Raw genomic sequence first — 51,540 nt, 5'->3', positions numbered from 1 at the left:
GTGACCCACCTCGTGTGGGGCTAAAAAATCTGGGCGCAAATACGCCAAGTCGTATTTGATATTAATTTTTTGTAAGCAAGACAATTGACAATAGGTCGGACTCTAACTAAAATTAAAGTATACTATAGTTTGGAGGATAAAAAATGATTCTAGTTTATTTTGCTTTGATCATTATCATTCCGATATATGCACAAATCAAAGTAAAGAGTGCATATAAGAAGTATTCGCAAATTTCATCTTCGTCAGGAATGACAGGTGCGGAAGTAGCAAGAAGAATACTTGATCAAAATGGTTTATATGATGTAAGAATCGAAGAAACACCTGGTGTACTTTCAGATCATTATGACCCAAGATCAAAAGTTGTTCGATTATCAACAAACAACTACTACGGTAACTCAATTGCAGGTGCGGCAGTAGCTGCCCATGAAGTCGGACACGCGATTCAAGACCAACAAAATTATGCATTCCTTCGTGTCCGTCATGCACTTGTACCGGTAGCGAACATTGGTTCAAACTTTTCATGGATTTTAATCATTGCAGGTATGATTTTCACAATTCCAAGCTTAATGCTATATGGAATTATTTTTATGGCAGCGGCAGTGTTATTCCAGTTAGTTACACTACCAGTTGAATTCAATGCCTCATCAAGAGCGATGAGCGAAATCGTCTCAGCAGGCATCATAAGAAACGATGAAGAGCGCGAAACAAAGAAAGTTCTAAACGCAGCAGCACTAACCTACGTTGCAGCAGCTGCAGTAGCGGTACTAGAACTATTGAGATTGATCTTAATGTACACAGGAATGGCTCGTTCAGAAGAATAAACATGGAAGCCGGTTACCTAAAGGATAACCGGCTTTTTATCTGTGTTTTTTTCGCATTTTGGCTAGCCTTTCAGCTTGCTGAAAGGCGTGTGAAGCTTGTGGATTCAGACGAATGAGCTAAAATTCCTTTTTCTTCCCGATAATCACCGTTCAATCGGCTTTTTATTCTCATCCAACGTAAACCCTTCCCCAAGCACATCGTGGACATCACTAACTGAAACAAAAGCATGTGGGTCTACAGAGATTATCACCTGCTTTAAACGTCCAACTTCACTTCTTCCGACAACACAATATAAAATATTCTTCTCCTGCTTCGTATACGAACCCATTCCCTTTAAGATCGTTACTCCTCGTTCCATCTCATGTAAAATCTTTTCAGCAATCTCACTATTCTTTTCTGAAATAATCATAGCGCCTCTTGCAGCATAGGCTCCCTCCTGCATAAAATCAATTACCTTTGCCCCAATGAATACAGCAAGTAACGTGTACATTGCCTCACGATAAGATAGATAGAAAATTAGAGAAACCGTAATAACAACCGCATCAAATAAAAACATTGTCCGCCCCATTGGCCAGCCAACATATTTTCGAACAAGCCTAGCAATAATATCAACCCCACCAGTTGTACCGCCATATCGAAAAGTAATTCCAAGACCAACACCAATAAATACTCCCGCAAATAATGCTGCCAGCATTAAGTCTCCATCAAGTGGAATATCAAATTGATAACGTTGAAAGAACCATAAAAAAATTGAAACACTTATAGTACCGATAAGTGTATAATAAAATGCAACACGACCGAGTAGCTTCCATCCTAGAAAAAACAGTGGTACATTTAAAATCAAATTCGTATAGGACGGATCAATATTAAATAAAAAATAAAGCAAAAGTGTAATTCCCGTAAATCCGCCTTCTGCTAGATTATTTTGCATATTAAAATGCACAATTCCAAATGAAAAGATGGCGGATCCCAACAAAATGAAAATAACATTTTTTATGGAGAACTTCAAAGTAATATACCCCCGAAATAGTAATAATTGCCACTTCATTATAAAGTATGGTTGAAAAACAAACAAATCATGTCGTATAAAAGAATTATTTGTCAAAACTCTATAATTTAAGCTAACATAGGAATAGAAACGATAGAGGTGATAACTATGGCGGATAAAACGATGAAACAGCTGCAACAGGAAGTAGATGAGTACATAGGCCAGTTTAAAGAAGGCTATTTTAGCCCGCTTGCATTACTTGCAAGGTTAACAGAGGAATTAGGAGAACTTGCGAGAGAAGTCAATCACTACTACGGTGAAAAGCCTAAAAAAGATACCGAAACGCAAAAAAACATGGCTGAGGAATCTGGTGACCTATTATTTGTTCTGATTTGTCTTGCAAATTCCTTGAACATTGACCTAGAAGACGCACATAATACAGTTATGAACAAATTTAATACAAGAGATAAAGATAGATGGACACGTATTGACTCTAACAAATAAAGGGGAAGACAACATGGATACAATTAAAATCGTAATTGCTGGTCCAAGGGGTAGAATGGGAAAAGAAGCAGTTGCCCTTGTTCAAGCAACAGAGCATTTTACGCTTGTTGGTGTGATCGATCATAAAAATAATGGTCAGTCATTAAGTGATGTAGAAGGTTTCTCAAATGTAGATGTTCCTATTTTTACGGATATTTTAGAATGCTTCTCTAAAGCAAAACCAGATGTGTTGATTGATTTAACTACACCTGAAACGGGTAAATACCACACTGAAGTAGCCATTGAACATGGGGTTCGTCCTGTAGTTGGCACGACAGGCTTCACTAAAGAAGAATTAGATAGACTGTCAATTATGGCGGAGGAACGTAAAGTAGGTGCAATTATCGCTCCTAATTTTGCAGTTGGTGCCGTGCTAATGATGAAATTTTCACAAATGGCTGCTAAGTACTTTCAAGACGTGGAAATTATTGAGCTTCACCATGACCAAAAACTTGATGCGCCATCAGGAACAGCTGTGAAGACAGCAGAACTGTTAACAACAGTTAGGGAATCAAAGCAGCAAGGGCATCCTAATGAAAAAGAAACCATCCAGGGAGCTCGCGGTGCTGAGTACGATGGAATTCGCATACATAGTGTACGCTTACCGGGACTTGTCGCACATCAAGAAGTGATGTTTGGTGGTAATGGACAAATGCTCTCCATTCGTCATGATTCCTTCAACCGTGCTTCTTTCATGTCAGGAATTAAATTATCTGTTGACACCGTAATGAATCTTGATGTTTTAGTGTACGGGTTAGAAAATATCATCGAATAAGGGGATGCAAAACAATGAAAATCGCTTTAATTGCACACGATAAAAAGAAAACAGACCTTGTACAATTCTCAACAGCTTATATATCAATTCTAGAACAGCATGAATTGTTCGCGACTGGAACAACAGGCTTGCGCATTTCTGAAGCAACGGGATTAAAAATCCACCGTTTTCAATCTGGCCCACTAGGCGGTGACCAAGAAATAGGTGCGATGATTGCACAAAATCAAATGGATATGGTGATCTTTTTTAGAGACCCATTAACTGCTCAGCCACATGAACCAGATGTTACCGCATTGATTAGACTATGTGATGTGTATTCAGTTCCATTAGCAACTAATATGGGAACGGCAGAGGTACTAATTCACGGACTTGAAAAAGGATTTTTTTCATGGCGTGAAATCATCCGTGACAGACAAGAAGGCGCTAATCTATAAGCCTTCAAAACCATAAAAGATGTACATATTTGGATTTAACTAAAAGTGGGAGATTGTAATGAAACTTAAAATCGGGATAACCTGTTACCCATCAGTTGGGGGTTCGGGTATCGTAGCGACAGAGCTAGGGAAGCTACTTGCAGAAAAAGGACATGAAATTCATTTTATTACTTCAAGTCTTCCGTTTCGTCTAAACAAAATCTATACAAATATTTATTTTCATGAGGTGGAAGTGAATCAATATTCAGTTTTTAAATACCCACCTTATGACCTTGCATTAGCAAGTAAAATGGCAGAGGTTACAAAAAGGGAGAAGCTTGATCTTTTACATGTACATTACGCAGTTCCACATGCAGCATGTGCCTATTTAGCGAAGCAAATGGTTGGAGGGGATGTAAAGATTGTAACCACCCTTCATGGCACAGATATTACAGTTCTCGGTTATGACCCATCTCTAACTGAATTGATTCGGTTCGGAATTGAACAATCAGATGCAGTGACGGCTGTCTCAAAATCACTAGTTGAGCAAACCTATGAATTAATTGAGCCGAAAAAAGAGATTAAAACGATTTATAATTTTGTGGACGAGAAAATTTACTACAAACGGAATGTAACTAATTTACGAAAACAGTATGGGATCGAGGAAGATGAAAAAATCATCATCCATGTTTCCAATTTTCGAAAGGTAAAGCGAGTTCCAGATGTTGTTCATGCATTTAACCTGATTCAAAAAGAAGTAAAATCTAAGCTATTATTAGTTGGTGATGGACCGGAATTAACCACTGCCTGCAAATTAATTAACAAATTCGGACTGGGTGATAAAGTTCTCCTTTTAGGAAAACAAGAAAATCTCCCAGAACTTTATTCAATTAGTGACTTAAAGCTATTATTGTCTGAAAAAGAAAGCTTCGGACTAGTTTTAATTGAAGCAATGGCTTGTGGGGTTCCAACAATCGGGACAAATGTGGGCGGCATTCCAGAGGTTATTGATGAAGGTGTAGATGGCTATATTTGTGAGCCTGGCGATATTGAAGACATCGCAAACAAATCCATCGCATTATTAAAGAATTCTAACTTACATAAAAAAATGTCTAAACAGGCAATCAGATCTGTTCAACAAAAGTTTAATTATGAGCGAATTGTAAATGATTATGAGGATTTATATTATTCTATCCTTGCGAATAAACGTTGATAGGGGCTTTCGATTATGGATGGACCTTTTGTAAAAGCAAAAGCAATTCTTAAAACTTTACATAAAAACGGCTATCAGGCTTATTTTGTCGGTGGTTCAGTCCGTGATTATCTTTTACAAAGACCAATTGGTGATATCGATATCGCAACTTCTGCACGACCAGAACAAATAATGACTATATTTCCAAAAACCATTGATGTTGGTGCGGTTCATGGTACGGTGATTGTTTTACATAAGGATGAACAATATGAGGTAACCACATTCCGAACCGAGGAGGGGTACGATGATTTCCGGAGACCTTCTCATGTAGAATTTGTCACCTCCCTTCACGAAGATCTAAAAAGAAGAGACTTTACAATGAACGCGATTGCCATGACGATTGATGGAGACATCATCGATCCTTTCGGTGGAAAGAAAGCGATTGAAGAGAAACGAATTCAAACAGTAGGTAACCCTAACGAACGTTTTTTTGAAGATGCATTAAGGATGATGAGGGCTGTTCGATTTTTAAGCCAATTGTCCTTTTTGTTATGTAAGGAAACGGAGTTAGCCATCAAGGAAAATGCGTCATTACTAAAAAAGATTTCAGTTGAGCGGATTACAATAGAATATGAAAAATTACTTAGTGGTCCAAGCTGCCAAGCTGCAATTCCAATCTTAATAAACACCAAGTTATATCAATATATACCTGGTTTAGCTGAGGAAACTCACCATTTAGAACGCTTCTCCTTATATAAATGGAATCAACTTCAAGAAAGAGCTGAGTATTGGACACTTGTTTGTTATTTATTGAACAAAGAAGATATAAAGGCTTTTTTACGACTTTGGAAGCTACCGAATAAAATAATTGAGCAAGCTGTTAAAAACATAGCTTGTCTTGAAAAAGTCTTGCAAAAGGGCTGGAACAAACGTCTTTTGTACGAATGTGGAGCAGATTGTATCCAACAGATTGAAAGAATTCTAGGAGTATTAGGTGTACATCAAGAAGTGTCCCCCTTTCAGGAATTTTGTAAATTACCCATTAAACAACGCTCTGATATACTGATTACAGGTGAAGATCTTTTACTCTGGTACAATCAAAAACCAGGGAAATGGGTAGCGGATCTTTATGAGAAAGTTGAAAATGGAATTCTGGAAAACAAAGTGGAAAATAACAAGGGAAAAATAAAGGAGTGGCTTCTATCATGCAATCAGAAATAAGAAAAAAATTGTTAGAAGTCTTCTCAAGTGCTAACGGAGAATTTATTTCTGGTCAAAAATTAAGTGAGCAACTTGGATGCTCGCGTACTGCCGTATGGAAGCATATTGAAGATTTAAGAAATGAAGGTTATGAACTAGAGGCCGTTCGAAAACTTGGATATCGAATCATTTCGAAGCCAGATAAAATTAGTGGCAATGAAATCCAGCTAGGTCTTGAAACTAAAAGTTTTGGGCGAAATATTCATTTTGAGGAATCCGTAACATCTACCCAAAAAATTGCACACAAATTAGCGTATGAAGGTGCTATCGAAGGTACTCTTGTTGTGGCAGAAGAACAGACTACAGGTCGTGGTAGATTAGATCGTGCCTGGTACTCCCCAAAACATACTGGAGTCTGGATGAGTATGATTTTAAGACCACAGATTCCACCATCACAAGCACCACAATTAACATTGTTAGCTGCAGTAGGTGTCGTCCAGGCGATTCAAGAGGTAACTGGGTTAGAGCCAGATATTAAATGGCCAAATGATATATTAATTCATCAAAAAAAAATTGTTGGCATCTTAACGGAGCTTCAAGCTGAAACAGATCGAATTAATTCAGTTATTATTGGAATTGGTATCAATGTGAATCAGGAATTGAGCCAATTTCCTGAGAGTCTACATTCCATAGCGAGTTCACTAGCAATTGAAAAGGGCGGAAAAATTGACCGAGCTAAATTAATTCAGGTGATATTATTAAAAATCGAAAAGCTGTATAAGGAATATTTACAGCACGGCTTTAAGGTTGTGAAGCTATTATGGGAAAGCTATGCGACAAGCATTGGGAAACAAATAATTGCTAGAACTCTTTCTGGTTCGATAGAAGGAAAAGCAATAGGCATCAATGAGGAAGGTGTATTGCTTCTTGAGGATGCTGCAGGGGATGTGCATCATATCTATTCAGCAGATATTGAACTTCCTAAAAAATAAAGTATAGAAAAAAATGTGAATTTTTTATATAATTCATAGTAATGGGTGGTATCCTTTATGGAACTGCACCAAAGCTTTATTTTTTACCAAAGTAATTGACAATTGTATTCTGCCTTGATCCATTGGACTGGGACAGAGGGATGAAATTTACCGAACTTATTCATGTTTAATCCTTCTTTCTCTTTTTGAAAGAAGGATTTTTTACTTCATAAAAACCATCAAGAATCGGTCTTTTCATCTCCTCTTTTAGGAAACTCAAGGAGAGTCTTGAGCAAGGCGACTTAAAGAAGGGTTGTTCACTTTCTAAAGCCAAAAGGAGGAAAAATGATGAAACAAACAACAGAATTTTTGAAAATGAAACAAACGAAAGAGCCAATCGTCATGCTGACAGCCTATGATTATCCATCTGCTAAGCTTGCGGAAGAAGCCGAAGTTGATATGATCCTTGTAGGTGATTCATTAGGGATGGTTGTATTAGGCTATGATTCTACAATACCAGTAACGGTAGATGATATGATTCATCATACGAAGGCCGTAAAACGTGGTGCTAAGGATACATTTATTGTAACAGATATGCCTTTTATGTCTTATCATGTTTCACGTTCTGAAACCTTGAAAAATGCGGCGCGGATTATTCAAGAGTCTGGTGCGCATGCTGTTAAGGTTGAAGGAGCAAAGGACGTCATCTATACGATCTCATCTTTAACAGATGCAGGAATTCCTGTTGTTGCTCATTTAGGGCTTACACCACAGGCAGTCGGTGTTTTAGGTGGATATAAGGTACAAGGAAAAGATGCAGAAAGTGCAAGGCAGCTAATCGAGGATGCGAAAAAAGTCGAAGAAGCGGGTGCAATAGCTTTAGTATTGGAATGTGTACCGAAACAATTAGGTGAAAAAGTGACAAACAGCATTTCGATTCCTACCATTGGAATTGGTGCTGGTAATCGGACAGATGGCCAGGTTCTCGTTTTCCATGATGTGATTTCATATGGGGTTGATCGTGTTCCAAAGTTTGTAAAACAATATGCTTCAGTGAATGAACCAATATTACAAGGAATTTCAAATTATGTAGCAGAGGTAAAAGCACATTCATTCCCAGAAGAAAAACATACGTACACAATGAAGGAAGAAGAGCTTGCTAGCCTTTATGGGGGAAAATAAACATGAAAGTTATCACATCAATCAAGGAAATGCAGCAATATATGAAATCTTTGAAGCAAAAGGGAAAAACAGTCGGATTCGTACCAACAATGGGGTATCTTCATGAAGGGCATTTAACCTTGATGAATAAGGCGAGAAGCGAAAATGATGTGTTAGCTGTGAGTATTTTTGTGAATCCACTACAATTTGGTCCAAATGAGGATTTTGATTCCTATCCACGTGATTTTGAAAGAGATCGAAAACTTGCAGAAAACAACGGTGTAGATGTACTGTTTCACCCAAGTACAGAAGAAATGTATCCAACAAAAATGTCTTTAACAGCACTCGTCCATTCAAGAATCAATGTATTATGTGGTAGACAGCGTAATGGTCATTTTGACGGAGTTGCCACTGTACTTGTCAAATTATTTAATATTGTACAGCCAGACCGAGCTTACTTTGGGTTAAAAGACGCACAACAGGTAGCAGTAGTCGATGGTTTAATCACAGATTTTAATTTCCCAATAATACTTGTACCGGTGGAGATTGTTCGGGAAGAGGATGGACTTGCGAAAAGCTCTCGTAATGTGAATCTAACTTCACAAGAGCGAGTAGAAGCACCAAGGCTATATGAAAGTCTCCAAATTGCAAAACGAGAAATAGACAAGGGACAACGAAATCCAAAAGTGATTAAAGAATTAATAAATAAACATATCACAGCACATACATCAGGAGTTATCGATTATGTCGAAATGTATAGTTATCCTGAGCTTGATGACCTTTCTGAGCTAACTGGAAAAATCATCATTGCTATAGCTGTCAAGTTTACAAATGCTAGACTTATTGATAATATTACTTTTGATGTAAAAGATATTTATTAACTTTTATTCTGCAGAATAAAGTTAATGCCTCCGGCGGATGCCACGATTTTTCAGAGGGGATTTTCGAGCTTGCTCTAAAAAAATCGGGCGCAAATACGCCGAGTCGCATTTGATATTCAAGGGGGAGCATCATGTTTCGTACAATGATGAACGCAAAAATTCACAGAGCACATGTTACAGAAGCAAACTTAAACTATGTAGGTAGTATTACGATTGATGAAGATATATTAGATGCAGTCGGAATGATCGCTAATGAAAAAGTTCAAATTGTAAATAATAATAATGGGGCTCGACTTGAAACATATATTATCCCTGGTGAAAAAGGAAGCGGTGTTTTTTGTTTAAATGGTGCTGCCGCTCGTCTTGTACAAGAGGGGGATGTCATAATTGTCATCTCGTATGCGATTGTACCTGAGGAAAAATTGGCAGATCACAAGCCAAGAGTAGCGATTATGAACGAAAAAAATCAAATTAAAGAATTAATCTTTGAAGAACCAGCTGCAACTGTTCTATAACTTTATTCAGTAAATCCCCCAACGTTACTAAGTGGGGATAGATGTTAATAGTTTCCAATTTATTTGTCGAATCAAACTTTGTCTGAATAAAGTTAAAGCCTCCGGCGGATGCCACAGATTTTCAATGGAAATTTTTCGAGAAAGCTCGAAAAAATCTGGGCGAAAATACGCCAAGGCGTATTTGATATAGAAACAACGCCCCCATTATGGGGGCGTTTGTGTTAGGAGGTGGCACCAATGAATAAACGCTTTGTCATAGTAGATCTAGAAACAACCGGGAACTCTCCAAAAAAGGGCGATAAGATCATACAGTTTGCAGCAGTCGTGATTGAAGATGGAGAAATCATTGAAAGATTTGCGACCTTCGTCAATCCGAAACAAGACATACCTGTTTTTATCGAGCAATTTACTGGAATTTCTAATGAAGTTGTTGCGAATGCTCCTGATTTTTCAATAGTTGCACCTGAAATTATTTCAATGTTTCAGGATTCCTATTTTGTTGCTCATAATGTCCCCTTCGATTACTCGTTTTTACAGGAAGAATTAGCACAATGTGGCTTTGAAAATTTTAATTGTCTTACCATAGATACGGTTGAACTATCTAGAATAATGCTTCCTTTAGCAGATAGCTATAAACTAGGACAGCTTGCGGAATCCCTTTCATTAACCCATGAAAATCCTCATCAAGCCGATAGTGATGCTGAAGTAACAGCTGAAATTCTCTTGAAAATTCTTCATAAAATAGAGGGACTACCACTTGTTACGGTTCAAAAGCTATACTCCCTATCGACTTATCTCAAAAGTGATATTCGTGAAATTTTAAGTGAGATTTTAGACGAAAAATTAAATCATGTGGAAAAGGATAAAAAATTTGAGATATACCGTGGTCTTGCACTTCATAAGAGAACCAAACAAAACGATAAACCAAAACAAAAAAGCAATATATATACAGAGATTTTTCACTCAGTAATACACGATTTTCCGTTTCGTCAAGGACAGCTAGAAATGGTGCAGACTATACAGCATGCATTGGAAACAAATCAGCATGCAATGATTGAAGCTGGGACTGGGATAGGAAAATCAATCGCATATTTGCTGCCAGCGATTTATATTTCCAAAGTGAAAGGTCGCTGCATGATTAGTACGAATACTCTTCAACTTCAACATCAGCTATTAGAAAAAGATATGGCAAAAATGAGAGAAATCCTTTCGTTTGATTTTAAAGTTGCGCTTTTAAAAGGAAGCGGGAATTACCTTTCTTTAAGAAAGTTTGAACAAATTCTTTACGAGAATACGGATAATTATGATGAAGTGTTAACAAAGGCACAAATATTAGTCTGGTTAACTGAAACAGAAACAGGGGATATTGACGAAATTAATTTACCATCAGGTGGTAAGCTTTTATGGGAACGAGTGAAATGTACTGTTGAAACTCCTGGATTTGAAGACTCAATTTGGGAAACAAAATGTTTTTATCAAAATGCAAAGAAAACGGCTGAAAAAGCTGATATCGTGATTACAAATCATGCTTTACTATTACATGATTTAGACAATCACTTTGAAATTCTCCCATCGTATAATTATTTAATCCTGGATGAAGCACATCACTTCGAAGCTCTAGCTAAACGACAGGTGGGCTTTCATATACATTATTTATCAATTCATTCAGTACTCATGAGAATTGGACTGCTTGAGACAAATGACTTGTTGGCAAAATCATCGAAACTTATGAAAAAAAATGGTTTCGATACTGATTCTTTTTTGAATGTAAATCAACTCATCAAGGATATAAGAGCATCAGTTAATGATTTTTTTCGAATGATACGCAGTCATGTCTTAATGCAGCAATCAGAAGAAAATGAAAAGAATCGAATACAATATATCCTTAATTCCGGGCATGAATCTGGTGAACACTGGCAGGAAGGGAATGAGCAACTCACAAAGCTTAGCATTTTAATAAAAGAACTTGTAAATAAAGTTCAATATCAAAAGGAACTCATGATCCAAAATAAGTCCTTGTTAACTCCATTACAAATTGGTTTATTCAATGATTATATATTGAGCGTCGATTTATTAGTGGAAAAGTGTACCATTATTGAAAGGATAATAGGGGACAAAAAGAATCAAATGACTTGGATTGAAATTGATCCAAAAGGACCTGTCAATTCAGCAACCCTCTATGCAGAGCCGACAGAAATCTCAGATTTATTAGCCGACAAATTTTTTGCTCATAAAAAAAGCGTAATTATGACTTCTGCAACGTTAACGGTTGATGATTCATTTACCTATATGGTTGAAAAGCTTGGCTTAAATGATTTTCACCCTATTACATTATCGATTCCGTCACCATTTGATTTTGAGCGTCAAGCAGCATTGATGGTGCCAACAGATGTACCACTAATCAATTCAGTTTCCCAGGATAAATTTGTTGATTCCATTTCAGCTCATATTACTCAAATTGCGAATAAAACGAATGGACGAATGCTTGTACTATTTACCTCTTATGAAATGCTGCAAAAAACATATATGAATTTAAAAAATACGGTTCAACTCGAACAATTTGTATTAATTGCGCAGAGTATAAGTGGTGGCAGTCGGGCAAAATTAACGAAGAATTTTCAAGCGTTTGATAAGTCGATTCTTCTTGGAACGAGCAGTTTTTGGGAGGGTGTTGATATTCCAGGTGAGGATTTAACCGCACTTGTTATTGTCAGACTACCTTTTACTCCACCAAATGATCCTATTTTCGCTGTCCGAGCTAAGGAGATTGAAGAAAAAGGAGGAAACGCCTTTAGTGATCTTTCGTTACCGGAAGCAATTATTCGTTTTAAACAAGGCGTTGGTAGGCTAATTCGATCTGAAAAGGATAAAGGAGTTATTTTTATTTTGGATCGTCGAATCGTAACAACAGGGTATGGAAAAAAGTTTCTAACATCAGTTCCAAAAATGAAATTTTTCCACAAACCACTTAGCGAACTTTTAGAGCATGTAGAGGAAAGGCTGTAGAGCGATTTTTTATTAAAAAAAGGACCTGTCAAATGACAGGTTAAGGCATGGGATTAGGAGTTTAATTTTTCATCAAAAGTCTATTGTGAATGGTAATACACCTGTTATAATGATGTAAGGCAACATAATGTAAGACAACTTCAACTGTAATGTTGTAGTACTACTATTGTTGCCGTATGCGAGAAATCGTATAAGTAGTAAAATTTGTGATGAATGAAGGGAGAGCTCTTTCTTGGAAAGTAAGATAGAAGTTCTATCGACTGTTAAAATTCAAAATACTCCAGATTTATATAAAATTGTTGATTTATTAAATCGTACATTAAAGCATGAAGATCTCATGTTTGGTCTTGCACTTGATCGAGACGATCAAAAAAAGTGCGTTTTTACAATTTATCGTACGTAAAGTAGTGGATAATATATGAAAAAATGGATAATTGGGATACTCGTCGTCCTCCTTGTTTTTATTATTTGGAGGGGAGTTAATATTTATCAATCGGCTCTTGAGCCTCTGGACAATGCTGAAGCAATAGGAAACGAAATAGCGCTTGAGAAGACTCCGATTGAAACAATTGAAGATAGTTATACATATTTTGGAACAAAAGCATATCAAGTTGTCATCGGAAAAAACGATGAAGGTGATAAAATGATTGCTTGGGTCCCGCAGAAAAAAGGGGAAATAGTAACACGCTTTGAACGTGATGGTATTACAGAAAAAGATGCTCTTGCTATTATCAAAAGTGAGCGTGACCCGCAAGAAATTCGTTCCGTTAAACTTGGACTTGAAGATAATATCCCGATATGGGAGATTATTTATATTGGTAGAGACAATCGTTTAACCTACCATAAATTGTATTTTGAAAATGGTAAATATCGAGATTCAATCAAACCATAATACGTGGAGGGAATACCATGAAGTTAGCAAACAGAGTAGCAGACTTAACACCTTCTTCAACACTAGCTATAACAGCAAAAGCAAAAGAATTGAAAGCAGCGGGTCATGATGTAATTGGACTTGGAGCAGGTGAACCAGATTTTAACACACCTGATTATATAATTGAAGCAGCCATAAAAGCAATGAAAGAAGGACATACGAAATACACTCCTTCAGCTGGATTACCTGCTTTAAAACAAGCAATTTGTAAAAAGCTTTTAAATGATCAGCAAGTAGAATATAAGCCTAATGAAGTGATTGTTGGTTCTGGTGCAAAGTTTGTGTTATATGCATTGTTTCAGGTGCTCCTGAATAAAGACGATGAAGTTGTTATTCCAACTCCTTACTGGGTAAGCTATCCTGAGCAAGTTAAGCTTGCAGAAGGTGTACCAGTATATGTAGAGGGTAAAGAAGAAAATAATTTCAAAGTGACTGTCGACCAGCTTGAAGCCGCGATTACAAATAAAACAGTTGCCTTAATATTAAATTCACCAAGTAACCCAACTGGTATGCTTTATTCGAAAGAAGAACTACAGGCTATTGGTGAATTATGTGTGAAGCATAATATTTGGATCGTTTCAGATGAAATTTATGAAAAGCTCGTGTATTTTGGAACTACACATACATCAATTGCACAGGTTAGTGAAGAAGTAAAGGCGAAAACGATCATCATCAATGGACTTTCTAAATCACATTCAATGACAGGTTGGAGAATCGGTTATGCAGCAGGACCACAGGAAATTATCAAAAGTATGACTGACCTTTCTAGTCATAGTATTTCAAATCCAACTTCAATTGCACAATATGCAGCCCTAGCTGCTTATGAAGGTAATCAAGAGCCGGTTGAAACAATGAGACAGGCATTTGAAGAGCGTTTAGATGTGATTTATGATAAATTAGTTAGCATACCTGGAATTTCATGTATTAAGCCACAAGGGGCATTCTATCTATTTCCGAATGCTAAAAAATGTGCTGAATTGACTGGATATGAGAACGTCGATGAGTTTGCCAAAGCATTATTAGAGGAAGCACTCGTTGCCGTAGTTCCTGGGTCAGGCTTTGGTGCACCAGAAAATATGCGTTTATCTTATGCAACATCATTAGACCTATTAGAAGAAGCGATCAAACGTATTCATAAATTTGTAGAAGAAAAAATGTAGCATTAGGAAAAAAGGGGACGATTCGATTTGGAACTTTAAAAAACCAAACGGGCCGTCCCTATGGTATTTCTTGCTTCGTTATGATAAGAAATGTATAATAAAAATGGTATTTTATTTATACATAAGGTTTTACGGTTTTGGAGGGACAATTGTGAAAACAACTATTTCAGAGGTTAATAAATATGTCGGTGAAGAGGTTACAATCGGTGCTTGGTTAGCGAATAAACGCTCAAGCGGAAAGATTGCCTTTTTACAGCTTCGTGATGGGACAGGCTTTATCCAAGGTGTCGTTGTAAAAGCAGAAGTGGATGAAGATGTTTTCCTGAAAGCAAAGTCAATTACACAAGAAACTTCTCTTTACGTAACGGGTGTTGTTAGAGAAGATGAAAGATCACCGTTTGGCTATGAGCTTACGGTCACTAATATTGAAGTTATTCATGAGGCTGTGGATTATCCAATAACACCAAAAGAGCATGGAACGGAGTTTTTAATGGACCATCGCCATTTATGGCTTCGCTCTAAGAGACAGCACGCAGTAATGAAAATCCGTAATGAAATCATTCGTTCAACATACGAATTTTTCAATGACCATGGATTTGTAAAGGTTGATCCACCAATTTTAACTGGAAGTGCACCTGAAGGAACAACTGAGCTTTTTGCTACAAAATACTTTGATGAAGATGCTTACCTGTCTCAAAGTGGTCAGCTATACATGGAAGCAGCAGCTATGGCTTTAGGAAAAGTGTTCTCCTTTGGTCCAACATTCCGTGCTGAAAAATCAAAAACTAGACGTCATTTAATTGAATTCTGGATGATTGAGCCGGAAATGGCTTTCACAGAGCATGAAGAAAGCTTAAAAGTACAAGAGGAATATGTTTCTCACATTGTGCAGTCTGTCTTGAAAAATTGTCAATTAGAATTAAAAACATTGGGTCGAGATGTATCGAAGCTTGAAAATATAAAGGCACCATTCCCACGCATTTCTTATGATGATGCAATTGAGTTTTTACATGAAAAAGGCTTTGACGATATTAAGTGGGGAGATGATTTTGGTGCTCCACATGAAACGGCTATTGCTGAAAGCTATGATAAGCCAGTATTTATTACAAATTATCCAAAAGGGATAAAACCTTTCTATATGCAGCCAGCACCTGATCGTGATGATGTTGTTTTATGTGCTGATTTAATTGCTCCTGAAGGTTATGGTGAAATCATTGGTGGTTCTGAGAGAATTCATGATTATGACCTTATGAAACAACAACTTGAAGCACACGGATTAAATAGTGGTGCTTATGAGTGGTATTTAGAACTAAGTAAATACGGTTCAGTTCCACATTCAGGCTTTGGATTAGGCCTAGAAAGAACAGTAGCATGGATTAGCGGGGTTGAACATGTGCGTGAATCAATTCCATTCCCACGTCTACTAAACCGTCTATATCCATAATAAACAATGTTAAGGGACCTTCCTAAAAGGAGGGTCTCTTTCATTTGTCTCGCATTAACGGGAAGTAAAAACCGCCATTGAATAAAGTATCATTTGATGGTTAAACCAAATATTTCTTTCTTAGCCCTACTCTTAGGTCTCATGGTATACTAGGTTATGAAGAGGTGTTTATACATGAAATTGGATAAATTAGTTGATTTATTCGAACAAGGCAGTATTTCAATTCCGAAAATGTTAATGTCTTCGTATCGACATCTACAGTTAAACGAAGAGGAAATGATGGTCCTATTCCATATATTAACCTTTATGGACAGTGGAAATTTCTTTCCTACACCAATTGAAATCTCAAATCGCATGACAATTACTGAAGAAAAATGCATGGAAATCCTACGTCAGCTTATTCAGCGTGGATATTTAGAAATAAATGAAGGAAACGATGAAAATCGCGTCATCTACGAAAAATACTCAATACGACCATTATGGGAAAAAATGCTCCAACATCTCGTTCAACAAAACATGAACGAAGAAAAGGAACTAGAGAAGCAACAAGAAAAGGATTTATATAGCATTTTTGAACAGGAGTTTGGACGACCACTCTCACCTTTCGAATGTGAATCATTAGCGATGTGGCTCGACCAAGACCACCACGATTCATCCATCATAAAAGCAGCCCTACGTGAAGCTGTCATGTCTGGAAAGCTTAATTTCAGATATATAGATCGAATTCTATTTGAATGGAAAAAGAATGGCATCCGTACGATTGAACAAGCCCAAAACCATTCACAAAAGTTTCGTCAATATCAAAATAAGCACAAACAAACGGAGCAAGCTCAGCAAGGAAATTATAAACGAACAATTCCGTTTTATAATTGGTTAGAAAGTTAACTCTATTCAGCAGGGGTTAAAACTCTGCTGAATAAAGTTAAGCCTCCGGCGGATGCCACGATTTTTCAAAGGTAGCTTTTCGAGCAAGTTCGAAAAAAATCGGGCGCAAATACGCCAAGGCGTATTTGATTAGGAGTGATAAATAATGCTAAACAAACAACAAATACGTTTTTGTCTCGACACAATGGGGGAGATGTTCCCTGATGCCCATTGTGAGTTAAACCATAAGAATCCGTTTGAGCTGGTGATTGCTGTTGCATTATCTGCCCAATGTACAGACGTATTGGTAAATAAAGTAACGGCATCCCTTTTTGAAAAATACAGAACCCCTGAGGATTATTTAGCTGTTTCTCTTGAAGAGCTTCAAAATGATATTCGCTCAATCGGTCTTTATCGAAATAAGGCAAAAAATATTCGTAACTTATGTCAAATGTTAATCGAAGACTATGGAGGTATTCTACCACAAGACCGTGACGAATTAACAAAATTCCCTGGGGTAGGAAGAAAAACGGCCAATGTTGTAGTCTCAGTTGCATTTGGTGTACCTGCGATTGCAGTTGATACCCATGTAGAAAGAGTCAGCAAAAGACTTGGATTTTGTAGATGGAAGGATTCTGTTCTAGAGGTCGAAAAGACCTTAATGAACAAGGTTCCCAAGGAAGAATGGTCTGCAACCCATCATCGGATGATCTTTTTCGGCAGATACCACTGTAAGGCTCAAAATCCACAGTGTGAAATTTGTCCACTCTTAGAGGTATGTCGAGAGGGGACAAAGCGTATGAAGGGGAAAGAAAAGGTTGGATAATGAAAAAATCATTTCTGATATTACGGAAAAATGGGATGCGAGAAAAGAAAATTTAATGGATCTTTTCCGAAGTAGAGATAAAGCAGCGATAGTGGACCCAATGGATGAAGCAATTAATGAGTTTTTGACCTTTTTATTTTTAATAAATGGAAAGAGGAATCCGGATAAAAAAATGCTTCAGGAAGGCCTAAAAGACCTTGAAAATAAACCGATTAATCTTGTTGAGCGTCTTTCATTTATTATAAAAAAGCCGAATCAATATCACTCATTCGTTCAATTAAATGAACTTTATCACGAATCATTAAAGCTTTATGCCAAAATGAAAATACTTAAGAATAAAAAATAACGCACAAAATCTGTGCGTTATTTTTTGTTCCTATTCTCGGTCTCCGTTACTAGGTGGGAGAGGAGGGAAGCTTGGTACAACACCTTCTCCATTTCCATCACCTTCACCTTCTCCGCCAGGATTTCCGCCGTTTTCGCCACCATTTCCATTCCCATTCCCATTCCCGTTACCTGGATTAACTGGAGGGAGTGGAATTTCAATTTCTTCTTCTGGTGGTTCTGGAACTTCAATTGTATTTGTTGCCGCATCACTGCGTTTTTCAGGATTTTTATCATTCACTGCAGATACCGTGAATTTATAGATAGCTCCTGGAATCGCCTCAGGAACCGTAAAGGTTAATTCTTTCGTTGTTGTTAGGACTTTTCCAGGACCTTCGTCAATTGAAACACTAACCTCAAAGCTATTACCTTCAATCTCACCTTCTGCATAAGCCCAAGTTAAATTGATTTGATTTGATACTTGGTCATACATCACATCTAGGTTTGATGGCGGATTTAGCTTGTCGTATTTATCAGACACCTCAGTCGGCTCGGTACCTTTTATGAAATACTCATAGATAATTTCATCTTTTGGTGTAAATTCGCTTGCAAGCTTCGCAGGATTCGATCCTTTCTCAACACCAACTTTAACGACTGTCTTAGGCATTGCGAAATCCTCTGCTTCTTTTCCTTCAGAAAGATTGGTAATGATGTCTCTGAACAATTTTAGCGCTAAGCTTTGCTCAGCAGGCATAACTGGTTGTTTGTTACTATTATAACCAGTCCAAATGGCAACCGAATAGCTTGGTGTGTAGCCACTGAACCATATATCTGGAACACCACCAGAAGGAATCTTAAAGTCTTTAATCTCTGTTGCGGTGTAGTTCGTTGTACCCGTTTTACCAGCAATTTGCAATCCAGAAACATCATATCTTCGTCCGGAACCAAAGTCCATTACGGATTTTAGCATGTCTGTAATCATAAAAGCAGTTGCTTCAGACATGGCTGTTTCAGGCTCTGGTGCAAGAACAACTTCACGATTATCCGGAAAGACAATTTTATTCACCGCATGTGGTTTAATATAATTTCCTTGGTTACCGAATGTTGCGTAGGCACCAGCCATTTGAAGAGGGGAGATGCCTTCTGACATTCCACCAATGGAATATGCTTCATTAATTCTATTATCAAATGTAATACCAAGCCCGTTGGCAAATTCCATTGCTTTTGTTACTCCAACCTCTTGGAATGCCTTGAGTGCTGGAATGTTCCTTGAATGGGCTAAAGCAACTCTTGCTGTAATTTGTCCCATAAATTTTCTGTCATGATTGTTAATTGGCCTTTTATCCGAATAGGTATATGGCTCATCTTTAATTTGATGGTAGGTTGACCATTTTAAATATTCAATCGCAGGGCCATAGTCTAAAATTGGCTTAATTGTTGAACCAGGTTGGTTATCGGATTCAAGCGCAAAGTTTCTGCGAGTATTCTGTGCTTGATTTCTTCCTCCGCCTAAAGCTCTAATTTCACCTGTTTTTGTATCTACGACAGCAATTCCCGCTTGAAATTGGTCATCCGGAAATTGAATATCAGGATTTTCATTCGCTAATAATGAATCGACATGTGCTTGTGCCTCAGGATCAAAGGTTGTATAAATTTTCACCCCTGCGTTGTACACATCAATATCACTATGTTCTTTTAGTTCTAATTTAACTTGATCCATGAAAGAATCAATCGGTTGGGATTGTTCTTGTGATTCCACAATTGATGATTCTAATGGAATCTTTTTAGCAGCATCTGCTTGTTCTTTTGTGATGAATTCATGTCTAACCATAAGAGTTAACACGACATTCCTACGCTTTTCAGCTCTTTCTGGGTTAACAAAAGGATTGTGAATACCTGGGTTTTGCCCACTGCCTGCAATAAATGCAGCTTCGTGAAGCTCGAGCTCATCCAGTGGTTTACCAAAATATAATTCGGCTGCCTTCGCAACGCCATAAGTGTTACCGACACCATAGTATATTTTGTTTAAATACATTTCAAGAATTTCATCTTTTGAATATTTACGTTCTAATTGAAATGCAAGCCATAGCTCCTGGGCTTTTCTTGTGAGCTTTTTCTGTCCCTGTTCGAAAAAGGAATTCTTAATAACCTGTTGTGAAATGGTACTTGCTCCTTCAGAACCAAATCCTTCAGTGATATTAGCGACCACGGCACCACCAAGACGAATAATATCTAGACCATGATGTTCATAAAAACGAGCATCCTCTACTGCTAGTACAGCATTTTTTAAGTCCTCGGGTATTTGATTCAAAGGGACATAGGTTCGTTTTTCCGCCCCGAATTCATAAATTTTGTTACCATTCATGTCATAAACCTTTGATGAAAGTGGGTCCTTCAGTAGGGATTCATCCAATTTTGGGGCACCACTTGCCATTACGAAAAATGTAGTAGCACCAGCTACCATACCGATAATTCCAATTAATAGAATAACTAATAAGATTCGTTTAAATAGCGAGCCCTTTGATTTTTTGCGTTTTTTCTTCTGTTGAGTTGCATGTCGACGATCTTCTCGTGATTGATATTTTTCAGACATACTTGTTTCCTGCCTTTCAAATGCTTTCCTACTATAAGACGTATTTCAGTAAGGAAAGGTTTCATTACTAGCTTAGTAGCTAAACTCATTAGTTAAAAATAGAGTTTGTCAATAACATTAATATAATCAATTCTCGGACGATAGCCAATCACTATTTGATGGCCGAACGTTTCGATTTCTTGCTTCGTAATTGATTTCCTGCCATCCTTATTTTTTCGTTCCCAAAAGGTTAAGAGATGTTGTGCTTCAAGTAAATAAATTTCATCTACTGTTGAAAAGCGTAGGATCACAAAGCAGATTCCTTCCTGCTTTAAACAATCGGACATATGTTTAATTTGGTGCTCGTGAAAATTTTGGAGCGGGAAGGAGGTTTTGTTTTTCGTTTCCTTCGCTTCAAAATCAATATATCGGCCTTTGTATATACCATTATAGTCCGTAGTCGATGCTTGTTTAAAATAGGCTTCCTTTATAACGGCAGCACTTCTTTTTGGGTAATCTACATTTACGATTTGTACAGGTGTTGGTTTTTTATGAATAACGGCAATTTCCTGCTCCAAATAAAAGTGATTCGTTTCATTAAGATCCTCTTCTAATGTCATCCCGCGATTCCCATATATTCTTTGCTTAAGATATGGCTTGTTTTTTACTTGCTGGGGCTTATATACTTTTCCATTCGGATAACGAAACTCCATACTCCCATCCCCCTTAAGACAACTATTATACCAAAAATATCGGCTAAATAGTTTAATGAATTTTTAACAGTTGGGTAATGGTCTACAGAATTTCCTTTCACTATAACATACTATTCGCCAGAAAATATACTTTTGAGGGCGTGCGGACTGTATGAATGGTTACACTATGAATGAAGAGGTGTGCATGTATGAGCGAGATTGAAAAAATAGAAAAAATGGTAAATGAACGCCGAAACCGGGAAATCCAATTCACAATAGAGGAAAAAGAACTTTATGATGAAATTAAGTCTATAACAGAAAAAGGAAATCTTGATAATATTTCACGTACCAAAAGCTATGCAAACTTCTATCGACGAAATAATGAGATTAGATGGTCCTTCTTAGCAAGTATGGTTTCACGGAATGCTGGCTGGAATATGACGGATCTTGAAGGAGAGTGGTTCCCTAAAATCCTAAGCAAAAAGGAAAGAATAGTTCTGTTCCATACATATGAACGGGCGAACTGGCTAATTTTTTCCGATGCCTATCCACAGCTCTTAGTATACGAATATTCAAAGCATCTAGGAAAACCATTCTTTCATATGCTAAAAATGTTTTCGGTTTCCAGATTTATTGAAATAGAATGGGAGTATTACTGGAGGCATCGAGAAGGAAATCGTTTAGTAACCACTCAAATCATCAATGAACAAAACATCATCCAAAAACCTGTGATCGAGCATCCTTTTTATCGGAAAAGGGTTTTTCAACGTTTTTTTTATAATCTCCAAGATTTTTTACACTTTAGTTCAGTTATTTTTCCAACACTTGAAGGAAGATTATTCGGTTTTTCTGTTCAGCATTTTACAAAGCTTGATGAAAGAATTGAACTTGGTAAAAAGCTAGCCTTCCTGTTATTTCAGAACGGTTATTATGATTTTTTTCTCAGATTTTCAAACAAAGTTGAGCATACTGGATCAAGATTTGATTATGAACGATATGTTGCGGAAAGGAAATTTCGGACTACCCCATTTTTACGCACGACTTATCCAATTATTAACCACAATAAAGATAAAACTGCCGATTGGTATAAAGGAAAAAGAAAAGAAAAGTGGTTTAACGAAGTCGATCCTTGTGAGCCATTTGAGCTAACAAATTGGTATTTTAAAAAGCAAACGCAATTGCAGGCGGGGATTTTAATAGAGGAATTATTACAAAAAAACAAAGGCTGAACTTTTCAGCCTTTGTATGTATATTATGTTGATGGTCGATTAGGTCCTTCAAGTTTTTTATTTCCATAACCAGGAGCTGTCTCTTCATTACGTTCTTGTTTATTTTTCTTTTTATCCTTTTTTGCCATGGAATCTTCACCTCCTACTAGTAGTGTGAGCATTTCTCTCAAATACCATTCTAAAAAGTATGAAAGTGTTGTCGAAAAAGGAGAAGAGTAATGGGGGAATTCCACTTTCTTTGGCGAAAGGAAACTAGTTTTGTCAAGCGTGCAGGAAGAAAAAATCTTGCATAGAAATATCTAAAAAAGACCGTTTAGGAGGATGGATATGTGGAAGGATGAACTTAAGACGAAAGTACATGTTCTTGAGGATATTGATCAATTGCTTTTTAATTTAAACAAGATTGATATGCAAATCCAGATAGAGGTGGGTACGCGTATACAGGAAGAAGGGAATCAAAATATTAATCAGATGAAGCAGCTTGAAAATGAGCTCATCATTTTACGTAAGGCGTATCGCAATCAAAAAGCTGAACAAGCAGCGGAAACTGAAAAGGAGCATTCTTATCACTTAACATTAAGCTATTAAAGCGATATGATAGATGTTGAGGTGAAAGAATGTATACGGAACTACTCGCGAAGACAAATATGCTAAAGGATCTCTGTGATCAGTCCATTAAACGATTAGAGGAAGTTAAGAATAGTGAATCATATGTTGCGGACTTTTACAAAGAAGTAAAGCCGTTTGTGGACGACACGATGGCAATAGCAGATAGCTGGAGAAATTTGGCGATTTTCTGGATCAAACAAGAATTTCCTAAAAACCTACATCCTAATCAGATTGATGCAACCCATGAAAATATCCAACATATCTCTATCCAGAGCTTTTACCAGGATACAAAAGTAAAACGATTTAAAAATATGTATGAATCAATCCAGTACGTCCTTGAAAATATCCTTGAGAAGGTAACAACATCTGAATAAAAAACCTTTTGTTAAAAGATACCCTTACATAAATGGTATCTTTTTTGTCCCTCATTAACGGGCAGTAACCCCACTTCAAAGTTCACGAAAATAAAGGGGTTTTGGTGGGAAAACTTCCCGTAAAAGCCCGATCATATGAACAAAGACTAAAACCGCCACTTCCTGTTGCAACGTCTTTGTGACCCACCTCATGTGGGCCTCAACTAACAAACAGTGGGGATAAAAAAATCCCCACTGTTTGAAGTTTCACTTTATCTGAACACCTAACCCAACTTTTACATAATCTATAGAAAAAGAACATCACAGGAGGTTTGTTCCACATGGATCAATATTATCGAAGGAACAAAGCTGTCAAACCTTATGGTTTTTCGTGGCCTTATTATGGGCAGCCAACCTATCAACAATTTTATGGTGGAGGGCATCAATCCCAATGGAATCAATACTATCCTCCTTCCTACATGCAGTATAATATGAATAGTTATCCTGGATATTCATCATATGGGTATCAAACACCAAACCAAACTCCATATCCAATTGGGCTGGGGCAGACGCAGCAAAAAGGAGGAGCGAGCATCCTCAATCAATTTAAGAAAAAGGATGGAACCTATGATATCAATAAAATGATGGATACTGCAGGTCAAATGGTAGGAGCGGTAAACCAAGTTAATTCAATCGTAAAAGGACTAACGAAAACATTTAAGGTATAACTTTATTCAGCTGGGGCTGAATAAAGTTAAAGCCTCCGGCGGAGAATGCGATTTTCACAGGTGTCTTTTCGAGCAGGGCCCGAAAAAAAAGGGCGCAAAAACGCCAAGGCGCATTTGATAGCTAAATAAAAAGAAAGCTGTCTAAGGATTTCAGCTTTCTTTTTACATAGATTAATTCTTGTTCTTTTGTTCATTATATTGTTTCGCTAAAAGTTGTAATGCTTCATTATAGGATAATCCGGAATTCGCATTGAGACGTTTAACTTCTTCGACGTTTGTATCTGAGTATTGCTTCGTACTAAATCCTTTTACCATCTAACTCACCTTTTCTATAGCAATTCATACACTTCATTCAGTTGTTGTACACGCTTAAAATCTTTTTCATCCATTGCATAATTGATTTCATCAGGTAGTACCTTATTTAAAAATTCGATTTCTTCTTCATCCAAATCCCTAACCAATGCTTCTTCGGAAGTGTATTGGTTATTCATCATTTTTGTTAGGATGGCACGACTTAATTTATTTTCATCGCCATAGTTTGAAATTGATTCAATTAAATACCCTAGTGTTTTGTCCATGATTGATCACCATTTCATTATCAGGATTCTTCGAAAAAAGAGGTGAATTCCTCTTCATTTGATTTAGATTCTTTATAATACGGGTTATCCTCGGTTGCATTTTTTGGATCTAGATTCGTTTTAATTACAAGAATTGGCTCATCACTTGCTTCTGCAATAAACCTGTCATTCAGTTCTTTAAAATCAGGTAAGTTTTGATTACCAGGCTTCTCCTCCAAGATTACACCTCCTAGCCATATCATGCTAATCTTCTATGGAAAGTATGTAAAAAAGAGCATGATTATTTCACATGCTCTCATCAATCAAAATTTTTCGTTTTCTTTGTTTTGGGACGCGAATTTTTAACACACCATTTACGTAGGATGCTTTAATTTGATTTATAGGAATCGGATAGGGTAATGCGATCGCCCGACTCGCTTTGTTATAGGAATGTTTTTTTACATAATAGTTTTTTTTCTCATTGGTTTCTTCGGTTTCCTCAACATGATTGACAGTGATCGTAATATATTTTTCCGAGTACTCAATATCGATTTGTTCTTTTTTGACTCCTGGCAGATCTGCAGAAATAATAAGTTCTGTCTCTGTTTCATACATATCAATAGGAATGGTTGAGAAAGGGAATGGTTGTTCAAAGAATTCATCAATGGTATCAAGCAGACGTTTAACGGGTTGCTGAGTAAAGAAGTCATTCATTGATTTCATGAGTGGTCCGAATGATTCATTTTCATATTTTTTAATCGGTTTATCACTCTTATCATCTTTCACTTTGGTTCTCCTCCTAGACCGTATTATCTACTGATACTATATTCATTTCTTATCAAAATGTTTTTATTTTGGGCATAAAAAAGAACTGAGCACACGAAGCTCAGTTCTTTTTAGATTTTATATAAACAGTTCTTCCTCTAAACTTTCTGGGTCAACAATGATATTATTTTTTTCATCTACTACCACGATATCTTTTTTCTTCAATTTTGTTAAGGTCCTACTTACTGTTTCGCGGGTTGTTCCGATCATATTGGCTAAATCCTTATTTGTGAATTGTGTAGTAATCATAATTTTTCCATCTTTCATTTTCTGACCGTCGGTATTACTTAGGCGTAATATAAGCTTAATAATTTGCTCATATGTATTATTTAAAATTTGTGCTTCTAATCTATTTTGAAGGTCTACTATTTTTTCACCCATCACCTTAAAAAGCTTGATACAGACCTGTGGATGCTGTAAGAGCACATTTTCAAAATGGGAGATGGAAATAACGACTGCCTTTGTATCCTCCATCGTATGCGCATAAGCGGGATAGTTTCCTTTTCGGAAAAAACCAACATGAGGGAACATATCCCCATCCTTTTGGAAGGTTACAATTTGTTCTTTTCCACTTATATCATTTTTATATATTTTTACTTTACCTTTAAAGATAAAATAAACATTTTCTAAAGGATCATCCTGCATAAAAACATGTGTACCCTTTTTATATTGGCGGTATTGGGCAATGTTTACTATCTCATTTAATTCATTACTTGTTAATTCTTTAAAAAGTGGTACCGTTCGTAAAACCTCAGTTATTTCAATCCGATTCATATGTATTCACTCCATATTCTCACTAGTAACTTAAGTGTACCAAACTACTAGATTATAGGTAAAGCATTACCAAATTTCTGCCTTCAGAATTTACCAGGTTAAAAGGTCGTTGTATTAAAGTATGAAAGAAAAACTAGTACCTATCACTTAAATAAAAAAGAAATTTACGTCTAAAGTAATATTTTCACGTTTTTATCTATAGATTTAATGTAGAAATCGAAATGGTTTCAAAAAAAATAGTATAGGGGGTCAACTGTTTGAAAAGAAAGCTTTCAGTGGGATTGATATTATTACTTTCTATCTTTTTAGCTTTATCTGGTTGTTTTAGTGGAGAAACGACATCAAATGAAACTGAAAAACCAACAACTCCTAATGAGGAAGGAAAAGAGGATGATCAGGAAGCATCTGGACCAAAGATTCTTCGCCTAAATAATAATGAAGAACCTGGTTCATTGCACCCTGGGACGGCACAAGGAACACATGACTCATGGATTCTTGAGCATGCATTTGAAGGGTTAACAAAGAAGACTCCTGAAGGAGAAATCGTAGCGGGAATGGCTGAATCATGGGAGCCAAGTGAGGATGGATTAAAATGGACATTTAAGCTTCGTAGTGATGCAAAATGGTCGAATGGGGATCCTGTTACTGCTCATGACTTTGAATATGCATGGAAATACGCACTAAACCCAAAAACAGCGTCTACATATGCATATCAACTCTATTATTTAGAGGGTGGAGAAGCATATAACTCAGCAGAAGAGGGTGCTGATCTAGCTGCACTTGAAGCTGCAGTTGGTGTAAAAGCAGTTGATGATACAACTTTAGAGGTAAAGCTAGCACAACCAACTCCATATTTCTTAGATTTAACATCTTTCTACACGTATTATCCAATTAATAAGGCTGTTCAGGAAGCAAATGCAGAATGGTACCAGGAAGCAGATTCCTATGTATCAAATGGTGCTTTTAAATTGACTGAGTGGAAGCATAAAGAAAGCATGAAGCTTGCAAAGAACGAAAACTATTATGATAAAGACAAAATCAATTTAGACGAAGTCCAATTCGTTATAATCGATGATGAGAATACATCATGGCAAATGTACCAATCGGGTGAATTGGATTTAGTTTATCCATTACCACAGGATGTTATTGGTCAATTAAAGGATCAGAAAAACCCTGAGTTCGAAATTGGAACAGACCTTGCTGTTTATTACTACAATTTAAACAACGAGAAGGAGCCATTTAATAATGAAAAGATTCGAAAAGCATTATCAATGGCAATTGACCGTGAAACGATTGTAGAGCATGTTGCTCAGGGTGGTCAACAAGCTGCATATTCTATCGTACCGCCAGGAATACCTGATGTTTCTGGTGATTTCCAAGAAAATACTGGCAAATTGTTCGAAGCTAATATAGAAGAAGCGAAAAAATTAATGGAAGAAGGATTGGCTGAAGAGGGTCTTGATAAGTTTCCTGCCGTAACATTAACTTATAACACGTCTGATAGTCATAAGATGATTGCTGAGGCTGTTCAGGAAATGTGGCGTAAAAATCTCGGTGTCGAAATTACATTAGAGAACGTTGAGTTCCAGGTTAAGCTTGACCGAGAAAAAGCGGGTGATTATGAAATTTCCAGAGCAGGTTGGGTTGGTGACTATGTAGATCCAATGACATTTATGGATCTATGGGTAACAGACGGACCATATAATGATGCGAACTGGGGCAATGCAGAGTACGACAAGCTAGTTAACTTAGCGAAAACGACTATGAACCAAGATGATCGTATGAAGGCAATGCATGACGCTGAAAAAATCTTAATGGATGAAATGCCAGTTATCCCTGTTTATTTCTATACAAAACCGTTTACTGTGAAACCACATGTAACAGGCGTCTACACACCAATTAATAGTTATCCACAGTTCATTTATGCAGATATTAAAAACTAGGTAACTAGCTAATCGAGGTATGCTGGAATCCAGCATACCCGATTTTTACTTGTATATGATGGCTTAAGACTATGTTTGCCATAGGATGTGGCGGTTTTTAATAGATGATCCATTAAATAAGGGGGATAACATGCTTAAGTATATTGGAAAGCGAATTGTCCTTGCAGTTGTAACCCTTTGGGTGATTATTACTCTAACATTCATATTAATGCATAGTATTCCAGGAAACCCATTTGCCCAAGAAGGAACAATGCCTGCGGCGGTCTATAATAATCTTCAAAGCTATTATAATTTGGACAAACCATTGTACGTCCAATATGGTCTTTATTTACTTTCTATTTTACAGTTTGACTTTGGTCCTTCTTATAAATCTTCCACCTTGACAGTGAATGACCTAATCGTGAATGGTTTCCCTGTTTCCCTGCATTTAGGAACACAGGCCCTACTGATTGCAATTCCACTTGGATTACTATTTGGAATTATTGCGGCTCTTTATCGCAATCGATGGCCTGATTACTCATCTATGATTCTTGCAATCATTGGGATTTCTGTACCAAACTTTATTCTGGCAACCTTTCTCATCAATTATTTAGCAGTTGAATGGCGTTGGTTCCCAGTTGCAACTTGGAAATCTTGGTCTCATACGGTGCTGCCAAGCCTGTCACTTGCGATGATGCCAATGGCCTTTATCGCAAGGTTAATGAGGTCAAGCATGCTTGAGGTGATGAGTCAGGACTATATATTAACGGCAAAAGCGAAAGGCCTTAAGAAAGGTACAATCATATTAAAGCATGCTATTCGAAATGCGATTATGCCGGTTGTTACAATTGTTGGAATTTTAATCGCCAATATTGTAACAGGGAGCTTTATTATTGAAAAAATATTTGGTATCCCGGGTATGGGAGAAATGTTTGTAACGAGTATTTTTAATCGAGATTACCCGGTTATTCTCGGTTCGACGATTTTCTATTCAGCCATCCTCATTCTTTTTATTCTTATTGTCGATATCGCCTATACGTGGATTGATCCAAGAATTAAAGTAACGGGGGAGAGCAAATGAAAAATCGATCAGATCTTACAGAAGACATGTTTGCACCTGTCGAGCAGAAATTTGCGGAAGCAGAAAAAATTGCAAGACCTAGCATTTCCTTTTGGAGGGATGTATGGAATCGGTTAAAGGAAAACAAATTAGCGTTGCTTGGGCTCATCATCATCATTATTATTGGAATCCTGGCGATTATCGGACCTTATTTAAATGGATACACCTACTATGAGCAGGACTTTACAAAGAAAAACCTCCGACCGAATGCGGAACATTGGTTTGGGACAGATGCATCTGGACGAGATTTGTTTACACGAGCATGGTATGGTGCTAGGATCTCTTTATTTATTGGGCTAATGGCTGCTCTAATTGATTTTGTAGCTGGGATTATTTATGGAGGAATTTCCGGTATTCGTGGTGGCAGAACGGATAACATTATGATGAGAATTGCGGAAGTGCTCTATGCCATTCCATACTTATTAATGGTTATTTTAGTCATGATCGTCCTAGAAAGAGGAATCTGGGCGATTATTATTGCGATGTCTATAACTGGATGGATACCGATGGCAAGACTTGTCCGAGGGCAAGTACTCCAACTGAAGGAATATGAATATGTTCAAGCCGCAAATGCGATGGGGGCGAAAACCTCATGGATTTTGAGTAGACATATGATTCCAAATACGATGGGCCCAATTTTAGTAAACGTAACATTAACCGTTCCAACTGCGATTTTTGCAGAAGCGACACTAAGCTTTTTAGGCCTTGGAATTCCTGCTCCACAGGCAAGTTGGGGGACGATGGCGAATGATGCACTTGGAAGTATTTTAATCGGGAATTTCTATCAATTATTTTTCCCTGCTTTTCTCATCTCACTTACAATGTTCGCTTTTAATGTGTTTGGGGATGGATTAAGAGATGCACTCGATCCGAAATTGCGGAAATAAATTAACTTTATTCAGCGGAGGTCAAGCCCCTGCTAAATAAAGTTAAAGCCTCCGGCGGAGACATGCGATTTTTAAAGGAAACTTTTCGCTCATAAGATGATTAAAGACTAAGAACGCCACGTCCTGATGTCTTCGTCTTCGTGACCAACATCACGTGGGCCTAAAAAATCTGGGCGTAAATACGACTAGGCGCATTTGATTATAGGGGGGAAATAATAGATGGAAAATATATTAGAAATCAATGATTTGCATGTTTCGTTTGATACAAGTGCAGGGAAGGTAAAGGCGGTTAGAGGAGTTTCTTTCTCAGTTGAAAAAGGGGAAGCAATTGCAATTGTTGGTGAATCGGGCTGTGGAAAAAGTGTGACGGCCAAATCAATTATGAGACTGCTTCCATCCCCACAAGCAAAAATTGAAAGTGGGACTATCATTTTGAATGGAGAAAATATTGTCCAAAAATCTGAAAAAGCGATGGAAAAAATAAGAGGAAATGAGGTCGGGATGATTTTTCAGGATCCCATGACATCGTTAAACCCTACGACTAAAATTGGGATTCAAATAGCAGAAGGCATTACTCGACATACAAAGATTCCAAAAAAGCAGGCACTCGAGCAAGCTATACAAATGCTTGAAATGGTGGGGATTCCTCAGCCTGAGAAGAGAATCCATCAATATCCTCATGAATTTTCTGGTGGTATGAGGCAGCGTGTTATGGTCGCAATCGCCCTTGCTTGCAGGCCGAGGCTTTTAATTGCTGATGAACCTACTACTGCACTTGATGTGACCATCCAAGCGCAAATTTTACAACTAATGAAAGAGCTGCAGATTAAAACCGATACTTCCATTATTTTAATTACGCATGACCTTGGTGTGGTAGCCGAAATGTGCAGAAAGGTTGTTGTGATGTATGCAGGTGAAATAGTGGAATCAGGCAGTGTCGAGGAAATCTTCTCCAATCCGACCCATCCGTATACGAAGGGCTTGTTAAAATCAGTACCACGACTGGATATGGATAAGCATGAAAAATTATCAACCATTACTGGCACCCCTCCGGATTTACTTGACCCACCAAAGGGCTGTTCATTTTATCCGAGATGTGAAATGGCAATGAAAATTTGTGCAGAACATAAACCAGAATATGAAGGTATTAGCCCGACGCAGTACAGCTCATGTTGGTTAAATCATCCGATGGCTAAAAATCGTATTAATTTCGTCTAAGGAGGAGGTCGAAAAGTGGCTGAAAAAGCGCAAAAATTGCTAGAAGTGAAAAATGTGAAGAAATACTTTTCCATCCAGAAGATGCCTCTAAAAGCTGTAGATGATTTAAATTTAATCATCTATAAAGGGGAAACGGTGGGGCTGGTAGGTGAGAGTGGCTGTGGTAAATCAACAGCAGGAAAAACAATTATTCGGTTAATTGAACCATCTGCCGGCGAGGTTCTTTTTGAAGGGGAAAATATTTATAAGCTTAATCAAAAGCAAATGAAGGAGCTCCGCAAGGATATGCAAATTATTTTCCAAGATCCGTACGCTTCATTAAATCCAAGGATGAAGATTGAGGATATTATTGGGGAGCCGCTTGATATCCATCATCTCGCAAAAGGCAAAAAAAGAAAAGAGCGGGTGAAGGAGCTTCTAGAGTTAGTCGGGCTTCGTCCAGAGCATGCTAATCGATTCCCACACGAATTTAGTGGAGGACAAAGACAACGGATCGGAATTGCGAGGGCATTGGCTCTTAATCCAAAATTTATTGTCTGTGATGAACCCATTTCAGCTTTGGATGTATCAATCCAGGCACAAATAGTTAATCTGTTAAAGAGCCTGCAGGAAAAAATGGATTTGACATATTTATTTATTGCCCATGATTTATCAATGGTCAAATACATTTCAGACCGAATCCTCGTGATGTACTTAGGGAACATGGTTGAGCTTTCGGATAGTGGGTCACTAAATGATGATCCACTCCATCCATACACAAAAGCTTTGCTGTCGGCGGTTCCAATTCCTGACCCTGCTGTGAAACGGGAGCGAGTTGTATTAGAAGGAGAGGTCCCCAGTCCATTATCTCCACCATCGGGTTGTGTGTTCCGAACTAGATGTAAATATGCAATGGAACGATGTGCAATTGAGATTCCAAATTGGAAGGAAGTGAAGCCATCCCACTTCACGGCTTGTCATTTATATGATGATTAATGCGTTGGTTTTACAAATATAGGCAGAAAGTGGTATAATAATTACCAATAGAGATAAAATTAACAGTAATGCTTATTATAAGGAGTTTCTCATGGAAGCTCGGCATTAACAAATGCCCTAAAGGCAAAGTTAGCCGTAGTAGCGCTAAGCGCTCTTAGAACGACTTTTTATAATAAGTTTTTTTATTGTCTAACTGGGAGTTTCGTGCCAACCAAAACGAAGGAGATGATTTGAATGGCTTTTGGAAGAAGACCAGTCGAAGAAATTGTTACTGAGGAAACGAAGGTGTGGGAATGCACATCTGAGGAATGTAAGGGATGGGTACGAGATAATTTTAAGAGTACTACAGAACCAAGCTGTCCATTGTGTGGTTCTGAAATGGAGACAAATACAAGATTATTACAGGTTGTCAACAACCATAATAAGAGCTTTTTAGCATAGAATGAATGCTTGTTTCCTCCATCCTAGAATCTTTTTTTTAAAACAGAAAGAATTTAGGGTTATAAAATCGTTTTCCTATGGACATAATAATTCATGCAATACCTTGCAACAAAATTTTGTTGCATTACATAGGAGGAAACAAAATGGCACAAGGAAAAGTAAAATGGTTTAACAGTGAAAAAGGCTTTGGATTTATCGAAGTTGAAGGTGGAGACGATGTATTCGTACACTTTTCAGCAATTCAAGGCGACGGGTTCAAAACGTTAGAAGAAGGTCAAGAAGTTACTTTCGATATCGAAGAAGGTAGCCGTGGGCCACAAGCCGCTAATGTTCATAAAGCGTAACGAACCAAATATAAACCGTTCAAAACAGATTCTAATTTTAGAATCTGTTTTTTTGATGTTAAGAAAGAAAAAAAGAAAAACCCCTGAAAAGAGTCAGGGGTCATTTTACTAATTCGTAGCGGTCTTAACTGGATTTGCTTTTCCAAGCGTTGGATCTCCCTTTCCGCTTACATCTACTCGTTTAATAAACAATGCTAAAACTAATGCAACTATATTAATACCTAGGGCAACAATGAAGGAATAATTAATTCCCGCAAGTAATGCTTGTTGGCCAATAAGATCCTGTGTGCTTTCAGTTAATGTTGATGGATCGATTGTTGCTACTAGGCTTTCACCTTCAGTTTTAGCAACACTATTCATGATCGTTACTAAAACGGCTGTTCCGATAGAGCCAGAAACTTGTTGAGCGGTATTATTGATCGCTGTCCCATGTGGATATAGATCTGCTGGCAACTGATTTAATCCGTTTGTCATAATCGGCATCATGACCATCGACATTCCGAACATACGAAGAGTGTATGCTGTAATGATATAGGTGTATGAAGAATCTACCTGTAATTGTGTTAATAAATAGGTTGATACTGCTGTAATGATAAGACCACAAATTGATAGAAGACGTGGACCAAATTTATCAAATAATTTACCAGTGATCGGTGACATAATCCCCATCACAATGGCCCCTGGAAGCATCATTAAACCAGATTCAAATGGCGATATTCCGCGAACATTTTGCACATAGGCAGGAGTTAGAATCATTCCAGAGAACATCGCTACCGCGTTTACAATGGCAATAACGGATGCTAGTGTAAACATTGGGTATTTATAAGCTCTTAAATCGAGAATTGGTTTATCTAATTTCAATTGACGTAAAATAAATAAGATTAACGTAATCCCACCAATGATTAGAGATGTTAAAACAAGGGTATCTGTCCATCCATCATTGCTTACAGAACTGAATCCGTATAGTAGTCCACCAAAACCAATTGTTGATAAGATAACAGAAAGGTGGTCGATTGTTGCATTTTTATTAACTTCCATCACGTTTTTAGACTTCCAAATCGCTAGCACTAAACTAATCACTGCAAGCGGTAAAATCATCTCAAATAATACGCGCCAGTCGTAATGCTCGACAACATAACCCGATAAGGTCGGACCGATTGCAGGTGCCGTAATCATAACCAATCCGAATACACCCATTGCTGAGCCACGTTTTTCAAGCGGGAAACTAACAAGCATAATGTTCATCAATAGTGGTCCCATTACAGAAGAGCCTGCTGCTTGGACCATACGTCCAGCAATTAATACTCCAAAGTTTGGTGCGAATGCAGCCATGGCAGTACCGATTGTAAAGATAAGCATGGATGTAATAAAAAGGCTTCGGTTCGAGAACCTAGTAATTAGAAATGCTGAAGCTGGAATTAACACACCACTCACTAGCATATATCCTGTTATAAGCCATTGGACGGTTGAGTAATTTTCAATATTCAAATCAATCATTATAGATGGTAAAGCAACGTTTAATAATGAGTTATTTAAAAATGAAACAAATGCCCCAACAAATAGTATTGCTAACATTAAATACGGAGGCTTTTTTTCTTGTAATGTTGAATCCATAAATGTATCCCCTCAATTCATTCGTTGAATTATTACTTGAATGATTTTATACCACAAGTTCAATTTATGCAATAAATTTATACTTAAGGTATAATATTCTTGTGAAAGAAAATAAATGGCGACTTAGAATATAAAAGAAATTAGTGGAGGGCGTATGAATAAGCGTAGGAGACGAGTGGCAGAAGCAGCGTTGAAATTGTTTGTTGAGAAAGGATTTCAACAAACATCCATACAAGAAATTATTGAACATGCGAATATTTCAAAAGGAACTTTTTATAATTATTTCTCAAATAAAAATGATTGTATCGCTGAAATATTAGAAGGATTGCGTTATGATGCAAGCCAAATTCGAATGGAGATGCAGGTTGGTAAGGATGAGACAGACCGTACTGTATTAATAGACCAAATTTCGATTTTGACCAAATTAAATAAGGAACGAAATCTTAATACCATTTTTGAATCGATTTTAAATTCAAATGAAATTGAGCTAAAAAAAATGGTGATGCATCATCGCATCCATGAATTGGAGTGGTTAGGGGGACGATTTGTTGATGTTTATGGCGATGAAATAAGGCAATATGGGTTTGAACTCTCGATTCTCTTTTACGGAATGATGCATTATATCCTGTTTACAATTAAGATTACGAATAGTGAACAATCTGTTCATCGTATCGTCGAAGTTGTGCTTACATATTTAGAGGCGATTATTCCAATCATGGTTGAAAAAGAGAGTACCTTGCTTGATCCATCATCACTTCATTTTCTCCAAGCAAGAATTGATCGAAAGGTACTAACACATGAAGAACTATTAGATTTAGCAAAAAAATTAGAGCAGGAAGCAACATTTACAGTGGATCAGCAAGATCTTTATGATACGATTGTGTCAGAGTTACAGCGGAAACGGATTCGAAAAAGCGTGCTACAGCCATTAATAAAACCATTTCAGCAGTCTTTTATACAAACAGAAATGGAATCTCAAGTCAACACATTTACAAATTTTCTTTGGTATTTTTTAAGAATGCAGTAATACTAAAAAGGGAAAAGGGGTGTTTATGATTACGAATAGTGAAATGGGTTGGAACTTTGACAACAGCTATGTAGAGTTGCCAAAAGAATTATATTCTAAAACAAATCCATCACCTGTACATGAACCTGAGCTAGTTATCTTTAATAAACATTTGGCAGAATCACTCGGTTTAAATGTAAAGGCCTTCTTGGAAAAAGGTACAGAGTTCTTTGCTGGAAATAGTATACCAGCTGGTGCTGAACCTATTGCCCAAGCCTATGCTGGTCACCAGTTTGGCCATTTTACGATGCTTGGAGACGGCCGTGCGGTGTTGCTCGGTGAACAGATTACACCTGTTGATACTCGCTTTGATATACAGTTGAAGGGGGCGGGCCGCACACCTTATTCACGCGGTGGCGATGGTCGTGCTGCAATTGGACCAATGTTGCGTGAGTATATCATTAGCGAAGCTATGCATGGATTACGTGTACCGACGACTAGGAGCTTAGCTGTAGTCACAACAGGTGAACCTATTTACCGAGAAACGGTTCTACCTGGTGCAATTCTTACACGTATTGCCTCAAGTCATATTCGGGTTGGTACGTTTCAATTTATTACAGGACTTGGAAAAATAGATGAACTACGGAGATTAGCAGATTATACGATTGACCGTCATTACCCCGAAATTAAGGATGAGGCACACCGCTATCTTGCTCTTTTACGTGAGGTAATCGAACGTCAAGCAGCCTTAATTGCGAAATGGCAGCTTATAGGGTTTATTCATGGTGTTATGAACACAGATAATATGGCAATAAGCGGAGAAACCATTGATTATGGTCCTTGTGCATTTATGGATACATATGACCCAAAAACTGTGTTCAGTTCTATTGACACAGGAGGACGTTATGCATATGGCAACCAGCCATATATCGGTGGTTGGAATCTTGCTCGATTTGCTGAAAGTTTATTACCTTTACTTCATGAAAATGAGGAACAGGCACTTCAATTAGCCCAAGATGAAATAACGAAATACAACGGTATTTATCGAGTAAATTGGCTGAACGGAATGAGAGCAAAGCTTGGCTTATTCGATCAAGAGGATGAAGATAAGGAACTTATTGAAGAATTCCTAGAATGGATGGAACAAAACCAAGCAGATTATACGAATACATTTGTCGCTTTAACCTTTGATACACTTGATAGCCTTTCAATTTGTAGAAACAATGCTTTTAAAAATTGGCAGAGAAAGTGGAAGGAAAGACAAAACAGACAGAAGAAAACAGAAGAAGAGATAAAGGATTTAATGCGAACGTCTAATCCAGCTGTCATACCGAGAAATCATCGTGTTGAAGAAGCACTTGAGGCGGCTGTGGAAGGTAATTACAGTGTTATGGGGAAACTCTTAGAAGTGCTAAAGGATCCTTTTGAACACTCCGAGGAGCAGTCTGAATACGCTAAACCACCAGAAACATCAAACAAACCATATCGAACTTTTTGTGGAACATGAATAAAAGCATGCCTTAGGGTGTGCTTTTTTGTATGTTAAAAATACCAATCGGACATTTATATGAAATCACTTCAAAAACGAACATTTATTCTGTAAAATAGTATGTAGAAATTCTGAGGTGATTTATAATGAAGTTTCGGAAAAATATCCATGAATTAATGGATTTCATAAAAGAAAACCCACAATACGCAAAAAACATTGTTCATTGGCATACGATTGAGGAAACCTCTGCTAAAACGATGGAGATGCCGGTATCAATTGATGATAGATTACGAGAAGCATTATACAGAAGAGGGATACATCAGTTATATACCCATCAGCATTCAGCTTATGAAATAACGCGAAGTGGAGAGAATTTCGTTGCTGTTACACCAACAGCATCAGGTAAGACACTTTGCTACAATCTTCCCGTTTTACAAACGATTGTTGAAAATGATCAGGCGCGTGCACTTTATTTATTCCCAACAAAAGCATTGGCTCAAGATCAAAAAAGTGAACTAAATGAAATTATTGAGGAAATGGGAGTAGCCATTAACAGCTATACATATGATGGTGATACACCTGCAAACATTCGCCAAAAGGTACGAAAGGCAGGGCATATTGTCATAACAAATCCAGATATGCTGCATTCGGCTATTCTACCTCATCATACAAAATGGGTTTCGTTATTTGAAAATCTAAAATATGTGGTAATTGATGAGCTACATACTTATCGTGGTGTGTTCGGAAGCCATGTCGCAAATGTCATTAGACGTTTGAAACGAATTTGCGAGTTTTATGGAAGTAATCCGATTTTTATGTGTACATCTGCAACCATTGCTAATCCACAGGAACTCGCTGAAAACTTGACCGGAACTAAAATGGAATTAATTGAAAACAATGGTGCACCAACTGGTAGAAAGCATTTTGTTTTTTACAATCCACCTATTGTCAATAAACCGCTCAATATTCGAAGAAGTGCGACACTTGAGGTTCGGAAACTTGCGAGTGAATTTTTACAAAATAAAATACAGACAATTGTTTTTGCGCGAAGCAGGGTGAGAGTGGAAATTATCCTAACGTATTTGCAGGAGCTTGTTAAAAATAAGCTTGGACCAAAAGCAATCCGGGGTTATCGTGGTGGGTATTTGCCAAAACAACGTCGCGAAATAGAACAGGGACTTCGGAATGGTGATATTTACGGCGTTGTCAGCACAAATGCCCTTGAATTAGGGGTTGACATAGGGCAACTTCAGGTTTGTATTATGACCGGCTACCCTGGAACCATTGCTAGTGCTTGGCAGCAGGCAGGCCGTGCTGGTCGACGCCAAGGGGAAGCTGTCATCTTCATGGTTGCAAGCTCCAATCCACTTGATCAATATATGATTCAAAACCCAGAATACTTTTTTAGTAGAAATCCTGAAACAGCTCGTATTAATCCTAATAATCTTGTGATATTAATTGACCATATTAAGTGTGCTGCTTATGAATTGCCGTTTCATTCAGGGGATACATTTGGTGACCTTGATCTTGAAGATATCCTAGAATTTTTAACAGAGGAAAGAGTCCTCCATCAAAATGGGGATAAATGGTATTGGATGAATGATTCCTTTCCAGCGCACAATATTAGCCTGCGGTCAGCTTCCCAAGAGAATGTTGTCATCATCGACCAAACAGACATTGCTGCTGTGAAGGTGATCGGAGAAATGGACCGATTTAGTGCGATGACATTACTTCATGATGAAGCGATTTATTTGCACCAAGGTGTTCAATTCCAGGTAGAAAAGTTAGATTGGGAAGAAAAGAAAGCTTTTGTGAGAGAAGTAGATGTTGATTATTTCACAGATGCAAACTTAGCTGTTAGTCTTCGAGTTTTGGAGGTTGATAAGGAACGTGCAAATGATTCAATCGAAATTGGCTACGGAGATGTATCCGTTCAAGCGATGGCGACGATTTTTAAGAAAATAAAATTTGAAACCCATGAGAATATCGGTTCAGGACCGATTCATCTACCAGAAGAAGAGCTCCATACATCCTCTGCGTGGGTAAGTCTGAAAAAATCAGAGCTTGAGGGATTAAGTGACCAACGGATTGAGGAAGGGTTAGTAGGTGTTGCAAATGTATTAAGGCATGTTGCTCCACTGTTGACAATGTGTGACCCATCAGACTTACATGTTGTTCCACAGGTGAAAGCCGTACACAATGAGCAGCCCACAATCTTTCTATACGATCGTTATCCAGGTGGAATAGGGTTGAGTGAAAAAATCTATGAGGCTATGGAAAATCTCCTCAATGAATCTCAGGAATTAATTCAAAAATGTTCCTGTGAATCAGGTTGTCCTTCCTGCATTGGGACAGACGTGATCAATGAGCGGGCTAAAACGGATGCACTAACATTAATTTCAAAGCTAAAACACGGAAAATATTAAAGGAGTTTCATTATGTCGATTAAAGGGAAATTAAACCGGTTAAAAAATCATATTGTAAAAGAAGATGAAGGGAAATCGAAATCTGTCGAATCTTCTGTTACTGTGGAAGGAATTCCTTTTCTTGATAAATGGAAAGAATTTGGAGCGCAACCCTTTTATTTTGATGGAACGTACTGCATGGTTAGGAAAGTGGAATATCCATTGGATTATCAGCATGGTTTATATTCGTTTTCCAAATTAAACGATATTATTGAAATGTGGAATTCATCTCCAATAAAGCATCCATTGTCCGCAAAAGGACATCAACTTTCCGATTTATTTTTCTTTGACACGGAAACAACTGGTTTAGGAGGAGGGGTAGGCAACACCATTTTTATATTAGGCCATGCAAGGGTCCATGAGGATAAAGTTGTTCTCACCCAACATTTTTTACCTAATCCTGGAGCTGAGGTTGCCCTTTACCAAAGCTTCCTTTCAAGTGTTGATTATACAACTCTCGTCACATATAATGGAAAATCCTTTGATTGGCCACAAGTAAAAACAAGGCATACTTTAATTCGGGATGCACTTCCTAAGTTACCGGATTTTGGACATTTCGATTTGTATCATGCAGCTAGAAGGCTTTGGAAAAATAAACTGGATTCTGTGAGACTATCAAATGTCGAAAAGGAAATTTTAGATATCAATCGTGAAGGTGATGTTCCGGGGTATCTAGCACCGATTCTTTATTTTGATTTTGTGGAAAATCAGATGCCTGATGGAATCTTTGGTGTCATGCGACATAATGAAATCGATATATTGTCCTTATTGACACTATACATCCATTTATCAGGTGCTTTGATTTTGAACGAAAAAAATAAGTATACTTCCGATAAATACGAAGTAGCGAGATGGCTTGAGGTTTTAGGTGAGACTAGAAAAGCAAAGGAATTATATGAGCAAGTAGTGGATGTAGATTCAGAAAAGGAAACGAAGGCAAAACTTGCCCTTGCTTTTCTTTCAAAAAAAGAGAAAAAGCTTGAAGAAGCAATGAGGCTATTTATGGAGGTCCATGAATATGGTGATGATCATGATGCGGTTGTAGCAAGTATAGAGCTTTCTAAATATTATGAGCATCGCAGTAAGGATTACGAAGCGGCTTGGGACTTTGCAAATAGTGGATACTTAAGATGGAAAGAAACGAAAAGCGCAGGAAATAAGGAAAAAAATGATAGATTTGAAAACGAGTTTAAGAAAAGAATCACAAGAATAAATAGGAAATTTCAAAAAAGTTAGAAAATATTACCCAGGTAAGCGCAAAATTAGTGGTTTTTCGCGTTGTATTTGTCGATTATATGAAGATTCGGAGACTTCCTTCATTTGTCATTGTAGAATAATGTAATACCATGTAAAATAATGTTTTGTGTAAAGGAAATATTATTTTAGATGGAGAGAATGAAATGTATAAGAAAATTTTATTTCTATACTTTTTTGTTTTAGTATTAATTGTCCTTGTGTTAACCGGAATAAAAGACGGCTCATATGCCTTTTTTTAATATAAATTGGTGTCAAAACGGAGCATTTTTTAAACATCCTTTAAAAAATAGGTGTTTTGATTAGTACATGACTCTCCCTTCTTTCATAGGCTATTACTGTAAGACAGATGAAGGAAAGGAGATAAAAAAATGTTTTGTCCAACAAATGTAATGCGACCTATTATTCACCCAACCAAATGTTGTGTTCAACATCACTGCTGTAAAACAATTGTTCCACATATTCATCCTTCACATACGCAACACGTAAATCATCATATGTATCAACATATGCATTATTTCCCACACACAGAATCAGTTGCGAATGAAGTAACAAATCAACACTTCAGTTGTGGAGCAAGACCACCAGGACCATTTTTTGGCCGCTAATCAAATAACTTAATCTAATAACGTAACAAATAAAACTAACAAAAACACAACAGGAACTGTAATGGTTCCTGTTTTACATATTGGTGTTCCCTCAGCAAAAATTAATAGGTAAAGGAGTCTAGATATGATAAAGGTTGTTGCTATTACAGGCTATAAACCATTTGAGCTTGGAATATTTGGACAAGACCATCCTGGAATCCGATATATCAAATTAGCCCTTAAAAATGCGCTGATTACATTAATTGAAGCGGGACTTGAATGGGTCATTGTTAGTGGGCAGCTTGGGGTTGAGCTTTGGGCTGCTGAAATTACCTATGAGCTTCAAGAGGAATATCCAAACCTCAGGCTTGCTGTCATTACTCCATTCCTCGATCAAGACGAAAAATGGAATGAAACAAACAGAGAATACTACCAATTTATTTTGTCACAAGCAGACTATGTAAACAGTATCACAAACCGGAAATATGATAATCCATCACAATTCCGGCTAAAAAATGCTTTTTTTCTAGACAAAAGTGATGCATTATTAATATTATATGATGAAGAAAAGGATGGAAGTCCACGTTATATTTATTCGGATGCGAAAAAAAAATGCGAAAATGAAGACTACCAACTTATTACGATTAACGCATACGACCTTCAGGTAATCGTAGAAGAGGAACAATATTCCAATAACGAATACTAAAATGGCAGCTTTGCTAATATAAATTGACAATACATGAAATTTTTGAAAAAATAGACATAGGAATAATGGGGAAAGTGTATCGAGGTGAAATTTATGTTATCTGATAAAATTAAATTAACAGCAACACAAATACTTGAAAAAGAATTTAAATCAGGTATGAAAGGCTATAGACAAGAAGAAGTTGATAAATTTTTAGATGTGGTTATTAAAGATTATGAAATGTTTTATCAAGAAATTGAAGAGCTTCAACAAGAAAATCTACGATTAAAGCGTCAACTAGAGGAATCCTATAAGAAACAACCACAGGCGCAAACGGGTACAACGAATTTTGATATTTTAAAACGATTATCAAATCTTGAAAAACATGTATTTGGTAGTAAATTGTATGATTAATACCCACATGACGAGGGATACAGAGACGTTGTCATAGTACGTCGAGTTCTTAGTCTTTGTTCCTTTAATCAGGAATTTGAAAAATTTACTAGTGTGTTATCCCTTGCAATCTTAATGTTTTTTTACTATACTATTTTTTGCACACAATAATAACGTTCGGGTAATCGCTGCAGGGCAACCTGCAGAGGAAAGTCCATGCTCGCACGGTCTGAGATGACCGTAGTGTTCGTGCCTAGCGAAACAATAAGCTAGGGTAGCGAGGATTTGATCTTTGCTAACGGCAGGGAAAAAACCTAAGTCCATTTGGATATGGTTTGACTACCTTTAAAGTGCCACAGTGACGAAGTCTTGTAAGAAATTACAAGAGTGGAACGAGGTAAACCCCACGAGCGAGAAACCCAAATAATGGTAGGGGCACTTTCTCTCTTGGAAATGAACAAGGAGAAGGACAGGCGGTTCACCGTCTGTAGATAGATGATTGCCACCGGAGTACGAGGTATTCGTTTTACCGATTGAAGTACGATGGAACAAAACATGGCTTACAGAACGTTATTAATTAAACGAGATTTACATGATGAATAAAGAAGCAAAGCTCTTCATGATGAAGAGCTTTTTGTATTCATACATAACTTTCTTGTAAGCAAATCTTGCTTTACAAGTTTATATTCTTTATTCTTTTACTATATAGATGAATGTACATAGTTAGGGTGAACGTGAATGGGAAAAGTTACACTTATTGCCACAGCAGCAATGGGGATTGAATCAATCGTTGCTAAAGAAGTACGGGATTTAGGCTATGAATGCACGGTTGAAAATGCAAAGGTTACGTTTGAGGCTGATGAACAAGCCATCTGCCGCAGCAATCTTTGGCTAAGAACAGCAGATCGTATTAAGCTAAAAGTTGGAGAATTTAAAGCAACAACCTTCGATGAATTATTCGAAAAAACAAAAGCCCTTAATTGGGGAGATATTATTCCGGAAAATGCAGAATTTCCTGTCATCGGAAAATCAGTAAAATCAAAGCTCTTTAGTGTCTCAGATTGCCAAAGTATAGTTAAAAAGGCAGTAGTTGAAAGCCTAAAGAAGCATTATCGTAAAACATCTGGCTGGTTTGATGAAACAGGTCCTTTATTCCGCATTGAAGTAGCATTGCTAAAGGACGTTGCTACATTAACAATTGACTGCAGTGGGGTCGGGTTACATAAACGTGGTTATCGTGTAGATCAAGGAGAGGCTCCCTTAAAAGAAACACTTGCCGCAACCTTAGTAATGCTTACGAACTGGACACCTGATAGACCATTTGTCGATCCATTTTGTGGCTCAGGGACAATTCCGATTGAAGCCGCATTAATTGGGCAAAACATAGCACCTGGTTTTAACCGTGATTTTGTATCTGAGGATTGGGAGTGGATAGGTAAAAAGTCGTGGGATGAAGCACGTCAGGAGGTAGAGGATTTAGCCAAATATGATCAGCCTCTTGATATAAGCGGCTTTGATATTGACCACCGAATGATTCAAATAGCCAAGGACAATGCAGATGAAGCGGGTTTTTCAGACCTGATTCAGTTTAAACAAATGCAGGTTCGGGATTTTACAACAACAAAGGATTACGGTGTAATCGTTGGAAACCCTCCATACGGGGAAAGACTTGGTGAAAAAAGGGCTGTCGAAGAAATGTATCGCGGTATGGGGGAAGCTCTTCGATCATTTGATACATGGTCAGTCTATATGCTTACCTCACACCCTGAATTCGAACAATTATACGGCAAACCAGCAACGAAAAAACGTAAATTATTTAACGGATTCATTCGAACCGACTACTATCAATATTGGGGAAAAAGACCGCCTAGAGACCGTTAAAATTTTAACAATTCATATCTAGCTTCAGAGCCTAGCCCCTCTCTGGTCTAGCCAAGCTGTCAAGAAGGATAAACTACGTCCTTCCCGCCAGCTTTTCTTATGCTTGTAGGACTTGCACAGGACAAGGAAAGTTTCGAGAGCTTTAAGATCGCACGAAGAAAATGCATAGCATTTTCGAGGATGTGCTGACGTCTACGTTTGCCACAGGATGTGGCAGTATTTAGTAGACGTTCAACTTCAAGGCACTTGCGCAATTCTTATGAATAGTTCAATTCAAAAGGACATATACTCTATTGGTGTTTATAAAATTTCCAGGAGTGAATGAACTATGAATTACTTAGATTTCAAAAAAATTCAAGATGCTTTGAATGATACATATAGGGCTCTCCAAAATGAAGTAGGGGAAGAGCTGGATCCTTTACAATCCATTGTCCAAGCAAAAAATGACCTTCTTCAGGCCATGTCTCATTCAACTGCAATAGATGTTGATCTTTTACGATATAAAAGTGAATGAAACTATTTGGAAACTCGCTTCGGCGGGTTTTCTTTTGCTTCGATATTGACTTCACCTATCGACTAGTAGATAATTAAAAATTGGCGCGTAACTTGGTTTTGGGGGTTTTACATATGATTGGAGAAGGGTTGCCCTTTCAAATATCCAGAAATGAAAATTTCTTTGATAAATTTAATGAGTGGATTGGTGATGTTTTTTACGACATCCTTCCGGAAAAAGGCTTTGAGCTCCGCGACGAGCAAATTTTTATGGCATTTCAGCTGGAAAAAGCATTTAAGGAAAAATCAATTGTGTTCGCTGAAGCAGGTGTAGGTACAGGTAAAACAATTGTTTATCTGTTATATGCGCTTTGTTATGCGAGATATATGAGAAAGCCTGCAATCATCTCATGTGCAGACGAGTCCTTAATTGAACAGCTAGTTAAGCCAGAAGGGGATATTGCAAAAATCGCTGACGCATTAGACTTAAATATTGATGTTCGTCTAGCGAAGGCACAGGACCAATATCTTTGTTTGCGAAAATTGGATCATGCTACTCGACGAACAACAAATGAAAAAATTGCACAAATTTATAATGAGTTACCAGATTTTGTTCATAGTCACTCTACTATGCAAACATTCCATCATTACGGGGATCGAAAAACATATTCTGAGCTTACGGATGAGGAATGGAGAAGCGTCGCATGGGATAGCTTTCAGGATTGTTTTTCATGTGATTTGCGCCATCGTTGTGGTCTCACATTATCTAGAGATCATTATCGGAAGGCTGTTGATTTAATTATCTGTTCCCATGATTTTTATATGGAGCATGTGTGGACTATGGAAGCCAGAAAAAGAGAAGGGCAGCTTCCTTTTTTACCCGAAAGTAGCAGTGTAGTCTTCGATGAAGGTCATTTACTTGAATACTCTGCGCAAAAAGCATTAACCTATCGTGTTCAGGAAACTACCTTGGAAACTCTCTTAACAAGGCTATTAGAAAATGATATTCGCGAAGAATTTGCACAATTAGTCGAAGATACGATTGAACAAAATGAACATTTTTATAGTAGACTCGAGGAAAATAGTCATACAGTTGAAGGCTCTGAACGGATGGATATCAAGCGGACTGGCCACTTAATTGCTGATGCGAAGAAGCTTCATCATATGATTGTTGAAATTGGCAATAATCTTGTGTTTGAGGCAGAGACGTATACGATTGACCAATACGAATTACATATTGTTGATGAATATTTGGATCAAATGGAATATTCATTAAAACTATTTGCTGACGAAAATGATGCAATTTACTGGGGTGAGGCAAATGGCGAAAGCTACACGCTAGTCATTATGCCACAAGCAGTGGAAACCATTTTAGCGGAAAAGGTATTTTCGAAAAAGATTCCATTTGTGTTTTCTTCTGCCACTTTATCTGAAAATAAAACTTTTGATTATATTGCAAAGAGTTTAGGAATTAAAAACTATCAATCGTTTACAGTAGAATCACCTTTTGATTATGATAATCAGATGAAGATTCAGATGCCTGTGTTTAATTCTAAGGATTTGTTCCGTTCAAAATTCGAATTTGCATGGAATGAAATTGAAAAATCAGACGGTAGGGCATTACTTTTATTTAATTCAAAGGAAGAGCTACAAGCATTTAAAGAAAATTGTAACTATGAAAAATATCCACTTTTATTTGAAGGTGATCAGGAAATCAGTGGACTTGTTTCCAAGTTCCAAAATGATGAACATAGTATCCTTTGTTCGGTTTCATTATGGGAAGGCCTTGATATTCCAGGACCTTCATTATCGAACGTCATTATATGGTCATTGCCATTCCCGCCAAATGACCCTGTTTTTCAAGCAAAAAGAAAAAGATCTCAGAATGCATTTGAGCAGGTTGATCTGCCATATATGCTATTAAGATTGAGACAAGGCGTGGGTCGTTTAATTCGTTCAAGTGAGGATGCAGGAACTGTTAGCATTCTTGTAGAAGATATTAGTAGCAACCAAGTCATAGATAACATTACAAATGTACTACCGACAAAGGTTGATCCGATTTAAAAGGGGAGAACGAAAAATGTCTGAACAATTACAGCAAACTAAGCAATCATTTCTTGAATTAGTTAAAAAGATGACAAGCTTTAATGAGGCAATTGGAGTTATGTATTGGGATTTACGTACTGGTGCTCCGAAAAAGGGAGTGGAGCAGCGCTCTGAAGTAATTGGAATGCTCTCATCAGAGGTTTTTGCTATGTCTACTTCTATTGAAATGGAAGCCTATTTAAAAGAATTAACAACTCCTGAGGCACAACAGCAGCTTAGTGTAATTACGAAGAAAGTCGTTGAGGAATGTCAAAAGGATTTTGAACGAAACAAAAAGATTCCTGCTGATGAATTCCGTGAGTATGTCATCCTACAATCAAAAGCAGAATCCGTTTGGGAGGAAGCTAAAGAAAAATCTGATTTTGATATGTTCCGCCCTTATTTAGAAAAACTCGTCGATTTCACGAAGAAATTTATAGGCTACTGGGGCTTTGAAGGAAACAAATACAACACATTGCTTGATATGTATGAACCAGGGGTAACAGTTGAGGTAGTCGACCAAGTATTTGCCCAGTTACGAGAAAAAATTGTTCCACTTGTTAAAGCTGTAACCGAGTCACAAAATAAGCCTGAAACTTCCTTTTTGTTTAAGGAATTTCCAAAGGAAAAACAACATGATTTTAGTCTGGAAATTCTTAAGAAAATGGGTTATGACTTCGAAGCAGGGCGCCTTGATGAAACAGTTCATCCATTCGAAATTAGCTTAAACCCTGGGGATGTTCGAATTACTACAAATTATGTGAAAAATGACTTTAGAACAGCTGTTTTTGGCACCATCCATGAAGGTGGTCATGCACTGTATGAGCAAAATATTTCACCTGATTTAGTAGGAACAAACCTTGCAGAAGGCACTTCGATGGGAATCCATGAATCCCAGTCCCTATTTTATGAAAATATTATTGGACGTAGTCTCTCACTTTGGAGAAATAACTTTGAACAATTAAAAGAATATGCAAGTGGTCAGTTTGATCAAGTTTCTGTAGAAGACTTTTATCGAGCAATCAATGAATCAAAACCATCATTGATTCGAATTGAAGCAGATGAATTAACATATCCATTACATGTCATGGTGCGTTATGAAATTGAAAAAGGTCTTTTTAATGATGAGATTGAAGTGAAGGATCTACCAGAAATCTGGAATGCGAAGTATGAAGAGTATTTAGGAATACGTCCAGAAAATGATGCAAAAGGGGTATTACAGGATGTCCACTGGGCAGGTGGAAGCTTTGGCTATTTCCCTTCATATGCACTAGGATATATGTATGCCGCTCAATTTAAGAATGCGATGTTAAAGGATCTTCCTAACTTTGATGAATTGCTGGAAGAAGGGAACCTACTTCCAATTAGAGAATGGCTAACTGAACATATTCATCAATATGGAAAACTTAAGAAGCCATTAGAAATCATCAAGGAAGTGACAGGTGAAGGATTAAACGCAAACTATTTAATCCAGTACTTAGAAGAAAAATATCGTTCGATTTACAACCTATAATTTTATTCAGCAGAAGGCTGAATAAAATTAATGCCTCCGGCGGATGCCACAGATTTTCAAAGGAAATTTTTCGAGCTTGCTCGAAAAAATCTAGGCGACAAATACGCCAGGGCGTATTTGATTAATGAAAAGCTACGCAACAGTGATTGCGTAGCTTTTTTGTTATTTAGAGTATATGTTTGAAAGGTTTTGCTCCTGGTGGTGCATTTTGAATCATATCAACAAATGGAATTGAATATGCGATTAAAATAAGCACTACTACTACACCAACCCAAAGCTTCCAGTTTTCAAGAATCATTGGTGTTTTCTCTGCTTCTTCTGCCACTTCACCTACAGGGAATTCTGTTTCGCCTTTAGGTGCAAAAAAGGCAAGATTCACAAAAATAACAAGGATTAGGATGATTCCTATAAAGAGAATTGATCCACCAATTGCTTGTGCAATTTGATAAGGAACCCAATCTGCTGCTTGCTCAGAACCTCCATATGTTGAGAACGCAGAGCGTCTTGGTGCTCCTAGTAAACCAGCAAAGTGCATGGCTGTTGACATGAATGTCATACCAATTGTCCATACGATTGTTTGTACAATCGCAAGTTTGTTCATTGCTTTTGTCATCACACGACCAGTTAAATGTGGAATTAACCAGTAGGCAATACCAAAGAATGTTAATACAACAGTTGTTGCAGCAGTTAAGTGGAAGTGTCCTGTTACCCAAATCGTATTATGAATCACTTGGTTCATTTGGTTACTTGCATTGATAATTCCACCCGCACCTGCAGGGATGAAGAATAACATACCAACAAATGGTGCGAAGAAACGAGCATCTCCCCAAGGCAGCTTTCTAAACCATCCGAATAATCCTGTTGCACCCTTTGATCTTCCATACAGTTCGAATGAAGCGAACAATGAGAATGCAGTCATTAATGAAGGAATAATAACCATAAATGTCAGCACTACTTGTAAGAACTTCCAATTTGGATCAATACCAGGTTCAGTTAACTGATGGTGGAATCCAACTGGAATTGAGAATAATAAGAACAAAATAAAGGATAATCTTGCAAGGGCATCTGAGAAAATCTTTCCTCCGATTACCTTAGGAATCACAACGTACCATGCCATGTATGCTGGTAATAACCAAAAATATACAAGAGGGTGACCGAAATACCAGAATAATGTTCTACTAATAAGGACATCAATTGTTTCAACCCAGCCAAATGACCATGGAATAAACTGTATAAGTACTGATGCAGCAACCCCAAGTGTTGCAACTAACCATAAAATCATTGTCATAATCGCCATGAAACTTAATAACGGTGTAACCTCACCAGGATTTGCTTTTTTCCATTTTCCAAAATGGGAAAACATTGCAAATCCACCAATCCAGCTACCCACTATAACAAGCGCCAGTCCAATATAAAAGAAAGGATGTGCTTGTAGAGGTGCGTAGAAAGTATAAAGAACAGATGCTTCGCCTAATAGAATAGTAGTTGCTGTAGAAGCAGTTCCAATTGTCATAGTCCAAAAACCAATCCAACCTGCAAAACGCAACTTTGGAGATAGGGTACCTGCTGTTTTACTTAAGCTTGCAAATAAGAATCCGATGATAAAAAATGTAGTAAGTACAAGTCCTAATAAAACTCCGTGAACGGTTAATAATTGATAGTAGCCAATGCCTGCAGGTAATGTGAATTTTCCAGAACGGACAAGTGTCTGAAGTAAACCTGCAGTACCTCCTAAAAGTAAAGCAGCGAAGGCTACATAAAAGTGAGCCATTGCTAATTTCGCATCTTTTTTGTCTACTTTAACGATTGAACTAGCCATTATTCAGTCACCTCAACTTTCGACATCATTAAGTGGTGTCCAGCTCCACAATATTCATTACATAACACTAAGAATTCACCAGTCTTTGAAAATGTTTGTGTATAGCTGCTGATATAACCTGGTTCAACCATCATATTGACGTTTGTACCAGCAATTGCAAATCCGTGAACAACGTCTTTGGTTACTACGTTAATCTTTACTTCAGCACCTTTAGGAATTTGGATTGTGTTTGGTGTGTAAGCAAATGCTTCAGCAACAAGATTAAGTTCGTATTTATTGCCTCCAATATGAACAAGTCCAGGATTATCAAATGGTGCTGTTTCAGTTACCTTTTCAGGATCAATCTTTTGGATATTACTTGCAGGCTTGTGGCCCATCGCAAATGCGCCGACACCAACAACTATAAGGAATACAATAAGGATTCCGATACCAAAAGTGAGCCATATTTTTTCAAATTTATGCAGATGCATGGCTTTTTCCCCTTTCAAATTTTCACATTCTTTTTCTGTCTGTTTTTTCATAAAATATTACAAGCCATTTTTTGATACCCTTGTCTCGATTTTCTTAGTAGACATGTTTTTACAATCTGTCTAAGAACAAGAAATAGACACCAAGCCAAGTTACAATTAAGAAAAGTCCAAGTAGAATTACAGATGCCAATGTCCCTTTTAAGGAAGTTCTTTCATCTTCAATTTTTGTTTTTTGGTTTGTCTTTGTAAGCTGTGTCTTTGCCATTCCTTACGCCCCCCTTTAAGCCTTTATCAAAGGTTTTTACAATTTCATAATACAAAACAATTTGTTAAAATCTAGACGATTTTAAGCATTTCACAAATTGTTCATTCCTAATCTAATCACTATATTAATAGTGAAAACCTACTAAAACAGTGATTTTTATCACAATTGGTTAGAGAAACATTTGAATAATTTGTGACAATTCTAATAACAGCTATACAACCGGAAACATATCATATATCAAATACGCCTTGGCGTATTTG

52 protein-coding genes and 1 other RNA gene are annotated in these 51,540 nt (G+C 37.3%); 41 read left to right on the top strand and 12 right to left on the bottom strand.

The features are described from left to right. The first annotated feature begins 143 nt into the window (after positions 1-143). The gene (locus tag V7097_RS10320) at positions 144-821 is read left to right on the top strand and encodes a zinc metallopeptidase (protein ID WP_335703526.1); all 678 of its coding nucleotides are present in this window, start codon (positions 144-146) and stop codon (positions 819-821) included. Between the two features lie 143 nt (positions 822-964). Here V7097_RS10320 and V7097_RS10315 read toward each other — a convergent pair whose 3' ends face one another. Then, positions 965-1,870: a YitT family protein gene (locus V7097_RS10315; RefSeq protein ID WP_335703525.1), complete on the bottom strand. Its 906-nt coding sequence runs from the start codon at positions 1,868-1,870 to the stop codon at positions 965-967. A gap of 108 nt (positions 1,871-1,978) precedes the next feature. On the opposite strand from V7097_RS10315, the gene V7097_RS10310 reads away from it, so the two are divergent. The 17 genes from V7097_RS10310 (at position 1,979) to V7097_RS10230 (ending at position 18,038) form a co-directional block, all read left to right on the top strand. Beyond that, the gene (locus V7097_RS10310; protein ID WP_335703524.1) at positions 1,979-2,314 is read left to right on the top strand and encodes a nucleotide pyrophosphohydrolase; all 336 of its coding nucleotides are present in this window, start codon (positions 1,979-1,981) and stop codon (positions 2,312-2,314) included. A 13-nt stretch (positions 2,315-2,327) separates the two neighbouring features. Further along, on the top strand, positions 2,328-3,128 hold the full coding sequence (dapB, locus tag V7097_RS10305) for a 4-hydroxy-tetrahydrodipicolinate reductase (RefSeq protein WP_335703523.1): 801 nt from the start codon (positions 2,328-2,330) through the stop codon (positions 3,126-3,128). 14 nt (positions 3,129-3,142) lie between these two features. Further along, positions 3,143-3,562, top strand: a complete 420-nt coding sequence (gene mgsA, locus V7097_RS10300) for a methylglyoxal synthase (RefSeq protein ID WP_335703522.1) — start codon at positions 3,143-3,145, stop codon at positions 3,560-3,562. A gap of 58 nt (positions 3,563-3,620) precedes the next feature. Continuing rightward, a complete protein-coding gene (bshA, locus tag V7097_RS10295) occupies positions 3,621-4,754 on the top strand; it encodes an N-acetyl-alpha-D-glucosaminyl L-malate synthase BshA (protein ID WP_335703521.1) in 1,134 nt (377 codons plus the stop codon). A gap of 15 nt (positions 4,755-4,769) precedes the next feature. Continuing rightward, positions 4,770-5,954, top strand: coding sequence for a CCA tRNA nucleotidyltransferase (locus V7097_RS10290; RefSeq protein ID WP_335703520.1), 1,185 nt, complete (start codon positions 4,770-4,772; stop codon positions 5,952-5,954). Next, the gene (locus tag V7097_RS10285; RefSeq protein WP_335703519.1) at positions 5,939-6,925 is read left to right on the top strand and encodes a biotin--[acetyl-CoA-carboxylase] ligase; all 987 of its coding nucleotides are present in this window, start codon (positions 5,939-5,941) and stop codon (positions 6,923-6,925) included. The genes V7097_RS10290 and V7097_RS10285 overlap by 16 nt, the downstream gene beginning before the upstream one ends. A gap of 327 nt (positions 6,926-7,252) precedes the next feature. Then, a complete protein-coding gene (panB, locus tag V7097_RS10280; RefSeq protein ID WP_335703518.1) occupies positions 7,253-8,086 on the top strand; it encodes a 3-methyl-2-oxobutanoate hydroxymethyltransferase in 834 nt (277 codons plus the stop codon). Positions 8,087-8,088: 2 nt separating this feature from the next. Continuing rightward, entirely contained in the window at positions 8,089-8,946 is an 858-nt protein-coding gene (panC, locus tag V7097_RS10275) for a pantoate--beta-alanine ligase (protein WP_335703517.1), read from the top strand. A gap of 131 nt (positions 8,947-9,077) precedes the next feature. Continuing rightward, on the top strand, positions 9,078-9,461 hold the full coding sequence (gene panD / locus V7097_RS10270) for an aspartate 1-decarboxylase (protein ID WP_335703516.1): 384 nt from the start codon (positions 9,078-9,080) through the stop codon (positions 9,459-9,461). A gap of 237 nt (positions 9,462-9,698) precedes the next feature. Beyond that, positions 9,699-12,467 carry an ATP-dependent DNA helicase DinG gene (gene dinG / locus V7097_RS10265; protein WP_335703515.1) on the top strand — a complete coding sequence of 923 codons (2,769 nt, stop codon included), beginning with the start codon at positions 9,699-9,701 and terminating at the stop codon, positions 12,465-12,467. A 232-nt stretch (positions 12,468-12,699) separates the two neighbouring features. Continuing rightward, on the top strand, positions 12,700-12,870 hold the full coding sequence (locus V7097_RS10260) for a YpmA family protein (protein WP_136377970.1): 171 nt from the start codon (positions 12,700-12,702) through the stop codon (positions 12,868-12,870). 15 nt (positions 12,871-12,885) lie between these two features. After that, the gene (locus V7097_RS10255) at positions 12,886-13,359 is read left to right on the top strand and encodes a cell wall elongation regulator TseB-like domain-containing protein (protein ID WP_335703514.1); all 474 of its coding nucleotides are present in this window, start codon (positions 12,886-12,888) and stop codon (positions 13,357-13,359) included. A gap of 17 nt (positions 13,360-13,376) precedes the next feature. Continuing rightward, positions 13,377-14,558, top strand: a complete 1,182-nt coding sequence (locus V7097_RS10250; protein ID WP_335703513.1) for a pyridoxal phosphate-dependent aminotransferase — start codon at positions 13,377-13,379, stop codon at positions 14,556-14,558. 151 nt (positions 14,559-14,709) lie between these two features. Next, entirely contained in the window at positions 14,710-16,002 is a 1,293-nt protein-coding gene (asnS, locus tag V7097_RS10245; RefSeq protein ID WP_335703512.1) for an asparagine--tRNA ligase, read from the top strand. A 174-nt stretch (positions 16,003-16,176) separates the two neighbouring features. Further along, positions 16,177-16,887: a DnaD domain-containing protein gene (locus V7097_RS10240; protein ID WP_335703511.1), complete on the top strand. Its 711-nt coding sequence runs from the start codon at positions 16,177-16,179 to the stop codon at positions 16,885-16,887. 145 nt (positions 16,888-17,032) lie between these two features. Then, positions 17,033-17,692, top strand: a complete 660-nt coding sequence (nth, locus tag V7097_RS10235) for an endonuclease III (RefSeq protein WP_335703510.1) — start codon at positions 17,033-17,035, stop codon at positions 17,690-17,692. Next, positions 17,685-18,038 (top strand): YpoC family protein, encoded by a 354-nt coding sequence (locus tag V7097_RS10230; protein ID WP_335703509.1) that lies wholly within the window; start codon positions 17,685-17,687, stop codon positions 18,036-18,038. The genes nth and V7097_RS10230 overlap by 8 nt, the downstream gene beginning before the upstream one ends. 30 nt (positions 18,039-18,068) lie before the next feature. On the opposite strand, the gene V7097_RS10225 is transcribed toward V7097_RS10230, so the two are convergent. Both V7097_RS10225 and recU read right to left on the bottom strand, forming a co-directional pair. Then, the gene (locus tag V7097_RS10225) at positions 18,069-20,609 is read right to left on the bottom strand and encodes a PBP1A family penicillin-binding protein (protein ID WP_335703508.1); all 2,541 of its coding nucleotides are present in this window, start codon (positions 20,607-20,609) and stop codon (positions 18,069-18,071) included. 92 nt (positions 20,610-20,701) lie between these two features. Beyond that, positions 20,702-21,301: a Holliday junction resolvase RecU gene (gene recU, locus V7097_RS10220; protein WP_335703507.1), complete on the bottom strand. Its 600-nt coding sequence runs from the start codon at positions 21,299-21,301 to the stop codon at positions 20,702-20,704. 188 nt (positions 21,302-21,489) lie between these two features. On the opposite strand from recU, the gene V7097_RS10215 reads away from it, so the two are divergent. The 4 genes from V7097_RS10215 (at position 21,490) to V7097_RS10200 (ending at position 24,199) form a co-directional block, all read left to right on the top strand. Next, the gene (locus V7097_RS10215; protein ID WP_335703506.1) at positions 21,490-22,509 is read left to right on the top strand and encodes a DUF2515 domain-containing protein; all 1,020 of its coding nucleotides are present in this window, start codon (positions 21,490-21,492) and stop codon (positions 22,507-22,509) included. A gap of 327 nt (positions 22,510-22,836) precedes the next feature. Next, positions 22,837-23,097: a hypothetical protein gene (locus V7097_RS10210; protein WP_335703505.1), complete on the top strand. Its 261-nt coding sequence runs from the start codon at positions 22,837-22,839 to the stop codon at positions 23,095-23,097. A gap of 29 nt (positions 23,098-23,126) precedes the next feature. Beyond that, on the top strand, positions 23,127-23,492 hold the full coding sequence (locus tag V7097_RS10205) for a YppE family protein (protein ID WP_335703504.1): 366 nt from the start codon (positions 23,127-23,129) through the stop codon (positions 23,490-23,492). A gap of 320 nt (positions 23,493-23,812) precedes the next feature. Continuing rightward, a complete protein-coding gene (locus V7097_RS10200; protein WP_335703503.1) occupies positions 23,813-24,199 on the top strand; it encodes a YppG family protein in 387 nt (128 codons plus the stop codon). Positions 24,200-24,370: 171 nt separating this feature from the next. Here V7097_RS10200 and V7097_RS10195 read toward each other — a convergent pair whose 3' ends face one another. The 5 genes from V7097_RS10195 to V7097_RS10175 form a co-directional block, all read right to left on the bottom strand. Further along, on the bottom strand, positions 24,371-24,514 hold the full coding sequence (locus tag V7097_RS10195; protein ID WP_335703502.1) for a hypothetical protein: 144 nt from the start codon (positions 24,512-24,514) through the stop codon (positions 24,371-24,373). 14 nt (positions 24,515-24,528) lie between these two features. Further along, positions 24,529-24,777: a sporulation protein gene (locus V7097_RS10190; protein ID WP_335703501.1), complete on the bottom strand. Its 249-nt coding sequence runs from the start codon at positions 24,775-24,777 to the stop codon at positions 24,529-24,531. A 20-nt stretch (positions 24,778-24,797) separates the two neighbouring features. Continuing rightward, positions 24,798-25,019, bottom strand: a complete 222-nt coding sequence (locus tag V7097_RS10185) for a hypothetical protein (RefSeq protein WP_335703500.1) — start codon at positions 25,017-25,019, stop codon at positions 24,798-24,800. A gap of 43 nt (positions 25,020-25,062) precedes the next feature. Beyond that, positions 25,063-25,542 (bottom strand): Hsp20/alpha crystallin family protein, encoded by a 480-nt coding sequence (locus V7097_RS10180; protein ID WP_335703499.1) that lies wholly within the window; start codon positions 25,540-25,542, stop codon positions 25,063-25,065. Between the two features lie 117 nt (positions 25,543-25,659). Continuing rightward, a complete protein-coding gene (locus V7097_RS10175) occupies positions 25,660-26,355 on the bottom strand; it encodes a Crp/Fnr family transcriptional regulator (protein WP_335703498.1) in 696 nt (231 codons plus the stop codon). 257 nt (positions 26,356-26,612) lie between these two features. Here V7097_RS10175 and V7097_RS10170 point away from each other — a divergent pair, with 257 nt between their 5' ends. From V7097_RS10170 to cspD, 7 genes are all read left to right on the top strand, one after another. Continuing rightward, complete coding sequence (locus V7097_RS10170; RefSeq protein WP_335703497.1) at positions 26,613-28,298, top strand: peptide ABC transporter substrate-binding protein; 1,686 nt, start codon at positions 26,613-26,615, stop codon at positions 28,296-28,298. A gap of 130 nt (positions 28,299-28,428) precedes the next feature. Beyond that, entirely contained in the window at positions 28,429-29,358 is a 930-nt protein-coding gene (locus V7097_RS10165; RefSeq protein WP_335703496.1) for an ABC transporter permease, read from the top strand. Then, positions 29,355-30,284, top strand: a complete 930-nt coding sequence (locus tag V7097_RS10160) for an ABC transporter permease (RefSeq protein WP_335703495.1) — start codon at positions 29,355-29,357, stop codon at positions 30,282-30,284. Before V7097_RS10165 ends, V7097_RS10160 begins: the two co-directional genes overlap by 4 nt. A gap of 219 nt (positions 30,285-30,503) precedes the next feature. Then, complete coding sequence (locus tag V7097_RS10155; RefSeq protein ID WP_335703494.1) at positions 30,504-31,502, top strand: ABC transporter ATP-binding protein; 999 nt, start codon at positions 30,504-30,506, stop codon at positions 31,500-31,502. 81 nt (positions 31,503-31,583) lie between these two features. Then, positions 31,584-32,477, top strand: coding sequence for an ABC transporter ATP-binding protein (locus V7097_RS10150; protein ID WP_335703572.1), 894 nt, complete (start codon positions 31,584-31,586; stop codon positions 32,475-32,477). Positions 32,478-32,711: 234 nt separating this feature from the next. Next, positions 32,712-32,918, top strand: a complete 207-nt coding sequence (locus V7097_RS10145) for a cold-shock protein (protein ID WP_335703493.1) — start codon at positions 32,712-32,714, stop codon at positions 32,916-32,918. Between the two features lie 143 nt (positions 32,919-33,061). Continuing rightward, a complete protein-coding gene (gene cspD, locus V7097_RS10140; RefSeq protein ID WP_335703492.1) occupies positions 33,062-33,262 on the top strand; it encodes a cold-shock protein CspD in 201 nt (66 codons plus the stop codon). 108 nt (positions 33,263-33,370) lie between these two features. Here cspD and V7097_RS10135 read toward each other — a convergent pair whose 3' ends face one another. Then, complete coding sequence (locus V7097_RS10135; RefSeq protein ID WP_335703491.1) at positions 33,371-34,876, bottom strand: MDR family MFS transporter; 1,506 nt, start codon at positions 34,874-34,876, stop codon at positions 33,371-33,373. A 154-nt stretch (positions 34,877-35,030) separates the two neighbouring features. Here V7097_RS10135 and V7097_RS10130 point away from each other — a divergent pair, with 154 nt between their 5' ends. The 12 genes from V7097_RS10130 to V7097_RS10075 all read left to right on the top strand — a co-directional run bounded on the left by V7097_RS10130 (position 35,031) and on the right by V7097_RS10075 (position 48,726). Further along, positions 35,031-35,903, top strand: a complete 873-nt coding sequence (locus tag V7097_RS10130; RefSeq protein WP_335703490.1) for a TetR/AcrR family transcriptional regulator — start codon at positions 35,031-35,033, stop codon at positions 35,901-35,903. A gap of 25 nt (positions 35,904-35,928) precedes the next feature. After that, positions 35,929-37,389, top strand: coding sequence for a protein adenylyltransferase SelO (locus tag V7097_RS10125; RefSeq protein WP_335703489.1), 1,461 nt, complete (start codon positions 35,929-35,931; stop codon positions 37,387-37,389). A gap of 128 nt (positions 37,390-37,517) precedes the next feature. Then, the gene (locus tag V7097_RS10120; protein WP_335703488.1) at positions 37,518-39,797 is read left to right on the top strand and encodes a DEAD/DEAH box helicase; all 2,280 of its coding nucleotides are present in this window, start codon (positions 37,518-37,520) and stop codon (positions 39,795-39,797) included. A 12-nt stretch (positions 39,798-39,809) separates the two neighbouring features. Beyond that, a complete protein-coding gene (locus tag V7097_RS10115; RefSeq protein ID WP_335703487.1) occupies positions 39,810-41,072 on the top strand; it encodes a ribonuclease H-like domain-containing protein in 1,263 nt (420 codons plus the stop codon). A 389-nt stretch (positions 41,073-41,461) separates the two neighbouring features. Continuing rightward, positions 41,462-41,698, top strand: coding sequence for a spore coat protein (locus V7097_RS10110; RefSeq protein WP_335703486.1), 237 nt, complete (start codon positions 41,462-41,464; stop codon positions 41,696-41,698). A gap of 127 nt (positions 41,699-41,825) precedes the next feature. Next, positions 41,826-42,383: a DUF1273 domain-containing protein gene (locus V7097_RS10105; RefSeq protein ID WP_335703571.1), complete on the top strand. Its 558-nt coding sequence runs from the start codon at positions 41,826-41,828 to the stop codon at positions 42,381-42,383. Positions 42,384-42,476: 93 nt separating this feature from the next. Then, positions 42,477-42,776, top strand: a complete 300-nt coding sequence (gene gpsB / locus V7097_RS10100) for a cell division regulator GpsB (protein WP_335703485.1) — start codon at positions 42,477-42,479, stop codon at positions 42,774-42,776. 152 nt (positions 42,777-42,928) lie between these two features. After that, positions 42,929-43,323, top strand: an RNA gene (gene rnpB, locus V7097_RS10095) — RNase P RNA component class B. A 170-nt stretch (positions 43,324-43,493) separates the two neighbouring features. Next, complete coding sequence (locus V7097_RS10090; RefSeq protein WP_335703484.1) at positions 43,494-44,636, top strand: THUMP domain-containing class I SAM-dependent RNA methyltransferase; 1,143 nt, start codon at positions 43,494-43,496, stop codon at positions 44,634-44,636. A gap of 328 nt (positions 44,637-44,964) precedes the next feature. Continuing rightward, positions 44,965-45,150: a hypothetical protein gene (locus tag V7097_RS10085; RefSeq protein ID WP_335703483.1), complete on the top strand. Its 186-nt coding sequence runs from the start codon at positions 44,965-44,967 to the stop codon at positions 45,148-45,150. Between the two features lie 113 nt (positions 45,151-45,263). Then, the gene (locus V7097_RS10080) at positions 45,264-47,192 is read left to right on the top strand and encodes an ATP-dependent DNA helicase (protein ID WP_335703482.1); all 1,929 of its coding nucleotides are present in this window, start codon (positions 45,264-45,266) and stop codon (positions 47,190-47,192) included. A gap of 16 nt (positions 47,193-47,208) precedes the next feature. Next, positions 47,209-48,726, top strand: coding sequence for a carboxypeptidase M32 (locus V7097_RS10075; protein ID WP_335703481.1), 1,518 nt, complete (start codon positions 47,209-47,211; stop codon positions 48,724-48,726). A 166-nt stretch (positions 48,727-48,892) separates the two neighbouring features. On the opposite strand, the gene V7097_RS10070 is transcribed toward V7097_RS10075, so the two are convergent. From V7097_RS10070 to V7097_RS10060, 3 genes are all read right to left on the bottom strand, one after another. Further along, on the bottom strand, positions 48,893-50,545 hold the full coding sequence (locus V7097_RS10070) for a b(o/a)3-type cytochrome-c oxidase subunit 1 (protein WP_335703480.1): 1,653 nt from the start codon (positions 50,543-50,545) through the stop codon (positions 48,893-48,895). After that, a complete protein-coding gene (locus V7097_RS10065) occupies positions 50,545-51,015 on the bottom strand; it encodes a cytochrome c oxidase subunit II (protein WP_335703479.1) in 471 nt (156 codons plus the stop codon). The genes V7097_RS10070 and V7097_RS10065 overlap by 1 nt, the downstream gene beginning before the upstream one ends. Before the next feature lie 109 nt (positions 51,016-51,124). Next, positions 51,125-51,280, bottom strand: coding sequence for a cytochrome c oxidase subunit 2A (locus V7097_RS10060; protein ID WP_335703478.1), 156 nt, complete (start codon positions 51,278-51,280; stop codon positions 51,125-51,127). Between the last annotated feature and the right edge of the window lie 260 nt (positions 51,281-51,540).

This window comes from Bacillus sp. JJ1562, from assembly GCF_036962705.1.
Lineage (GTDB): Bacteria > Bacillota > Bacilli > Bacillales > Bacillaceae_L > Ferdinandcohnia.
This window is presented reverse-complemented; position numbering and strand designations above follow the sequence as displayed.

Coding starts and splice junctions, on each gene's coding strand:
- V7097_RS10320 (WP_335703526.1), top strand. CDS start 144: ATGATTCTAGTTTATTTTGCTTTGATCATTATCATTCCGATATATGCA.
- V7097_RS10315 (WP_335703525.1), bottom strand. CDS start 1,870: ATGAAGTGGCAATTATTACTATTTCGGGGGTATATTACTTTGAAGTTC.
- V7097_RS10310 (WP_335703524.1), top strand. CDS start 1,979: ATGGCGGATAAAACGATGAAACAGCTGCAACAGGAAGTAGATGAGTAC.
- dapB (WP_335703523.1), top strand. CDS start 2,328: ATGGATACAATTAAAATCGTAATTGCTGGTCCAAGGGGTAGAATGGGA.
- mgsA (WP_335703522.1), top strand. CDS start 3,143: ATGAAAATCGCTTTAATTGCACACGATAAAAAGAAAACAGACCTTGTA.
- bshA (WP_335703521.1), top strand. CDS start 3,621: ATGAAACTTAAAATCGGGATAACCTGTTACCCATCAGTTGGGGGTTCG.
- V7097_RS10290 (WP_335703520.1), top strand. CDS start 4,770: ATGGATGGACCTTTTGTAAAAGCAAAAGCAATTCTTAAAACTTTACAT.
- V7097_RS10285 (WP_335703519.1), top strand. CDS start 5,939: ATGCAATCAGAAATAAGAAAAAAATTGTTAGAAGTCTTCTCAAGTGCT.
- panB (WP_335703518.1), top strand. CDS start 7,253: ATGAAACAAACAACAGAATTTTTGAAAATGAAACAAACGAAAGAGCCA.
- panC (WP_335703517.1), top strand. CDS start 8,089: ATGAAAGTTATCACATCAATCAAGGAAATGCAGCAATATATGAAATCT.
- panD (WP_335703516.1), top strand. CDS start 9,078: ATGTTTCGTACAATGATGAACGCAAAAATTCACAGAGCACATGTTACA.
- dinG (WP_335703515.1), top strand. CDS start 9,699: ATGAATAAACGCTTTGTCATAGTAGATCTAGAAACAACCGGGAACTCT.
- V7097_RS10255 (WP_335703514.1), top strand. CDS start 12,886: ATGAAAAAATGGATAATTGGGATACTCGTCGTCCTCCTTGTTTTTATT.
- V7097_RS10250 (WP_335703513.1), top strand. CDS start 13,377: ATGAAGTTAGCAAACAGAGTAGCAGACTTAACACCTTCTTCAACACTA.
- V7097_RS10240 (WP_335703511.1), top strand. CDS start 16,177: ATGAAATTGGATAAATTAGTTGATTTATTCGAACAAGGCAGTATTTCA.
- nth (WP_335703510.1), top strand. CDS start 17,033: ATGCTAAACAAACAACAAATACGTTTTTGTCTCGACACAATGGGGGAG.
- V7097_RS10225 (WP_335703508.1), bottom strand. CDS start 20,609: ATGTCTGAAAAATATCAATCACGAGAAGATCGTCGACATGCAACTCAA.
- recU (WP_335703507.1), bottom strand. CDS start 21,301: ATGGAGTTTCGTTATCCGAATGGAAAAGTATATAAGCCCCAGCAAGTA.
- V7097_RS10215 (WP_335703506.1), top strand. CDS start 21,490: ATGAGCGAGATTGAAAAAATAGAAAAAATGGTAAATGAACGCCGAAAC.
- V7097_RS10210 (WP_335703505.1), top strand. CDS start 22,837: ATGTGGAAGGATGAACTTAAGACGAAAGTACATGTTCTTGAGGATATT.
- V7097_RS10205 (WP_335703504.1), top strand. CDS start 23,127: ATGTATACGGAACTACTCGCGAAGACAAATATGCTAAAGGATCTCTGT.
- V7097_RS10200 (WP_335703503.1), top strand. CDS start 23,813: ATGGATCAATATTATCGAAGGAACAAAGCTGTCAAACCTTATGGTTTT.
- V7097_RS10195 (WP_335703502.1), bottom strand. CDS start 24,514: ATGGTAAAAGGATTTAGTACGAAGCAATACTCAGATACAAACGTCGAA.
- V7097_RS10190 (WP_335703501.1), bottom strand. CDS start 24,777: ATGGACAAAACACTAGGGTATTTAATTGAATCAATTTCAAACTATGGC.
- V7097_RS10185 (WP_335703500.1), bottom strand. CDS start 25,019: ATGATATGGCTAGGAGGTGTAATCTTGGAGGAGAAGCCTGGTAATCAA.
- V7097_RS10175 (WP_335703498.1), bottom strand. CDS start 26,355: ATGAATCGGATTGAAATAACTGAGGTTTTACGAACGGTACCACTTTTT.
- V7097_RS10165 (WP_335703496.1), top strand. CDS start 28,429: ATGCTTAAGTATATTGGAAAGCGAATTGTCCTTGCAGTTGTAACCCTT.
- V7097_RS10160 (WP_335703495.1), top strand. CDS start 29,355: ATGAAAAATCGATCAGATCTTACAGAAGACATGTTTGCACCTGTCGAG.
- V7097_RS10155 (WP_335703494.1), top strand. CDS start 30,504: ATGGAAAATATATTAGAAATCAATGATTTGCATGTTTCGTTTGATACA.
- V7097_RS10150 (WP_335703572.1), top strand. CDS start 31,584: ATGCCTCTAAAAGCTGTAGATGATTTAAATTTAATCATCTATAAAGGG.
- V7097_RS10145 (WP_335703493.1), top strand. CDS start 32,712: ATGGCTTTTGGAAGAAGACCAGTCGAAGAAATTGTTACTGAGGAAACG.
- cspD (WP_335703492.1), top strand. CDS start 33,062: ATGGCACAAGGAAAAGTAAAATGGTTTAACAGTGAAAAAGGCTTTGGA.
- V7097_RS10135 (WP_335703491.1), bottom strand. CDS start 34,876: ATGGATTCAACATTACAAGAAAAAAAGCCTCCGTATTTAATGTTAGCA.
- V7097_RS10130 (WP_335703490.1), top strand. CDS start 35,031: ATGAATAAGCGTAGGAGACGAGTGGCAGAAGCAGCGTTGAAATTGTTT.
- V7097_RS10125 (WP_335703489.1), top strand. CDS start 35,929: ATGATTACGAATAGTGAAATGGGTTGGAACTTTGACAACAGCTATGTA.
- V7097_RS10120 (WP_335703488.1), top strand. CDS start 37,518: ATGAAGTTTCGGAAAAATATCCATGAATTAATGGATTTCATAAAAGAA.
- V7097_RS10115 (WP_335703487.1), top strand. CDS start 39,810: ATGTCGATTAAAGGGAAATTAAACCGGTTAAAAAATCATATTGTAAAA.
- V7097_RS10110 (WP_335703486.1), top strand. CDS start 41,462: ATGTTTTGTCCAACAAATGTAATGCGACCTATTATTCACCCAACCAAA.
- gpsB (WP_335703485.1), top strand. CDS start 42,477: ATGTTATCTGATAAAATTAAATTAACAGCAACACAAATACTTGAAAAA.
- V7097_RS10090 (WP_335703484.1), top strand. CDS start 43,494: ATGGGAAAAGTTACACTTATTGCCACAGCAGCAATGGGGATTGAATCA.
- V7097_RS10085 (WP_335703483.1), top strand. CDS start 44,965: ATGAATTACTTAGATTTCAAAAAAATTCAAGATGCTTTGAATGATACA.
- V7097_RS10080 (WP_335703482.1), top strand. CDS start 45,264: ATGATTGGAGAAGGGTTGCCCTTTCAAATATCCAGAAATGAAAATTTC.
- V7097_RS10075 (WP_335703481.1), top strand. CDS start 47,209: ATGTCTGAACAATTACAGCAAACTAAGCAATCATTTCTTGAATTAGTT.
- V7097_RS10070 (WP_335703480.1), bottom strand. CDS start 50,545: ATGGCTAGTTCAATCGTTAAAGTAGACAAAAAAGATGCGAAATTAGCA.
- V7097_RS10065 (WP_335703479.1), bottom strand. CDS start 51,015: ATGCATCTGCATAAATTTGAAAAAATATGGCTCACTTTTGGTATCGGA.
- V7097_RS10060 (WP_335703478.1), bottom strand. CDS start 51,280: ATGGCAAAGACACAGCTTACAAAGACAAACCAAAAAACAAAAATTGAA.